The 56,229-nt window shown below is 63.8% G+C and carries 52 protein-coding genes (1 of these 52 cut by a window edge); 23 read left to right on the forward strand and 29 right to left on the reverse strand.

Annotated elements, in window-relative coordinates; translation table 11 throughout:
- A protein-coding gene (locus HWE01_RS15725; RefSeq protein ID WP_008330876.1) for an Mpo1-like protein crosses the window boundary here: on the forward strand, window positions 1-204 show its 3' portion. It extends 117 nt beyond the left edge of the window; 204 of the gene's 321 nt are visible here — the last part of the coding sequence; the start codon falls outside the window, past its left edge; it ends in the stop codon at window positions 202-204.
- Between the two features lie 57 nt (window positions 205-261).
- Here the strand turns inward: HWE01_RS15725 and HWE01_RS15730 are convergent, their stop codons facing one another.
- Window positions 262-1,614, reverse strand: a complete 1,353-nt coding sequence (locus tag HWE01_RS15730) for a YihY family inner membrane protein (RefSeq protein ID WP_241822337.1) — start codon at window positions 1,612-1,614, stop codon at window positions 262-264.
- 276 nt (window positions 1,615-1,890) lie between these two features.
- Between HWE01_RS15730 and wrbA the strand changes: the two genes are divergently transcribed.
- The 3 genes from wrbA to HWE01_RS15745 are packed head-to-tail and all read left to right on the forward strand — an operon-like array spanning window position 1,891 to window position 4,380.
- On the forward strand, window positions 1,891-2,532 hold the full coding sequence (wrbA, locus tag HWE01_RS15735) for an NAD(P)H:quinone oxidoreductase (protein ID WP_241822298.1): 642 nt from the start codon (window positions 1,891-1,893) through the stop codon (window positions 2,530-2,532).
- A complete protein-coding gene (locus HWE01_RS15740) occupies window positions 2,529-2,921 on the forward strand; it encodes a DUF2069 domain-containing protein (RefSeq protein WP_008330879.1) in 393 nt (130 codons plus the stop codon). The genes wrbA and HWE01_RS15740 overlap by 4 nt, the downstream gene beginning before the upstream one ends.
- Window positions 2,922-2,973: 52 nt before the next feature.
- Window positions 2,974-4,380, forward strand: a complete 1,407-nt coding sequence (locus tag HWE01_RS15745) for an FAD-binding oxidoreductase (protein ID WP_241822299.1) — start codon at window positions 2,974-2,976, stop codon at window positions 4,378-4,380.
- Between the two features lie 197 nt (window positions 4,381-4,577).
- Here HWE01_RS15745 and HWE01_RS15750 read toward each other — a convergent pair whose 3' ends face one another.
- Window positions 4,578-6,704: a putative bifunctional diguanylate cyclase/phosphodiesterase gene (locus HWE01_RS15750; protein ID WP_241822300.1), complete on the reverse strand. Its 2,127-nt coding sequence runs from the start codon at window positions 6,702-6,704 to the stop codon at window positions 4,578-4,580.
- A 506-nt stretch (window positions 6,705-7,210) separates the two neighbouring features.
- On the opposite strand from HWE01_RS15750, the gene HWE01_RS15755 reads away from it, so the two are divergent.
- Window positions 7,211-8,473 carry a phospholipase A gene (locus tag HWE01_RS15755; protein WP_034351147.1) on the forward strand — a complete coding sequence of 421 codons (1,263 nt, stop codon included), beginning with the start codon at window positions 7,211-7,213 and terminating at the stop codon, window positions 8,471-8,473.
- Window positions 8,474-8,548: 75 nt separating this feature from the next.
- Here HWE01_RS15755 and gorA read toward each other — a convergent pair whose 3' ends face one another.
- Together gorA and HWE01_RS15765 are read right to left on the reverse strand one after the other, a co-directional pair.
- On the reverse strand, window positions 8,549-9,916 hold the full coding sequence (gene gorA, locus HWE01_RS15760; protein ID WP_008330896.1) for a glutathione-disulfide reductase: 1,368 nt from the start codon (window positions 9,914-9,916) through the stop codon (window positions 8,549-8,551).
- Between the two features lie 64 nt (window positions 9,917-9,980).
- Window positions 9,981-11,636 (reverse strand): ABC transporter permease, encoded by a 1,656-nt coding sequence (locus tag HWE01_RS15765; protein ID WP_241822301.1) that lies wholly within the window; start codon window positions 11,634-11,636, stop codon window positions 9,981-9,983.
- A 109-nt stretch (window positions 11,637-11,745) separates the two neighbouring features.
- Here HWE01_RS15765 and HWE01_RS15770 point away from each other — a divergent pair, with 109 nt between their 5' ends.
- The gene (locus HWE01_RS15770; RefSeq protein ID WP_241822302.1) at window positions 11,746-12,891 is read left to right on the forward strand and encodes an ABC transporter ATP-binding protein; all 1,146 of its coding nucleotides are present in this window, start codon (window positions 11,746-11,748) and stop codon (window positions 12,889-12,891) included.
- Window positions 12,892-12,949: 58 nt separating this feature from the next.
- Here the strand turns inward: HWE01_RS15770 and HWE01_RS15775 are convergent, their stop codons facing one another.
- From HWE01_RS15775 to HWE01_RS15830, 12 genes are all read right to left on the reverse strand, one after another.
- Complete coding sequence (locus HWE01_RS15775) at window positions 12,950-13,180, reverse strand: hypothetical protein (RefSeq protein WP_008330905.1); 231 nt, start codon at window positions 13,178-13,180, stop codon at window positions 12,950-12,952.
- A 151-nt stretch (window positions 13,181-13,331) separates the two neighbouring features.
- On the reverse strand, window positions 13,332-14,723 hold the full coding sequence (locus HWE01_RS15780) for a TAXI family TRAP transporter solute-binding subunit (protein WP_175343382.1): 1,392 nt from the start codon (window positions 14,721-14,723) through the stop codon (window positions 13,332-13,334).
- Between the two features lie 60 nt (window positions 14,724-14,783).
- On the reverse strand, window positions 14,784-15,227 hold the full coding sequence (gene cynS, locus HWE01_RS15785) for a cyanase (protein ID WP_008330908.1): 444 nt from the start codon (window positions 15,225-15,227) through the stop codon (window positions 14,784-14,786).
- A 133-nt stretch (window positions 15,228-15,360) separates the two neighbouring features.
- On the reverse strand, window positions 15,361-16,215 hold the full coding sequence (locus tag HWE01_RS15790) for an ABC transporter ATP-binding protein (protein WP_241822303.1): 855 nt from the start codon (window positions 16,213-16,215) through the stop codon (window positions 15,361-15,363).
- A gap of 13 nt (window positions 16,216-16,228) precedes the next feature.
- Window positions 16,229-17,080: a nitrate ABC transporter permease gene (ntrB, locus tag HWE01_RS15795; protein WP_241822304.1), complete on the reverse strand. Its 852-nt coding sequence runs from the start codon at window positions 17,078-17,080 to the stop codon at window positions 16,229-16,231.
- Complete coding sequence (locus tag HWE01_RS15800) at window positions 17,077-18,480, reverse strand: CmpA/NrtA family ABC transporter substrate-binding protein (RefSeq protein ID WP_008330914.1); 1,404 nt, start codon at window positions 18,478-18,480, stop codon at window positions 17,077-17,079. Before HWE01_RS15800 ends, ntrB begins: the two co-directional genes overlap by 4 nt.
- Window positions 18,481-18,670: 190 nt before the next feature.
- Window positions 18,671-19,333, reverse strand: coding sequence for a response regulator (locus tag HWE01_RS15805; protein ID WP_008330916.1), 663 nt, complete (start codon window positions 19,331-19,333; stop codon window positions 18,671-18,673).
- A complete protein-coding gene (locus tag HWE01_RS15810) occupies window positions 19,330-20,532 on the reverse strand; it encodes a sensor histidine kinase (RefSeq protein WP_241822305.1) in 1,203 nt (400 codons plus the stop codon). Before HWE01_RS15810 ends, HWE01_RS15805 begins: the two co-directional genes overlap by 4 nt.
- A gap of 67 nt (window positions 20,533-20,599) precedes the next feature.
- A complete protein-coding gene (locus HWE01_RS15815; protein WP_008330919.1) occupies window positions 20,600-21,361 on the reverse strand; it encodes an SDR family NAD(P)-dependent oxidoreductase in 762 nt (253 codons plus the stop codon).
- Between the two features lie 222 nt (window positions 21,362-21,583).
- Window positions 21,584-22,303, reverse strand: coding sequence for a FadR/GntR family transcriptional regulator (locus HWE01_RS15820; RefSeq protein WP_008330920.1), 720 nt, complete (start codon window positions 22,301-22,303; stop codon window positions 21,584-21,586).
- A gap of 204 nt (window positions 22,304-22,507) precedes the next feature.
- A complete protein-coding gene (locus tag HWE01_RS15825; RefSeq protein WP_034350793.1) occupies window positions 22,508-22,828 on the reverse strand; it encodes a helix-turn-helix domain-containing protein in 321 nt (106 codons plus the stop codon).
- The gene (locus HWE01_RS15830) at window positions 22,825-23,142 is read right to left on the reverse strand and encodes a hypothetical protein (protein WP_008330925.1); all 318 of its coding nucleotides are present in this window, start codon (window positions 23,140-23,142) and stop codon (window positions 22,825-22,827) included. The genes HWE01_RS15825 and HWE01_RS15830 overlap by 4 nt, the downstream gene beginning before the upstream one ends.
- A gap of 243 nt (window positions 23,143-23,385) precedes the next feature.
- Between HWE01_RS15830 and HWE01_RS15835 the strand changes: the two genes are divergently transcribed.
- The 3 genes from HWE01_RS15835 (at window position 23,386) to HWE01_RS15845 (ending at window position 26,635) form a co-directional block, all read left to right on the forward strand.
- Window positions 23,386-24,291, forward strand: coding sequence for a LysR family transcriptional regulator (locus tag HWE01_RS15835; protein WP_241822306.1), 906 nt, complete (start codon window positions 23,386-23,388; stop codon window positions 24,289-24,291).
- Between the two features lie 137 nt (window positions 24,292-24,428).
- The gene (locus tag HWE01_RS15840; RefSeq protein ID WP_241822307.1) at window positions 24,429-25,283 is read left to right on the forward strand and encodes a putative hydro-lyase; all 855 of its coding nucleotides are present in this window, start codon (window positions 24,429-24,431) and stop codon (window positions 25,281-25,283) included.
- Between the two features lie 107 nt (window positions 25,284-25,390).
- On the forward strand, window positions 25,391-26,635 hold the full coding sequence (locus HWE01_RS15845) for an MFS transporter (RefSeq protein WP_008330930.1): 1,245 nt from the start codon (window positions 25,391-25,393) through the stop codon (window positions 26,633-26,635).
- A 116-nt stretch (window positions 26,636-26,751) separates the two neighbouring features.
- Here HWE01_RS15845 and HWE01_RS15850 read toward each other — a convergent pair whose 3' ends face one another.
- Entirely contained in the window at window positions 26,752-27,558 is an 807-nt protein-coding gene (locus HWE01_RS15850; protein ID WP_008330933.1) for a TrmB family transcriptional regulator, read from the reverse strand.
- A 118-nt stretch (window positions 27,559-27,676) separates the two neighbouring features.
- Here HWE01_RS15850 and HWE01_RS15855 point away from each other — a divergent pair, with 118 nt between their 5' ends.
- Together HWE01_RS15855 and HWE01_RS15860 are read left to right on the forward strand one after the other, a co-directional pair.
- A complete protein-coding gene (locus HWE01_RS15855) occupies window positions 27,677-28,042 on the forward strand; it encodes a RidA family protein (RefSeq protein WP_034351150.1) in 366 nt (121 codons plus the stop codon).
- A complete protein-coding gene (locus tag HWE01_RS15860) occupies window positions 28,039-29,220 on the forward strand; it encodes an MFS transporter (RefSeq protein WP_034350796.1) in 1,182 nt (393 codons plus the stop codon). Before HWE01_RS15855 ends, HWE01_RS15860 begins: the two co-directional genes overlap by 4 nt.
- A 63-nt stretch (window positions 29,221-29,283) precedes the next feature.
- Here the strand turns inward: HWE01_RS15860 and HWE01_RS15865 are convergent, their stop codons facing one another.
- Window positions 29,284-30,375, reverse strand: coding sequence for a tartrate dehydrogenase (locus tag HWE01_RS15865; RefSeq protein ID WP_241822308.1), 1,092 nt, complete (start codon window positions 30,373-30,375; stop codon window positions 29,284-29,286).
- A 188-nt stretch (window positions 30,376-30,563) separates the two neighbouring features.
- Here HWE01_RS15865 and HWE01_RS15870 point away from each other — a divergent pair, with 188 nt between their 5' ends.
- From HWE01_RS15870 to HWE01_RS15885, 4 genes are all read left to right on the forward strand, one after another.
- Window positions 30,564-31,511, forward strand: coding sequence for a LysR family transcriptional regulator (locus tag HWE01_RS15870; RefSeq protein WP_241822309.1), 948 nt, complete (start codon window positions 30,564-30,566; stop codon window positions 31,509-31,511).
- Window positions 31,512-31,585: 74 nt separating this feature from the next.
- On the forward strand, window positions 31,586-32,368 hold the full coding sequence (locus tag HWE01_RS15875; RefSeq protein WP_175343369.1) for a GntR family transcriptional regulator: 783 nt from the start codon (window positions 31,586-31,588) through the stop codon (window positions 32,366-32,368).
- A 224-nt stretch (window positions 32,369-32,592) separates the two neighbouring features.
- The gene (gene oxlT, locus HWE01_RS15880; protein WP_008330943.1) at window positions 32,593-33,867 is read left to right on the forward strand and encodes an oxalate/formate MFS antiporter; all 1,275 of its coding nucleotides are present in this window, start codon (window positions 32,593-32,595) and stop codon (window positions 33,865-33,867) included.
- Between the two features lie 245 nt (window positions 33,868-34,112).
- Window positions 34,113-35,795 (forward strand): Na+/H+ antiporter, encoded by a 1,683-nt coding sequence (locus HWE01_RS15885; protein WP_175343368.1) that lies wholly within the window; start codon window positions 34,113-34,115, stop codon window positions 35,793-35,795.
- 121 nt (window positions 35,796-35,916) lie between these two features.
- Here HWE01_RS15885 and HWE01_RS15890 read toward each other — a convergent pair whose 3' ends face one another.
- The 6 genes from HWE01_RS15890 to HWE01_RS15915 form a co-directional block, all read right to left on the reverse strand.
- On the reverse strand, window positions 35,917-36,186 hold the full coding sequence (locus tag HWE01_RS15890; protein ID WP_008330946.1) for a hypothetical protein: 270 nt from the start codon (window positions 36,184-36,186) through the stop codon (window positions 35,917-35,919).
- Window positions 36,187-36,420: 234 nt separating this feature from the next.
- Window positions 36,421-37,212 (reverse strand): type 2 periplasmic-binding domain-containing protein, encoded by a 792-nt coding sequence (locus HWE01_RS15895; RefSeq protein WP_241822310.1) that lies wholly within the window; start codon window positions 37,210-37,212, stop codon window positions 36,421-36,423.
- Window positions 37,213-37,225: 13 nt separating this feature from the next.
- Window positions 37,226-37,999, reverse strand: coding sequence for an ABC transporter permease (locus tag HWE01_RS15900; RefSeq protein ID WP_034350799.1), 774 nt, complete (start codon window positions 37,997-37,999; stop codon window positions 37,226-37,228).
- Window positions 38,000-38,129: 130 nt separating this feature from the next.
- Complete coding sequence (locus HWE01_RS15905; RefSeq protein ID WP_175343366.1) at window positions 38,130-39,131, reverse strand: ABC transporter substrate-binding protein; 1,002 nt, start codon at window positions 39,129-39,131, stop codon at window positions 38,130-38,132.
- A complete protein-coding gene (locus HWE01_RS15910; RefSeq protein WP_008330951.1) occupies window positions 39,128-39,901 on the reverse strand; it encodes an ABC transporter ATP-binding protein in 774 nt (257 codons plus the stop codon). Before HWE01_RS15910 ends, HWE01_RS15905 begins: the two co-directional genes overlap by 4 nt.
- A 215-nt stretch (window positions 39,902-40,116) precedes the next feature.
- On the reverse strand, window positions 40,117-41,007 hold the full coding sequence (locus HWE01_RS15915; RefSeq protein WP_241822338.1) for an NAD-dependent epimerase/dehydratase family protein: 891 nt from the start codon (window positions 41,005-41,007) through the stop codon (window positions 40,117-40,119).
- A gap of 36 nt (window positions 41,008-41,043) precedes the next feature.
- Here HWE01_RS15915 and HWE01_RS15920 point away from each other — a divergent pair, with 36 nt between their 5' ends.
- The 3 genes from HWE01_RS15920 to HWE01_RS15930 all read left to right on the forward strand — a co-directional run bounded on the left by HWE01_RS15920 (window position 41,044) and on the right by HWE01_RS15930 (window position 44,278).
- On the forward strand, window positions 41,044-42,093 hold the full coding sequence (locus tag HWE01_RS15920; RefSeq protein ID WP_241822311.1) for a CDP-6-deoxy-delta-3,4-glucoseen reductase: 1,050 nt from the start codon (window positions 41,044-41,046) through the stop codon (window positions 42,091-42,093).
- Between the two features lie 421 nt (window positions 42,094-42,514).
- A complete protein-coding gene (locus tag HWE01_RS15925) occupies window positions 42,515-43,717 on the forward strand; it encodes an acetylornithine transaminase (RefSeq protein WP_241822312.1) in 1,203 nt (400 codons plus the stop codon).
- A gap of 21 nt (window positions 43,718-43,738) precedes the next feature.
- Entirely contained in the window at window positions 43,739-44,278 is a 540-nt protein-coding gene (locus HWE01_RS15930) for a C40 family peptidase (protein ID WP_237713572.1), read from the forward strand.
- On the opposite strand, the gene HWE01_RS15935 is transcribed toward HWE01_RS15930, so the two are convergent.
- The 5 genes from HWE01_RS15935 to HWE01_RS15955 all read right to left on the reverse strand — a co-directional run bounded on the left by HWE01_RS15935 (window position 44,271) and on the right by HWE01_RS15955 (window position 49,275).
- Window positions 44,271-45,035, reverse strand: coding sequence for a FadR/GntR family transcriptional regulator (locus HWE01_RS15935; protein WP_008330957.1), 765 nt, complete (start codon window positions 45,033-45,035; stop codon window positions 44,271-44,273). The two genes, HWE01_RS15930 and HWE01_RS15935, sit on opposite strands and share 8 nt — an antisense overlap.
- 9 nt (window positions 45,036-45,044) lie before the next feature.
- Window positions 45,045-46,106 (reverse strand): Ldh family oxidoreductase, encoded by a 1,062-nt coding sequence (locus HWE01_RS15940; RefSeq protein WP_241822313.1) that lies wholly within the window; start codon window positions 46,104-46,106, stop codon window positions 45,045-45,047.
- 47 nt (window positions 46,107-46,153) lie between these two features.
- On the reverse strand, window positions 46,154-47,650 hold the full coding sequence (locus tag HWE01_RS15945) for a tripartite tricarboxylate transporter permease (RefSeq protein ID WP_008330964.1): 1,497 nt from the start codon (window positions 47,648-47,650) through the stop codon (window positions 46,154-46,156).
- A gap of 9 nt (window positions 47,651-47,659) precedes the next feature.
- Window positions 47,660-48,193 carry a tripartite tricarboxylate transporter TctB family protein gene (locus HWE01_RS15950; protein WP_008330966.1) on the reverse strand — a complete coding sequence of 178 codons (534 nt, stop codon included), beginning with the start codon at window positions 48,191-48,193 and terminating at the stop codon, window positions 47,660-47,662.
- Between the two features lie 98 nt (window positions 48,194-48,291).
- Window positions 48,292-49,275, reverse strand: a complete 984-nt coding sequence (locus HWE01_RS15955) for a Bug family tripartite tricarboxylate transporter substrate binding protein (protein WP_008330968.1) — start codon at window positions 49,273-49,275, stop codon at window positions 48,292-48,294.
- A 677-nt stretch (window positions 49,276-49,952) separates the two neighbouring features.
- On the opposite strand from HWE01_RS15955, the gene HWE01_RS15960 reads away from it, so the two are divergent.
- The 5 genes from HWE01_RS15960 (at window position 49,953) to HWE01_RS15980 (ending at window position 56,061) form a co-directional block, all read left to right on the forward strand.
- Complete coding sequence (locus HWE01_RS15960) at window positions 49,953-50,171, forward strand: hypothetical protein (protein WP_241822314.1); 219 nt, start codon at window positions 49,953-49,955, stop codon at window positions 50,169-50,171.
- Window positions 50,172-50,313: 142 nt separating this feature from the next.
- Window positions 50,314-52,053, forward strand: a complete 1,740-nt coding sequence (locus HWE01_RS15965; protein WP_241822315.1) for an IlvD/Edd family dehydratase — start codon at window positions 50,314-50,316, stop codon at window positions 52,051-52,053.
- Between the two features lie 289 nt (window positions 52,054-52,342).
- The gene (locus HWE01_RS15970) at window positions 52,343-53,302 is read left to right on the forward strand and encodes a C-terminal binding protein (RefSeq protein WP_241822316.1); all 960 of its coding nucleotides are present in this window, start codon (window positions 52,343-52,345) and stop codon (window positions 53,300-53,302) included.
- Window positions 53,303-53,515: 213 nt separating this feature from the next.
- Complete coding sequence (locus HWE01_RS15975; protein WP_008330975.1) at window positions 53,516-54,601, forward strand: ABC transporter ATP-binding protein; 1,086 nt, start codon at window positions 53,516-53,518, stop codon at window positions 54,599-54,601.
- Window positions 54,602-54,729: 128 nt separating this feature from the next.
- Window positions 54,730-56,061: an ABC transporter substrate-binding protein gene (locus HWE01_RS15980; protein ID WP_008330977.1), complete on the forward strand. Its 1,332-nt coding sequence runs from the start codon at window positions 54,730-54,732 to the stop codon at window positions 56,059-56,061.
- The last annotated feature ends 168 nt before the right edge of the window (window positions 56,062-56,229 follow it).

Consider the following 56,229-nt stretch of genomic DNA (forward strand, 5'->3'; position numbering starts at 1 on the left):
GCGCTGCTGAGCCTGTTGCTGCTGCTGATCACGCATCAGTGGTGGTGGCTGGCGGTGGCACTGTTCTGCGGCTACGGTTTTGCCTGGGTCGGGCATTTCATGGTGGAGAAGAACCAGCCGGCCACCTTCCGTCATCCGGTCTATTCCTTCATGGGGGATTGGGTGATGTACTGGCAAATGCTGACCGGACAAGTCTCGTTTTAGAAAACTTCATATCAGAGCCAACATCGGCCGATCCGGGGGGGCTGGTCTCGGGTCGCCTCATCTTTCCCACAGGCGCCGCCGCGCTTCCAGCGGTACGGCTGCGTGGGGCATGGCGGCCACGGTCGCCGCGACCTCCTGCTCGGCCTCCCGGCCAGCCTGGCAATACTGTTGCAGCGATTGCCCCAGCACGGTATTGATGGCTTCTTCCACCCGGCTCACCAGGGCTTCTTCCTCACCGGCCTGGGCCAGTACGGTCGGGTCGAACACGAACAGGCGATACACCCGCGCCAGCTGGATGGTGCCGGGATTGGCCACCAGCGTCCAGCGGTCCATATCATCGGTGATGCGGCGGTTCCAGCCGCGACGGTTGCGGCTGTCCGCATCGGGCTTGACCGAGGCCACCCAGCCCTCTTCGCTCATGCGCGAGAGCAGTTGCTGCAGTTCTCCCAGGCCCAGCCGGGTGGCGCGGCGCACCTCATCCATGCTGACCACGGCGGACTCCACGCCCACCCGCGCCGCATGCAGGAATTTCAGGACCTTGACCGCATCGATGAATTCCGCGCCCGGTGAGGGCACGTGCCACCAGCGCTCATAACGCACCACTGGCAATGCTGCCGTGAGCAGTGCACCGAAGAGAGTGATCATCCACATCATGTAGATCCACACCAGGAAGATCGGCAGCACCGCCACCGTGCCATAGACCATGGTATAGGTCGGGAACTGCAGGATGTAAGCGGCGAAGAGCCGCTTGGCGATTTCCAGGCCGATACCGGCCAACAGGCCGCCGGCGGCCGCATCGCGCCAGTCCACGGTCTGGTTGGGCACGGTGCTGTAGAGCAGCGTGTAGGCCAGCGTGGAGAACATCAGCGAGACCAGAGTATAGAAGCTCGCCCCCAGCCACGGCAGGCTTCTGACGGCGCCGCCGGTGGCGCTTGAAAGATACGAGGTCACGCTGATGGAAACCCCGATCAGCAACGGCCCCAGCGTGATGATGGCCCAGTACACCAGCACCCGCTGTACCAGCGGACGCGACTTCTTGACGCGCCAGATCTGGTTGAACACGCTCTCGATGGTGGACATGGTCAAGACCGACGTCAGGATCAGCAGCACCCCGCCCACGGCCGAGATGCGCGCCGACTTGGCGGCGAACTGGTTCAGGTAGCCGAGAATGGTGTTGGCTACGCCCTTGGGCATGAGATTGTCGACGAAATAGGCTTCCAGCGAGGCCCGGAAGGTCGAGAACAGCGGGAAGGCCGTAAACAGCGCCAGCGCGATGGTCAGCATCGGCACCAGCGAGAGGATGGTGGTAAAGGTCAGGCTGCCGGCCACTTGCGGCAGGCGATCCTCGCGCCATCGCCGGCCGGCGAAGCGCAACAGGTCGCTCAACTGCTCACGGGTCAGACCACGCATACGGGACAAGGAAAAACGCAAAGAAGACATCCGTTCGACTTCAGCGGGGAACGCCACATCAGCAGATGCGCCGCCCCATCGGGGTTGAATCACGCCGCATGACGGCAAGTTTGGCGATTATCGCCCAAGCGGGCGGCAAAATCCCGCAAAAACGCACAGGGGGAAGAAAGTTTCTGCTTCCCCTTGGTGTAGATGAAGTACAGATGAAGAAAAAGCTGATCTACACTGCCTTTTCCTGCTGTCTGGGTACAAAAGAACGGAAATATAATAAGTCACATGACCACCTCCCCGACTGCGATTGCCGTGAACGCTTCTTCCAACGCCACCATCCTGGTGCTCTACTATTCGCGCCATGGCGCCACCCGCAAGCTGGCCGAGCTGATCGCCCAGGGTGTGGAAAGCGTGCCCGGCTGCGACGCCCGCCTGCGCACCGTGCCGGCGGTCTCCACCGTCGCCGAGGCGGTGGAACCGGACGTCCCTGCATCCGGCGCGCCCTACGTGGAAGCCACCGACCTGGCCGAGTGCGACGGCCTGGCCCTGGGCTCGCCCACGCGCTTTGGCAACATGGCCTCCGCCATGAAGTATTTCTGGGACGGCACCTCGCCGCAATGGCTCTCCGGCACCCTGGCGGGCAAGCCGGCCTGCGTCTTCACTTCTACCGGCAGCCTGCATGGCGGCCAGGAATCGACGCTCTTGAGCATGATGCTGCCGCTGCTGCACCATGGCATGCTCATCGTGGGCCTGCCCTATTCGCATCCCGAACTGATGAACACTTCCAGCGGCGGCACGCCTTACGGCGCCAGCCACTGGGCGGGCGTCAACGGCAACCAGCCGCTGTCGGACGACTCGCGCTCTCTGGCCATCGCGCTGGGCAAACGGCTGGCAGAAAACGCCATCAAATTACGGAGACCATCATGAACAGCCATGCGCGCTACTTCCATCTCGGAGCCAGCTCCGGCCTGATCGCCCTGATCCTGCTCTGCCTGGCGTGGGAACTGGTGCTGGCGCCGCTGCGACCGGGCGGCTCATGGATGGTGTTGAAGGTATTGCCGCTGCTGCTGCCGCTGCGCGGGGTCTTGAAGCGCGATGTCTACACGCTGCAATGGTCCTCCATGCTGATCCTGGTCTACCTGGCCGAAGGCTTGGTACGCGCCACCAGCGACAGCGTGCACACCTCGGCCATGCTGGCCTGGGTGGAAGTGGCGCTGACGACGCTGTATTTCTTCTGCGCACTGGCCTATCTGCATCCGTTCAAGAAGGCCGCCAAGGAAATCGCCCGCCAGGCGATCCAGAAAGCCTCCCAGTAAGCTCCTCTGTCCCGACCAAGGCGCGCCACTCAAGGTGGCGCGCGCCGCTTTCATGACTGAATTCCTCGATGCCTGCCGGGCCGCCATCGGCGCCGCTCATGTCCTCACCGATGCTGCCGACACCGCCGGCTACCTGACCGATCAGCGCGGCCGCTACACCGGGCGCGCCCTGGCCGTGTTGCGTCCGGCCGATAGCGCCGAAGTGGCGGCGCTGGTGCAGCTGTGCGCCCGCCACGCCGTGCCGCTGGTGCCGCAAGGCGGCAATACCGGCCTGGTGCTGGGCAGCGTGCCCGACCAGCAGGGCAATGCCGTGGTGCTGTCGCTGCGCCGCCTGAACCGCATCCGCGCGGTCGACCCGGTCAACAATACTATGACGGTGGAAGCCGGTTGCGTGCTGCAACACCTGCAGGAGCAGGCGGCGGCGGTGCAGCGCCTGTTCCCGCTGTCGCTGGCGGCCGAAGGCAGTTGCACCATCGGCGGCAATCTCTCCACCAATGCCGGCGGCACCGGCGTGCTGCGCTATGGCAACACGCGCGAACTGTGCCTGGGGCTGGAAGTGGTCACGGCCGCGGGCGAAGTCATGAGCAGCCTCAAGGGCCTGCGCAAGGACAATACCGGCTACGACCTGCGCGACCTCTTCATCGGCGCCGAAGGTACGCTGGGCATCATCACCGCTGCCGTGCTCAAATTGTTCCCGCAACCGCGCGCGCAATTGACTGCCCTGGTGGCGCTGCAGACCCCGGCGCAGGCCTTGCAGCTGTTGCAGCGGGCGCAAGCGCGTTGCGGCTCGGCGCTCACCGGTTTCGAACTGATGTCGCACTTCTGCCTGCAGCTGGTCTGCAAGCATTTCCCCGAGCAGCGCCTGCCCTTTGCGCAGGCGCATCCGCAATACGTCCTGCTGGAACTGTCGGACAACGAATCCGAAGAACACGCTCGCACCCTCTTCGAAACCCTGACCGGCGAGGCCCTCGACGAGGGGCTGGTCGACGATGCCGTGATCGCCGCCTCGCTGGCGCAATCCCGGGCGCTGTGGCGACTGCGCGAAAGCATCTCGATGGCGCAGGCGCATGAAGGCAAGAACATCAAGCACGACATCTCGGTGCCGATCTCGCGCATCGCCGACTTCATGGAAGTAACCGACGCCCTGGTGCAGGAGACGGCGCCGGGTTGCCGCATGGTCAGTTTCGGCCACCTGGGCGATGGCAACCTGCACTACAACGTCTCGCCGCCGCTGGGCGTGGCCGATGCCGACTTTCTGGCGCGCCAGGGCGACATCAACCGCGTGGTGCATGACAGCGTGGACCGCTTCGGCGGCTCGATCTCGGCAGAGCACGGATTGGGAGCCTTGAAGCGCGAGGAAATCCTGCGCTACAAGTCGCCGGTGGAATTGCGCCTGATGCGCGCCATCAAGCAGGCGCTGGACCCGCAGCACCTGATGAATCCGGGCAAGGTGCTGTGAGGCCCGTTTGACGCACTCGTCAGGCACGCACAACAAAAAGGGACGGACGCCACTACGAGCCGTCCGCCCCAACCTCCCCCTCAGGAGCCTGCCTGAAACGCTGGCCTGCCTTGCGTTTCCCCATGTCGTGATCTTTGCATCAAGCTCGCTTTTCCAATCCGAGGAATAGCAGGCGATGCCACGGCCAATTTGTGAATTCAGGCCGCCGTCTTGTGCTGCGCGTGCTCCGTGGGCAGCCTCGGCTGGTCCTGGGTCTGCTCGCGCATGGTCTGCAAGAACAGGTCCGGCGCCATCGGTCGTCCCAGCAGATAGCCCTGCAGGGCGTCGCATCCGGCCTCATGCAGGAACTGCTGCTGGCGCTCGGTCTCCACGCCTTCGGCCACGATACGCAGGTTCAGTGTGCGGCCCAGGGCGACGATGGCCGAGACAATGGCGGCATCCTCGGTGCCTTCGCTGAGATCGCGCACGAAACCGCGATCGATCTTCAATTCATTGGCCGGCAGGCGCTTCAGGTACAGCAGGCTGGAATAGCCGGTACCGAAATCGTCGATGGAAATCTCCACGCCCAGGTCGGCGATCTTCTGCAGCGTCTGCAGGCTTTGCTCGGTATTGCTCATGGCCGTCGATTCGGTCACCTCCAGCGTCAGGCTCGAAGGCGGCAGCTGGTGTTTCTCCAGCGCAGCGCACACCACCTCCAGCAGATGCGGATCGGCAAACTGCACCGGCGACAGGTTGACCGCGATCTTCCAGTGCGTGTAACCCAGGGCCAGCCACTCGTGCATCTGGCGACAGGCTTCATCCAGCACCCAGGCGCCGATCGGGATGATGAGGCCGGAACGCTCGGCCAGGCCGATGAATTCATCCGGCCCCACCAGTCCGCGCTGCGGATGCTGCCAGCGCAACAGCGCCTCGGCGCCCAGCACCGGGCCGTCGGGCAGGCAGAACTTGGGCTGGTAGACCAGCCGGAACTGCTTGCGCTCGAGCGCCACCCGCAAATCCTGCAGCCATTGCAGCTGGTACTGCGCATTGGCATTCATCGAAGGTTCGAAGAAGTTGTAGCCGTTGCGACCGGCGCGCTTGGTGTGATACATCGCGGCATCGGCATTGATGACCAGGTCGTGGCGCGTGGCGCCATCTTCCGGATAGATGGCAATGCCCACGCTGGCCGAGACGCGCAAATCCTGCTCGGCCAGGCGGAACGGCAGGTTGATCACCTCCACCAGCTTCTCGGCCACCGGCATGGCGTCTTCCGGCTGGCCCAGTTCGACCAGGATGACGAATTCGTCTCCGCCCAGGCGCGCCACCGTATCATGCGCGCGCATGGCCCCGGTCAGACGCTGCGCCACCTCCACCAGCAGGCGGTCGCCCACATGATGGCCGAGCGAATCGTTGATGGCCTTGAAGCCATCCAGGTCCATGAACATCAGCGCGAAATGTCCCCGGCTGCGCGCGGCCTTGTTGATGGCCTGGGTCAGCCGGTCTTCCAGCAAGGTGCGGTTGGGCAGCCGGGTCAGTTGGTCGTGCAGCACCATCTGCGTCAGTTCTTCATTGGCTTCGGCCAGGGAACGCGCCAGCTTGGCGGTGCGCGACTCCAGCCGTGCATCCAGCACCGAGGTCAGCAAGGCGATGGTCAGCACCGCCAGCGTGACCACGATGATGAGGATCGCCAGCCAGCCCGTGCCCACGCCCTCGCGCGCGGACATGCACACTGAACCCATGGGGAAGGTGGCGGCCGCCATGCCGGTGTAGTGCATGCCGACGATGGCCACGCCCATCACCACCGAGGCACCGGCACGGGCCGCCCGCACGTGCGGCGTATTCCTGCGCAGGCTGAAAGCGATCCACAGCGCCGCCGCCGACGCCGCCACGGCGATCAGAATAGAGGCCGCGAACAGTCCCAGGTCGTAATCGATACCGGGCTGCATGCGCATGGCCGCCATGCCGGTGTAGTGCATGCCGGCAATGCCCATGCCCATGAGCAGCGCACTGCCCAGAAGCCGCCGCAGCGGCAGCTCGCTGCGGGTGACGATCCACAGCGCAAAGCCGGAGGTGGCCACGGCGATGAACAGCGAGAGCAGCGTGATCCAGGCGTCATAGCCCAGCGCAATGGGCAAGCGGAAGGCCAGCATGCCGATGAAGTGCATCGACCAGATGCCGACGCCCATGGCCACCGCCCCGCCGGCGAGCCAGAAGCGCGCCGCGCGCGAATGCTGATGGCTGGTGGTATTGATGCGCTCGGCCATATCCAGCGCCGTATAGGAGGCGAGGATGGCAACCAGCAGCGAGACGACAACCAGCAGCTTGTCGTAGGTAGCGATGAGCATGTCGATGGGTAGTGCGTATCAGGACATCAATTGAGCAAACGTCGCCAAAAGGAAAAAGGCAAAAAGGCAGACAGCTTGGCAACATGAACGACTTGCCATGAAGCTTAGAAGGCGCCGCATTGTCACACAATCAGGAAATACCCGTTGTCATGTTGCCATTTTCAGGTGAACAATCGTCTCCTGGACGAGGCAAACCGGCAACAGTCATCGACCGTGTGCAACCCGGAATGATCGTCCGTCCCTTATTGCGCGCATGCCGGGCATCCCATGCGCAGAAGATGACGATGAAATGGCAACTTTATGCAATGCCATCGATCTGTTCACACGGCAGTGCGCGCATTGCAGCCTGGCAGGCGCAGCACGCCACAGGACAATCTGCAACAAAACAAAAAGTCACCAAAACACAACAAACTGACAACAAGGACAATATGCTCAGCTTATCCCAATCTCGCCCGCGCCCGGAAAAAGAGTGTCTGCCAGTGCGCAATCGCCTGTCGCGCCGCGTGATGCTGGCCCTGTGCGGTCTGGCCGCGCCCTGGTGGCTGGCTGCGCCAGCGCAGGCCGGCATCTCGATGGTGCAGCCGCCCAAGCGTATCGACGCCAGCAAGCCGCTGGAACTGACCCTGCTGGTCGCCGAGGATGAGCAGGCCGAACGCACTTACCAGTTGCCCGCCACGCTGCTGGTGGCGGCCTCGGCCGACATGATCCCGCCGCAGCAGATCGCCCTGCGGCGCGTCGATGGCGAGGACAGCCTGACCCTCAAACAAGGGCAATTCCGCAAGGTACGGTATCGCGGCGAGCTGCCGCGCCGCCTGCGCGGCATGGTGCGCATCGAGCCCATCGGCATCGATGCCTCGCCGGTACTGGTGGCGGTGGTACGTCCGGATGCCTCGCTGGGGCCCCTGCCGGAATCGCCCGACCTGATCAACACGCCGCTGGCCGATTCGACCAGCAAGGTGGCACCGGTGGCGCCCTCGGCCACGGTACTCACACCCGGCGCCAATGCCTCGCCCACCGACAGCGCCCCGGCGGCCGAAGACATCCTCTCCAACAATCGTCGGCTGTCCTTCAATGAGCCGATGTATTTCACGGTGGGCCACAACAATGGCGACACCAATGCCCGCTTCCAGCTCAGTTTCAAGTTCCGCGTGTTCGTACCGGACGATCCGCGCTCGCGCAGCCTGCTCGACAATCTCTATCTGGGCTATACGCAATTCTCGCTATGGGACCTGTCGGCGCCCTCGGCGCCCTTCCGCGATACCAGCTATCGTCCGAGCCTGTATTACTACCTGCCCGACGTGGGCATCCAGAACGGCGTCTTCAGCCGTATCGGCATCGCCACCGGCCTGGAGCACGAATCCAATGGCCGCGACGGTACCGCCTCGCGCAGCATCAACACCTATTTCGTCGAGCCGACCTTCAACTTCGGCAATCTGAACGACTATCACTTCAAGGTCGCGCCCAAGGTCTATGCCTATCTCGGCCCCACCCGCGACAATCCCGACATCGCCGACTATCGCGGCCACCTGGACCTGAAACTGGCCTATGGCAAACCCGATGGAATGGAAGTGGCGACCACGCTGCGCAAGGGCAAGCTCGGTGGCAAGTACAGCGCCGAAACCCAGCTCACCTACCCGCTCTCGCGTCTGCTGCCGGGCACCGCCGGCTACCTCATGGCCAGCTACTTCTACGGCTATGGCGAGAGCCTGCTGACCTACAACCAGAAGGACCATCCGCAACTGCGCATCGGCTATGCGCTATGGCGATGAGCCCTGCATATCGGGCCTGATGCAAAAAGGGGATGCGGCTGCATCCCCTTTTTGCTCTGCGCGACGATGGCGGACTCAGGCCACGGGTGTGCGCATGGTCACGAACTCCTCGGCCGAGGTCGGATGGATGCCGATGGTGCTGTCGAACTGCGCCTTGGTAGCGCCGCATTGCAGGGCTACCGCAAAGCCCTGGATCACTTCGCCGGCATCGCTGCCGACCATGTGGACGCCGAGTACCCGGTCGGTCCTGGAATCGACCACAAGCTTCATGAAGGTGCGTTCGGTATTGCGCGAGAGGGTGTTCTTGAGCGGCTTGAAGTCCGTTCTGAAGATTTTTACTTCACCATGCTCGCGACGCGCCTGTTCTTCGGTCAGTCCCACGGTGCCCACATTGGGATGACTGAAGACTGCTGTCGGAATGTTGCGATAGGACATGACCCGTTCGCCCTTGCCGAACAGACGCGCCACCACCACCATCGCCTCGGCCAGGGCGACCGGCGTCAGGGCCACGCGATCGATCACGTCGCCCACGGCCAGGATCGAGGCGACGCTGCTCTCGAATTGCTCATTGACCACCACGGCGCCGTTGTCCTTGAGCGTGACACCGGCCTTCTCCAGCCCCAGCCCGCGCGTATTGGGCGTGCGTCCGGTGGCAAAGAGCACGCACTCGGCGGCCAGGGTCTCGCCGTTGGTCAGGCGCACCTGCTTGACGCTGTCCTCACCCGCATGGGGTGCTTCGATGGCGGCGATGCTGGCATCGAAGACCAGGCGGATACCCTTCTTGGCCATTTCATCGGCCAGGTGGATACCCAGGTCCGCATCCATGTTGCGCAGCAGGCGTTCGCGGCGATAGACCAGCGTGACCTCGGTGCCCAGACCATTCAGGATGGAAGCCAGTTCCACCGCGATGTAGCCGCCGCCGAGCACCACCGCGCGTTTCGGCAGGCCCTTGAGGTGGAAGAAATCATCTGAGGTGATGCCCAGCTCGCTGCCCGGAATCTGCGGCTTGTCGGGATGGCCGCCGGTGGCCACCAGGATGTGGCGGGCAGTGAAGCGCTTGCCCTCGACGCTGACGGTGTGCGCATCCTCCACCGTGGCAAAGCCGCGATGCAGGCTCACGTTGGCACCGTCGAGCAGGCGCTGGTAGATATCGTTGAGATGGGCGATCTCGCGGTCCTTGTTGGCGATCAGGGCCGACCAGTCGAAGGTGGGCTGGCCGTGCAAGGTCCAGCCGTAACCGGCGGCATCGGCGAAATCCTCGTGGAAATGGGCGCTGTAGGACATCAGCTTCTTGGGAATGCAGCCGACGTTGACACAGGTGCCGCCCAGATCGCCCTTCTCGGCCAGGCCCACGCGGGCCCCGGCCTGACCGGCGAAGCGTGCCGCGCGCACGCCGCCGGAACCGCCGCCGATGGTGAAGAGGTCGTAATCGTATTGGCTCATGGTTTCTCCAGAGAGTGGCCGCAGCCCCCTGGCTACGCCCTTTGTTGGTCTTCGCGTGCTTGCGTTATGAGGGCGCAACCGCGCTTTGCAAGTCCGCCCGGCGCTTGCCGTCCAGCGCCCGCATCACCAGCAGTACCGGCGCCAGTCCCACCAGCACGATGGACAAGGCGGGCAGCGCCGCCTCGCCCAGACGCTCGTCGCGCGCCAGGTTGTGCGCGATCACGGCCAGGGTATCGGTATCGAAGGGCCGCAACAGCAAGGTGGCCGGCAATTCCTTGACCACATCGACGAACACCATCAGCGCCGCCACCGCCAGCGAGCGCCACAACAACGGCATGTGCAGGCGCCAGGCAATCACCGCGCGCGAACTGCCGAGCGTGCGCGCCGCTTCATCGAGGCTGGCCGGAATGCGCGTGTAGCCGGACTCCACCGACTGCACCGCAACCGCCGTGAAGCGTACCAGATACGCGTAGATCACGCCCAGCGAGCTGGCCGTGAGCAGCACACCCAGGCCCGCCGTCGGCCACAGTGCCTGCAACCAGGCCACCGGCAGCAGGATGCCGACCGCGATGACCGAGCCGGGAATGGCATAGCCCATCCCCGCCAGCCGAGCGGTCAGCCGCAGCACGGCACCCTGCAAAGGCGGCAGGTGCGCGCGGCGCAGCGCGAAGCACAGGCCCAGCGCCAGCAGGATGGCCGCCGCTGCGGCCATGCCGCCGAAGCGGAAACTGTTCCAGACCCAGCCGGCATAGCGGGTCAGATCGAAGGCGGGCATGGCCGCATCAGGACGGCCCCACTGCCCGGCCCACAACTGCAACAGGATCGCCACCGGCAGCACGAAACCCAGCACCACCGGCAGGCCGCACACCACCCATGCGATCAACGTATGCGGGCGTGACAACTGCGGCAGCTGCGCCTCGGCACCCTCCGCGCCGCGCCCGCCACGTGTGGGCGCAAAGCGCATGCGCCCCTGCTCGCGCCGCTCCAGCCACAGCAGCACCGCCACGAAGAGCAGCAGCAGCGAGGCATACTGGGCAGCAGCGATGCGGTCATCCAGCACCACCCAGGCCTTGTAGATGCCGGTGGTGAAGGTGGTCAATCCGAAGTAGGCCGAGACACCGTAATCGGCCAGCGTCTCCATGAGCGCCAGCGCGGCGCCGGCCGCCAGTGCCGGACGCGCCAGGGGCAAGGCCACGCGGCCGATGCGTTCGGACAGGGGCGTACCCAGCATGCGCGCCGCTTCCATCAGCTGCATGCCGCGCTCGGACAGTGCATTGCGCGCCAGCAGGTAAGCGTAGGGATAGAGCGTGAAGACGAACATGCACACCGCCCCCGGCAAGCCACGCACGTCCATGCGCCAGCCCGGGAACCAGCCGCGCAGCGTGCTCTGCACCGCGCCCGCGTATTGCAGGAAATCGGTATAGGCGTAAGCCGACACGTAGGCCGGCATGGCCATCGGCAAGAGCAAGGCCCAGGACAGCGCCTGCCGTCCGCGAAACTCGAACAGACTCACCGTCACCGCAGCCGCCCCACCGACGATGACCACCCCCAGCGGCACCATCAGCGCCAGCCAGCCTGAGGTGGCCAGGTAGCCGGGCAGCACGGTCTGCATCTGCTGGCGCAGATTGTCGATGCCGGCCGCATCCAGACCGAACCAGGCAGCGAGGATGCCGAAGAGCGGCAAGGCGATCAGGACAGCGAGCAAACCGATGATGTGCATAGCGAAAAGCGGCCAGAAGAAAGAATTGCCAGGAGAAGTCTGCGGTCCATGCGCTACACTGCGCACTCCGAGACAAACGCGAATTGTAACCATTTCATCGAGCCTGCCCATGTTTCTGGAAGTCGAACACGTCAGCATCCGTTATCCCCGCACTGCCCACCCTGCCGTCGAGGCCGTCTCGCTGCGCCTGCAGCCGGGCGAGCTGGGCGCGCTGATTGGCCCCTCCGGCAGCGGCAAGACCAGCCTGTTGCGCGCCGTAGCCGGGCTGGAAGCGGCGCAGTCGGGCCGCATCCGGCTCGATGGGCAGTTGCTGGAAGGCGATGGCGTACGCGTGCCGGCCGAGGCGCGGCGCATCGGGATGGTGTTCCAGGATTTCGCGCTGTTCCCGCATCTGGACGTGGCGGCCAACATCGGCTTTGGTTTGCGCGGCATGGCGCGTGCGCAGCGTGACGAGATCGTGGCGCAGATGCTGGCCCTGGTGGGCCTGCCCGAGGCCGGCCGCAAGTTCCCGCACCAGCTCTCCGGTGGCCAGCAGCAACGCATCGCGCTGGCACGCGCACTGGCCCCGCAACCGCGCCTGCTGTTGCTGGACGAACCGTTTTCCAGCCTGGACGTGGAACTGCGCGAGCGCCTGGCCCATGACGTGCGCGACATCCTCAAGCGCACCGGCACCACGGCCTTGATGGTGACGCACGACCAGATGGAAGCCTTTGCGGTGGCCGATGTGGTGGGCGTGATGCGGCAGGGCCGGCTGGAGCAATGGGATACGCCGTACGCCCTGTATCACCGCCCGGCCACCCGCTTTGCGGCCGATTTCATCGGGCATGGGGTCTTGCTGCGGGGGGAAGTGCAGCCTGCGGCGGGCACCGGTCCCCAGACAGACATCGAGGTCCGCACGGCAGCGGGACTATTGCGCGGCCTGGTGCCGGAGGATGCCGTCAATGCAGAGGGAACGCAGGTCGATGTGCTGCTGCGCGCTGACGATGTGATGCACGACGACGCCTCGCCATTGCAGGCACGCGTAGTACGCAAGTCATTCCGGGGGGCGGAATTTCTCTACACCCTGGCACTGGAGAACGGCCAGCAACTGCTTTCACTGGTGCCCTCGCATCACGATCATGCGGTCGGCGAATGGATAGGGATCAGGCTGGAGGTGACGCATTTGGTGATGTTTCCCAGCATGGAATCGTCATTGGCGGCGGCACCCTCCGCAACAGCGGAGACCACCCCCGTAGCCGCAGACAGTACCGCCTGATCCACCCCGGCCGCCCTCCCCAGGGCATCCACCACCAGCCAGTCAAGCGCACGCCGCATCAGCCGCGCGCCTTCGACAGCACCACCAGCCAGCGGCGCAACAACAGGATTTCAACATGGCCAGGCTCGATGCCCGCGCTGCACTCGATCACCGGATTGACCCGGTAACGGCGCACGTATGTATCACGGCAGATGAAGATTTCGCGGCGACCCAGGCGGATGGCCAGCGAAGACGGGGTGGACGATGCAACAGCGAAGCGAGCGTCGGAAGCAAGATCAAAGTGGGTCATGGCAGCGATTCCTCTTCTTGTCGATAGGAGGCTTCACTTTAGCACAGTACTGTATGAATACACAGTATTTTTTATACAGTACTGGTCGCGCCATGGCGAGCATACAACAGCCCCGCTGCCCTGCCCCGTACAGCCTGCCGCAATGTGGCGCTCAGGCCACACCCGCTGCCAGCCGGGCACGGACGAAGCCGATGTGCTCACGCAACACGTAGAACTGGTCGGCAAAGGCCAGCGGCATCTTCATGCGATTGACCGCCGTCTCGATCTCGTCGAGCCGCCTGAGCATCTCCGCCTGTTCCTCGGGCGACTCCCGCGACACGCCGCGCTCCAGCGCAATGAGCTCGCCATACCAGCGATAGATGCGCGAGCGCACACGCCAGCCATACAGCATCGGCACCAGGCGCACTCCCGGAATCAACAGCAGGATCACCGGCAGCACGATCACCACCGCACGGTCCACCAGGCTGGCCAGCCAGAACGGCAAGGTGCGATAAAAGAAAGTCTTGCCGGACTTGTAGTAGCGCGCGGCATCATCGCTGATCGGATATTCATGCTCCAGCGGTGCCGGGAATTCCCCCGCCTTCTGCAGCACGTTGGCCTTGCCGTGAACCTCGCGCGCAGCCGCGATGAGCAGGTCCGAGAGCGCCGGATGCAGATCCTCCCGCGCCACCAGTTCGGCCGTGGGCGCAATGAGCTGCGTATCCCGCGCCGGCAGGTTGCGCGCCAGGTCGAACACGCCCATGGGTATCTTCAAAGTATTGAGATAACGGAAACGCCGCACATAGGCATCGGCCTGCGAGAAATCCAGCAGCCGGATACCCGGCGCACGCAAGAGCTTGCCCATGGTTGCCACCGACACCGAATCGCCCATCAGGAAAGCCGCATCGATCTTGCCGCTGGTCAGCGCCTGGGCCGCCTCATCGCCGCCAATGTTCAAGAGCTGCGTACCGCCGCCGGGCTCCACGCCATTGGCCTTGAGCAGCGTCGCCGCCAGCACGCTGGAACCACTGCCCTGTCCGCCAATGGCGATGCGCTTGCCGGCCAGCTCCGACAACTGGCGCAGCAGCGGCGCCGGACGACCATCCTCGCGCGGCGGCGGCGCGCGGTAATACACCGATACCGGCACATAGGAAATGCTGCCCAGCGATACCAGCGGCGCCAGCGATTCAGCGGGCACCGCGCCGGCCAGGCCACCCTGCACGAACCCCACATCGACATTCTGGTCCGGATCGGCCAGGCGCTTGAGGTTGTCCAGCGACCCGCCCGTCTCGATGATGTCCAGGCGGATGCCATCGCGCGCCAGCAAAGCCTTGTAGCGCTCGGCCACGCGCCAGAAATTGCTGTCCTTGGGACCGGCGGCAATGGTGATGGAAGACGGCGGCGCAGGCCGGATCAACCAGATCACCAGCCATGCGCCCACCAGGATCAGCAGGATGATGGGACCGAAGCTGACGGCCAGATCGCGCCAGGAGATGGCCACGAAACGCGCCCGGATCCGGGTCGCCGAGGGCGCATAGGCGGAGAGTTTCTTGTCTTTGAGCATGCGCGCTATTCTAGCCGCGCATTCCGCCTTTGCATCGCCGCGCTTGTAACCCGATGTGAATCAATAAGTCTTGTAGGGCAGGAACTTGCCCGACAGCATCACATTGACGCGATCGCCATTGGGATCGGCCTGGCGCTGGATATCCATCTTGAAATCGATGGCACTCATGATGCCGTCGCCAAACTCCTCGTGGATCAGCTCCTTGATGGTGCTGCCATAGACATTGACGATCTCGTACCAGCGATAGATCAGCGGATCGGTCGGCACCGAAGTCGGCAGCGAACCCTTGTAGGGCACGATCTGCAACCACAGGGTCTCTTCATCAGTGAGCTCGAACATCTCCTGCGCCACGGCCGCCTGCTTGGCCGTCAAGGTCATCTGGCCCAGCATGGCAGCGGTGGTCCACTCCTTGCTCTGGCCGATGCGCTCGGCGATCTGGGCCCAGGTCAACTTCTTGCTGACCTTGGCAGTGACGATCTTCTGGGTAACCTGGTTGCGGTCCATGCTCTCTCTCCTTGTGGTGGACGAAAAATGAAAGTCGACGACACGTTGTAGTCCGCGCCATCGATTCTGACGAAACGGTGCTGCACAATGACGATATAAACGGACGAAATGGCAGCTCTGCCTGCCCTCCCCTTCAGGCGGCCGCCTGCTCCAGTCCCGGCATCACGATGCGGGTCGGCAGGCGCGCTGCACCGCCCGCCTGCGCCGCCTGGATCTGGCGCGAGCGATGCACCAGGAAATCGACCAGGTGATTGCGGATGCGATAGAACTGCGGATCGTGGTGCATGCCTTCGCGCGTACGATTCTTGGGCAGCGTATTGACGACCACCTCGGCGATGCAGGCCTGCGGGCCGTTGGACATGAGGAAGATCTTGTCGGCCAGCAGGATGGCTTCATCCACGTCATGGGTAATCATGAACACGGTCTGGTGCGTGGCTGCGCAGATCTTGAGCAACTCGTCCTGCACCACGCCACGTGTCAAGGCATCGAGTGCGCCGAAGGGCTCATCCATCAGCAGCATCTTGGGCTCGATGGAAAAGGCACGCGCAATGCCCACGCGCTGCTTCATGCCGCCCGAGAGTTCGGAGGGCTTTTTATGTTCAGCGCCCTTCAAGCCGACCATCTCGATGAAGCGGCGCGCATGCTCCTCGGCCTGCTCGCGCGACCAGTCCGGCCAGCGCGAACGTACCGCGAACACCACGTTGCCCAGCACGCTGAACCAGGGCATGAGCGCGTGACTCTGGAACACTACACCCCGGTCCAGGCTCGGTCCCTTGACCTCGCGCCGGTCCATGATGACCACACCCTCGCTGGCCGCCTCCAGCCCGGCCAGCACATTGAGGATGGTGGTCTTGCCGCAACCCGAGTGCCCGATCACGCAGACGAACTCGCCACGGTCGATGCCGAAGGACACCTGCTCGAATACCGGCGGCGCACCTGCCACATAGCGCTTGGCCAGGCCCTGCACGCTCAGGAAATTGTGGTCCATGCTGCTGCTCCCTTCATTCGACATAGGTCACCCACTTCTGCAGCCGTGCGAAGATCAGGTCCAGCACCATGCCGGTCACGCCGATGACGAGGATGGCGAAGATCACGCTGGTCAGCGAGAGGTTGTTCCATTCGTTCCAGACGAAGTAGCCGATACCGGTACCGCCTACCAGCATCTCGGCCGCCACGATCACCAGCCAGGCGATGCCCATGGAGATGCGCATGCCGGTCAGGATGGTCGGTGCCGCCGCCGGCAGGATCACCAGGAAGGCACGCCGCAGCGGATTCACCTCCAGGGTCTTGGCCACGTTCAACCAGTCGCGCCGTACCGAGGCCACACCGAAGGCCGTGTTCATCAGCATCGGCCACACCGAGCAGATGAAGATCACGAACACCCCCGACACCGAGGAATCCTTGATGGTGTAGAGCGCCAGCGGCATCCAGGCCAGCGGCGAGATCGGTTTCAAGATCTGGATGAAGGGATCGAGTGCACGCCGCATCAGCGGCGACATCCCCAGCAGGAAGCCCAGCGGCACCGCCACCACCGCCGCAATGGCAAACCCCAGTGCGACCCGCCCCAGCGAATAGGCCAGCTGGATGCCAATGCCCTTGTCGTTGGGACCGTTGTCGTAGAAGGGATTGGCCAATTCCTTGCGCATCGTCTCGCCCATCTGCGCAAGTCCCGGGAAGCCGTCGCGCTTGGGGGCAGCGCTGCTCTTGCCCATCAGTTTGGCGTACTCATCCTGGGCGGCGCTGGCGGTACTTTCCCTGGGCAAGGTGGCCAGGTGCCACACCATCAGCAGCCCCGCCAGCAACAGCACGGAAATGAGCGCGGCACGCCAGCCGAGATGCTGCGTGGGCATCATGCGCTCCTCTTGATGGCGAAGCTGTTCACGTAGGCATCGGCCTTGCTGGCGTCGAACTCCTTGCCCATGATGGCGTATTTGCGATAAGCCCCTTCCGGTACGGGCTGACCCAGTTCCTTCATGTGCTTCTTGGCCTCGGTCAACAGCAGCACCTTCTCGGTAATGGCCTTGTAGTTGACGTCGCCCTTGATGTAGCCCCAGCGCTTCATCTGGGTCAGGATCCACACGCCCATCGAATCCCACGGTACCGGGTCGAAGTCAGCCCGGCCCGGCACGTTCCTGACATTGCCCAGCCCATCGGCGAAGCGACCGGTGAGCACCTGCTCCACGACCGTCTCCGGCTGGTTCAGGTAAGCCTGCGGCGAAATCACCTTGGCCACCAGCGAACGGTTGGAGGGATCGCGCGCCATCGCAGCCGCCGTCAGCACGGCGCGGAACAGCGCGGCAAAGGTATTGGGATTGTGCTGGATGAATTCCTCGGATGCCCCGAAGGCGCAGCAGGGGTGACCGTCCCAGATCTCATTGGAAAGGATGTGAATGAAACCGACCTCGTCATACACCGCACGCTGATTGAACGGGTCCGGACCAAGGAAGCCATCGATGTTGCCCGCCCGCAGATTGGCCACCATCTCCGGCGGCGGCGTGACGCGAATCTGCACGTCGCGATCCGGGTCCAGACCGTACTCGGCCAGGTAATAGCGCAAGAGGAAATTGTGCATCGAGTACTCGAAGGGCACGGCAAACTTGAACCCCTTCCATTGTTTGGGATCGCGCTTGTCCTTGTGCTTGGTATGCAGCGTGATGGCCTGGCCGTTGATGTTCTGGATGGTGGCCACGCGCATCTGCGTGGCATTGCTGCCCACGCCCATGGACATGGCCATCGGCATGGGCGAGAGGAAGTGCGAGGCGTCGTGTTCCTTGTTGATCATCTTGTCGCGGATCAGCGCCCAGCCGGCCGTCTTGTTCAAGGAGACGTTCAAGCCCTGTTTGCGGTAGAAGCCCAGCGGATCGGCCATGATGAGCGGCGCCGCACAGGTGATGGCGATGAAGCCGATCTTGAGGTCCTTCTTTTCCAGCGCGCCATTCTTTTCCTGCGCCATGGCCTGCAGCGAGCCCAGCGGCAAGACGCTGGCAATGGCGGCGCGCGCTGCATTCTTGCCGACGGCCCGCAGGAAGTCCCGCCGCTCGGCCACGCGCGGGAAGAGCGAACGCATCAGCGCTTCTTCCACCACGTCATTGGTCAGGGTTTCCACATCGCGGCCTCGCTGGAGGCGCTGCTGCTCGGCCAGCATATCGGCCTCGTGCTGCTGCTGGCTGGCGTGGCGGCCGCAGGAGCAGCCCTGCCCGGCGCGCTCGGCATCATAGGTGTGGAACAGATTGGTCTCTGGTGCGTCCGGCATGATTCCCCCGTTTGGTGAGTGTGAGGTGAGTTGCTGCTTTCACCTGCACTACCTGCAAAGGATTTGCCAGCCCGCTGCATTACGTCATGGACTCACGACATCTTGTAGTGCTGCCACTACAAGCAGCGTGGATCACATCGTCAGAATGACGAAAACGCGCTGCAAAATAACGACACCAGGAGAGAAATGCTCACACCGGCAGCAACTGGTGCCGCACCGCATACATGGCGATGCCCACATCATTGGAAGCGCCGGTCTTCTCCAGGATGCGGCTGCGATAGGTGCTCACCGTATTGGGGCTCAGCTCCAGCTGGTCGGCGATTTCCTTGACGCTGCGCCCGGCGGCGATCAGCTGGAAGACCTGGTATTCGCGGTGCGACAGGCTCTCGTGCGCGGCCCGCTGCGGGGCCGTGGCACGCTGGGCCAGGCCGGAGGCCAGAGTCTCGGCCATCTGCGCGCTCACGTAGAGGCCGCCCCCGGCGGCCTTGCGGATAGCCTCCACCAGTTGCCCGGGGTCGGTGCTTTTGTTGAGATAGCCTGCTGCGCCCAGCTTGTAGCAGCGGGCCGCGTATTGTTTCTCGGGATAGGTGGACAGCATCAGCACGGGCAGGCGCGGCATCTCCTGCTTGATCTGGCGCAGCACATCCAATCCGTCCTGCTGGGGGATGGCGATGTCCAGCAGCACCAGGTCGATCGCTTCGACCCGCGCACTGTGCAGCACCTCCGGTCCGCTGGCGCATTCGGCAGCGACCACGATATCGGGGGTATCCGCCAGGATCTGCTTCAAGCCCTCGCGCACGATGCGATGATCGTCGCACAGCAGGATGCGGATGTTGTCGCCGGGCTTGCTCATGGCACCTCCCGGCTGGCGTGATGAGGCAGACGCAGGCAGACCAGCGTCCCCGGCCTGCCGTGCTCTGGTGCAAAACGCGCACCAGCAATGCTCAGTGCGCCACCGAAGTGCAAGGCGCGCTCGCGCATGCCCATCACGCCATAGGAGGTGGCGGCTTCCTGGGCGGCGCGCGGGGTGCCGATGCCATCGTCTTCCACTTCCATGCGCAGTTCTGCTGCGCTCAGGTGGACCGCAATACGCACCTGCGTGGCCTGCGCGTGGCGCGCCACGTTGGAGAGCATTTCCTGGAAGATGCGAAATGCCGCCGTGGCCTTGGCGCCATCCGGCATGAAGGCTTCCGGCGCGATATCGAACTCGACCTCGCAGGGCAATTCGGTGGCTTCGGAGAATTCCTGCACCTGCCATTCCAGCGCGGCCATCAGGCCCTGGTGATCGAGGATACTGGGGCGCAGGTCGGTGATGATGCGTCCGACGTTGTCCACGGCAGTTTCGATCAGGCGGCTCATGGCCTCGCACTTGCGCGCTACCGGATCGAGATGGCTGACGCGCTTGGCCATCCAGTTCACGTCCAGTTTCAGGGCCACCAGAAGGCTGCCCAGTTCGTCGTGGATCTCGCGGGCAATCCGGGTGCGCTCGTCCTCGCGTACCGAGTGCGCATGCGCCGACAATTGCCGCACCTGACGCAGCGCCGCCGACAGCTCGCGGGTACGCTCGGCCACGCGCACCTCCAGTTCGGCCTTGGCGCGCTGCAACTGTTCCTCGGCCTGGCGTCGCTTGGAGATATCGCTGAAGGCGATCACGGCCCCGCGCACCTGGCCGGCATCGATGATCTGGTAGGAGGAATATTCGGTGGCAAAGCAGCTGCCATCGGCGCGCCAGAACACTTCCTGGTCGACGCGGCAGGACTGGCCCTTGCGGAAGGCCTTCAGGATCGGGCACTCGGCCTCAGGATAATGGCCACCGTGCTCATGGCTGTGATGCACCAGCTCGTGCATGTTGCGCCCCAGCACCTCGACCGGCGCATAGCCCAGCATGGCCGCACCGGCGCGGTTGATGAAGGTGCAGCGGCCTTCCAGATCGATACCGTAGATGCCCTCGCCGGTGGAGTCCAGCAGCAGGGCCAGCTTGTCACGCAACAGGCCGCCCGGCGGGGACAGGGCCGCCGAGGCGAGAACGGGCAGGAAGGAATCGGCTTGCATGATCCTTCCCGCCCGCAAGAGCCATGCCAGAAATTCCCTGGCGCGGGGCAGCGCAGGACGCTTGCGGCTAGGGCATGTACTGGCCGCCGTTGACGTCGATGATCTGCCCGGTGACATAGCCCGACATCTGGTCCGACGCCAGGTAGAGGAAGGCACCGCTGCATTCGTCGGGCTCGCCGATGCGGCCCATGGGGATGGTCTTGCGGAAGCCCTCCAGCTGTTCCGGCGTGGTGAAGCGTTCCTGGAACGGCGTCATGATCACGCCCGGCGCCACCGCATTGACGCGGATCTTGTCGGCCAGCAATTCCTTGGCCATGCCGCGCGTGATGGTGCTCACGAAGCCTTTGGAGGCCGCATAGATCAGGGCACCGGGGCCGCCGCCATGGCGTGCCGCCACCGAGGTCACGTTGATGATGTTGCCGCCGCCCTGAGCGCGCATGACGGGAATGACCGCCCGCGTGAAGGCCACCACCGAACGGGCGTTGATGTTGATGATCTCGTCGAAGAGTTCATCGGTGACCATCTCCAGCGGTGCGCGCTTGACCAGCGCACCGGCGTTGTTGATGAGCACGTCGATGCGGCCCATCTGCTCCACGGCCTTGGTGATGGCGGCGTTGATGGCCGCCGTATCGCGCACATCCGCGCCGATGGTGATGGCCTTGCTGCCGGCGGCGCGCACTTCTGCGGCCACGGCCTCTGCCTCTTCCTTCGAACTGTTGTAGTGGACCACCACGTGCGCGCCACGTGCCGCGAAGGCGCGCGCGGCGGCCGCGCCGATACCGGTGCTCGCACCGCTGATGAAGACGACTTTACCTGCCAGATCCAGCATGCTGTTCTCCTGCAATCGATTGATAAAGGAAAGATCCTGCCTGTCCGGCTTGTAGAACGGAGTTCATCAACAGGCGGCCCTGCGCGCCTTGCCGGTATCGCTTCTTGTGAGGGGCGCCGCAGGCGATGCTGCGGCTGTGCTGCCACGCCACCGTTGTGGAATGCTGCGGGACCAGCCCGGCAGCAACGGCGGCGCTTCCTGCGTTGGATCGTACGGATAGACTCAGTCGTGGACCGATTCGTTCTGGCTGCGTCCGGCGCTGCGATAGGCATCGCGCACACGCAGCAAATGGTTGCGCATGGCCTCGGAGGCCTTGTGCGGATTGCGTGCCTTCAGGGCGTCCAGGATGTCGCGATGGTCCTGCAGGCTGCGTTCCAGCGTGGAGGGGATGCGCGAGGTGATGGAGCGGCTCTTCTTGCCCAGCATGTAGAGACTGCCGGCGACGCTTTGCAGGAAGGGATTGTTGCAGGCCTCGATGATGGCCTCGTGGAATTCCACATCCGCTGCCGAGAAGGCGGCCGGGTCCGACAGCAGCCGTGCTTCATCCTCGACATTGCGCGCCAGGCGCGCCAGTTCGGCGTCATCGATGTGGGTGGCAGCCAGTGCGGCCACGCCGGTCTCGATGATGAGACGGGCGTCGAACAGGGCTTCCAGCGTACCGGGGTTGAGATCGATGATCATCTCCAGCGGCTCCAGCAGCTCGCGCGTTTCCAGCGAACTGACGAAGGTACCCTCGCCCTGGCGGATGCGCAGCAGGCCCAACAGCGCCAGCCCGCGAATGGCCTCGCGCACGGCGGGCCGGCCCACGCCCAGCATGGCCGCCAGCTCGCGCTCGGGCGGCAGTTGCTGGTCGGGCTTGAGCAGGCCGCTGCGGATCATGGTCAGCAGCCGCTGGGCTACCTGCTCGGAAATGGATTTCTGGACGATGGGGTCGAAGGACATGCTCTCTGGGGTCTCTGCCTGTTGGAATGTAGGGCTGCCGTCGCGGCATTGTCGGCCTGGCCCGCCGGCCCGGCGCGTGCGGGCGACAAAAGGTATGACCAATCGGGGGTGAGGATAGGTATGGGGGAGGATTGTGTCAAGCGGCGGGAAAATTGGTGCGGTGCGCAAGAAGTGAGGCGATATCGCACCGCCCATCAGGCGCCGTCACACCAATGCGCTGATCCGTGCGAAGAGCGTGGGGTCTTGATCCACCAACTTGAGCAACACGGCTGCCTGCGCGTTGGGCCGTGATACACCCTGCTCCCAGTTTTGATATGTCCGCTGATTGACGCGCAGGCTGCGAGCCATAATTGCCTGCGACACCCGAGCCTTGCCACGTACCCGCTGAATCTCCTCGGCCGTAATCGAGACCGGCTCCGGCGATAGCTTGACTTTGGTTGTGCGCAAAGTCACCTTGCCCTCTCGCTCATCGGCCATGTCTTGCACGCCCGCCATCAACTCTTCGAATAAATTTCTTTTTTTCATGATGTCTTCCTTGAGGACAATTCGTCTTCCAGCGCACGCCTGAGCAGTTTTCTCTGATGAACGGTGAGGTCGTTCATCTCATCTTTGTCGTAGATAGAGCAAAGCCAGAAGTGGCATTGTTTGTCCCAAAAATAGTAGATCACTCTCAGGCCACCACGTTTTCCCTTGCAACGACGTGCATCAGGAAAACGAATCTTTCGAAGTCCCCCTGCATCCTTGATGAGGCTTCCCGCATGAGGCTGTCGCATCAGCATCTGCTGAAGCGTTGCAAAGTCATCATCCGAGAGGTAGTTCTCCCGGACTGCTGCAAACATTCGCGTTTCTTTGAAGATCGCTTCCATCCGCGAACCATACGTGTTTCACGTATAGATCACCATCGTACCATAGGGCAGTTCCTTCGCCGCTATGCCAACTCAGCACACCGCGTGCCATGCCGCACATTGAGGGGCATGCTTCCTGAATTGCGTCTGCTATTGGGTAACAACAGCTAGTCGTAGCGCCACCGCATCTGCTAGCCTAGCGACGACTCACTGCCTCCACTTCACCGCCGAGCACTCATGAACCTGCGTTTCGTCGAGGCCTTCCACTGGGCCGCCTCGCTCAAGAGCATCACCCGCGCCGCTGAAAAGCTCCACATCACGCAATCGACCATGTCCAGCCGCATCGCCTCGCTGGAAGAAGAGCTGGGCGTGGTCCTGCTGGACCGCCGCGAGAAACAGTTCCGCCTCACCGTGGCCGGCCAGCGCTTCCAGCGGCTGGCCGTGAAACTGCTCGACATGCAGCGCCAGATCCGCCAGGAACTCGGCGGCAACAGCGCCGGTCCGTTGCTGCTACGCATCGGCAGCATCGAATCGGTGGTGCACAACTGGCTGCCCGCGTGGCTGCAGGAAATCCGCAACCGCTATCCCGATTTCGCGCTGGAACTTACCGTGGAAACCTCGCCGGTGCTGACTGAGCAAATCCGCCGTGGCGCCCAGGACCTGGTCTTCACCTCGATCGCGGGCAGCGATACCGCCGTGCGCTCGCGCCTGATGACGCCGATGGACATGGTCTTCGTCGGCCATCGCGAACGCTTCGGCACACGTTCTCACACGCTGGAAGAACTGGCTGCACACGACCTCATCACCTTCCAGCGCGGCTCGCAACCGCATCAGGGATTGCTGCAGCTGTGCCAGGAATGGGGCGTGATCGAACCGCGCGTGCATGCCATCTCTTCCATCTCCGCCATGGTGCAGCTGGTTGAAGGCGGCTTTGGTGTAGCCACCCTGCCGCGCGCCTCGGTGCGCGAACTGACGCGACGCTTGCCACTGCGCATCCTGCGTTGCCAAGCGCAACTACCCGCTCTGCAAATCCACGCAAGCTATCGCGAAGACCCCAGTTCCAGCCTGGCCGAACTGGTGCTCGATTCGGCATTGGAGCATGCACGCCGCACCCAAGGCAAAGGCCGCACCACAGAAAAATGAGCCACTGGCACGGAAATCGCTACAGTGAAATTTCCGTTGTCCTCATCGAAAAAATCGATAACAAAAGATATAAATTTTTTGTTGGACGCTGTCCCGGCAGGCTCCTAACATCGGTCCATTCCAAGAAGGAGACCGCCATGCCAGAGACTGCCACCGCCTCGCCCGCCCTACCGATTCGTCCCGCCGCAGCGTCTGCGCTGTCGGCTTCCTCCAGCGCGCTCGATGTGCGGCTGGCCGCCCGCAGCGGCGTATTCACCGGTCACACCAGCGGCGTGGCCAGTGCGCACGTGCAGGTCAACCTGGCGATCCTGCCGGCGGCGCTGGCCGATGATTTTCTCGCCTTCTGCGAACGCAATCCCATTCCCTGTCCCTTGCTGGCCGTATCCAAGCCGGGCTCGCCCGCCCTGCCCGCGCTGGGCCTGGACCTGGACGTACGCAGCGACGTGCCGCGCTATCACCTGTGGCGCTACGGTGAACGCGTGGCCGAGGTGAACGACCTACGCGCGGTGTGGCGCGACGACCTGGTGACTTTTGCGCTGGGCTGTTCCTTCTCCTTCGAGCATGCCCTGCTGGCCGTCGGCATCCCGCTGCGCCATGTGAGCGAGGGCCGCAACGTGGCCATGTACCGCACCAATATTCCCACGCAGCCGGTGGGCGTGTTCCAGGGACCGACGGTGGTCTCGATGCGACCGCTCAAGGCCGCCGATGCCATCCGCGCCATCCAGATCACCGCACGCACGCCGCAAGTGCATGGCGCACCGATCCACATCGGCGACCCGGCCCTGATCGGCATTGCCGATATCGGCCAACCCGACTATGGCGAAGCGGTGGACATCCACGCCGATGAGCTGCCGGTGTTCTGGGCCTGCGGCGTCACGCCGCAAGCCGCCATCGTCGCGGCCCGGCCCGAATTCTGCATCACCCATGCGCCCGGCTACATGCTGGTGACCGACAAGCTCAACAGCGAACTGCTGCTCGGAGCACAAGCTTAGCGTCTGCAAGCGCCCTACCGTTTTTTCATCGACGGCCGCATGCTTGCTGTATGCGACCGGCGATGCCGCACGTCAGTGATTTACATACTTTGATTACGGGGATCATCATGTGGCTGCAAGAAACAACGACATCCGAGCGTCGCACGCTCACGGCGACCTTCACCGGTTATGCGGTGGATGGTTTTGATTACATGATCTACACCTTCCTCATCCCCACGCTGCTGGCAGCGTGGGGCATGAGCAAAGCCGAAGCGGGCTACATCGCCACCGGTGCCCTGCTGACCTCGGCCATCGGCGGCTGGGCGGCCGGGGTGCTGGCCGACCGCTATGGCCGGGTGCGTGTGCTGCAATGGACGGTGCTGTGGTTTGCGCTGTTCACCTTCCTCTCGGGCTTTACCACTTCCTTCGGCGAACTGTTCTTTACCCGTGCGATGCAAGGCTTCGGCATGGGCGGCGAATGGGCCGTGGGCTCGGTGCTGATTGCCGAGACCATCTCGGCGCGCCATCGCGGCAAGGCTTCTGGCCTGGTGCAGAGCAGCTGGGCGGTGGGCTGGGCGGCTTCGGCGCTGGCGTTCTGGGGCGTCTATGCGGTGCTGCCGCCGGAGACGGCGTGGAAGGTGCTGTTCTGGATCGGCGTGCTGCCGGCCCTGCTGACGCTCTACATCCGCCGCACCATCAGCGAACCCGCCGTGTTTCTGGCTACCCAGGCGCGACTGCGCGAGAGCGGCCAGCGTGGCAACTTCCTGCGCATCTTCCATCCTGACCTGCTGCGCACGACACTGCTGGCGAGCCTGCTGGCCACCGGCATGCAGGGGGCGTATTACTCGGTGACCACCTGGCTGCCGACCTTCCTGAAGACCGAGCGCCATCTCTCGGTGCTGGGCACCAGTACCTACCTGCTGGTGCTGATCGGTGGGTCCTTCTGCGGCTACCTCACCTCGGCGTGGCTGTCCGACACCATCGGTCGCCGCCGCTGCTTCATGCTGTTTGCGACCATGGGGATCGTGCTGGTACTGAGCTATACGCAACTGGTGATCACGGATGCGTGGATGCTGGCGCTGGGTTTCGTGCTGGGATTTTTCCTGTCGGGGATTTTCTCGGGGATGGGTGCTTATCTCTCGGAGCTGTTCCCTGGCGATGTGCGCGGATCAGGTCAGGGCTTCTGCTACAACTTCGGCCGTGCCGTCGGGGCGATCTGCCCGGCGCTGGTGGGTTATCTCAGCAACAGCCTGCCGCTCGGGCAGACCATCGGGTGGATCGCGGCGGGGTGTTATGGGCTGGTGATCGTGGCTTGCCTGATCTTGCCGGAGACCCGGGGCAAGGAGCTGGAGGCGGTGGTGGCGGCTTCGTGAAGGAAGGCCGGGCAGCCCGCTTCGTGCGGGCTTTTTTGCGTTGGTACGACCGGCTTCGACTCGCCCTGACCATACAGCCTCTCTGAATCCGGCTGCAAATGCTCAACGGGATGCCATCAAACCGGTGCAAGCATGGCCTGCATCGCCGGCGTGGCCAGCAGCTTCCTGTAGGTGGCCGCAGACATCGCATTGATCATCAGACGCCCGCTGACATCGGCCTTGATGTACTCCACGGCAAGCAGCGCGATGACCGTGTTGGTGGTCAATGTCGCCTGATCGGCAGTCGTGTCGCCAAACTCCGCCACCACCGCTGCGGTGTCATCTGCAACCGCTACCGCCAGACGACGACCGGAAAGTCGCAACCTTGCGCTGGCCCCGCATTCGGCCAGGTCGTAGGTATGAGGACCTTGCAAAGTCCCCTTTCCATAAATGGCGACATGGGTATCCACTCCGCGCGCGCTGGCCGCCTCCAGCAGCGGCCCGAGCTCGTCAAGCTCCTCGTCCCAGATCCCCGCAAACACACTGCGTTGCGCGCTTGCAATTGAGCGCGCAAAAGCCTGCACGATCTTTTTCCTGCCACTGAGCGACCAGACCAGTCCGGCCTCTTCTTCCACAGGGAGCCGATCCAGTGCCGAGGCCGCCGCTTCGAGGTCAGCATCGAAACGAGAGCGCAATTCCGCCAACAGCGCAGTGTGCGGCACGGCGCTGTAACGCACGGGCTCGGATCGATTCACCAGTACCGCACCGCGCATTTCCAGTCGGGCCAGCGTTTCGTACACCTTGGAAGGGGGCATCGATGCTCTGCGACTCACCTCGGCCCCGGTCAATGCAGCCTGACCGACCAGGGCGGTATAGGCCTGCGCTTCATACTGGGTAAAACCCAGTCGCGTCATGGACGCGATCAGTTCGTTTTCTGCGGTCATGCCGGACTCATTTTTCCATACGAAGGGATTGACTAACTACCTGAGTAGTATACCATTCCAATAACTACTACCATAGTAGTTATAAATATGATTAACCATGAAGGAAAGGATGAACCACATGCGTCAACTTGTCAGCACGGGCTCGCCCTGGGAGTCCAAGGTCGGCTACTCGCGAGCGGTGATCGTGAACGATACGATCTTCATTTCAGGCACGGCCGGACAGGGCCCGGATGTGTACACGCAGACCAAGGATGCACTGGCCACGCTGGCCAGGGTGCTCACCGACAACGGCTTTCAGTTGTCGGATGTGGCGCAGAGCCGGCTGGTGGTCGCCGACTTTGCCCACTGGCAGGATGCCGCTCGCGCGCATGGCGAGGTCTATGGTGATATCCGGCCCGCGTTTTCACTGGTGCATGCACTACCGTTCGTCGATGAGGCGATTCTGGTGGAGGTCGAGGCCATTGCCGTCAGAGTCGGGCGGTGAAGACAACAGACGCCCAGCACGGTCGGCTCACGGGACGTGCGCTCACTGTGCTCTCGGTGGCAGCGGGAAGCGCCATCGCGAACAACTACGCGATGCAGCCTGCGCTTTCGGTGATTGCCGCTGATTTTGGCGCCGGGATGGCGCTCATGACGGCGGTGATATCCGGCGCCATCCTTGGATATCTGATCGGCCTGGTGCTGCTGGTTCCGTTGGTGGACAGGCTCAGTGCGCGCGCCTTGATCCCGGGACAGATCTTCGTGCTTGCCTGCGCGCTGGTGCTGGCTGCGTGCGCACCGAGCCCGCGCGCCCTCATCGGATGCTTCGTTCTGATCGGTGCAGCCAGCACGGTTGCGGCACAAAGCAGTGCCATTGTCGGCAAATTTGCCGATGCGCGGTGCCGTGCCCTGAACATGGCGACGATCTCCGCCGGCATCTCCGCAGGGATACTGCTGAGCCGCTTCGTGGGGGGCCTGCTGGTGCAATGGTGTGGATGGCGGGGAGCGCTGTTGGTATTGGCTACCCTCACTGCCGTCTGCGGACTCTGCGTTTTCCCCCTGCTGCCGCGACAACGTCCACCAGGACAGACCGGATACTTTTCGACCTTGTGCGCTCTGCCCGCCCTGGTAGGGCAATCGAAGCAGTTGCGTCTGCGCATCTGCGCAGGAATGCTGTGGTTCTTTGCCTTCAACCTGATCTGGGTCGGGCTTGCCGTACGTCTGGCCGCGCCGCCCTACAACCTGGACGCCGCGCGCATCGGACTCTACAGTCTGGCCGGACTGATGGGCCTTGCCATGACGCGTATCGCTGGAGCACTGGCAGACCGCTTCGGGAACCGGCGCGTGATTGTCTGCGGTCTGGCTTGCGCCGCTCTGGCTGCGGCTTGCCTGTCTGTCGTCCTCGATCATGCACCCGCCACCCTGGTTGCGCTGGCGCTGTTCGATGCAGGCTGTTTCACTGCGCAAGTGGCCAATCAGGCGGGTGTCGTCGCGATCGATCCATCACGGGCCGGCGCGCTCAACTCCGCCTACCTGTTCTTCTATTACGGCGCGGGCGCCGTGGGTACGGCCGTGGCAGGATCGATTGCCATGCACGGAGGCTGGAGCGCGACAGCCTCGTTGGCCGCCTTCGCGGCCACCGCGGCAGCGATGGTCAGTGCTGGTCTGCGGGCGTCGTCCTGACAAAGAGAGATCTCGCGCCGAAAAAGACAACGCCGCAAATCGTTTATATCAGCGCTGAAACGATCACGCCGCCTGCCGCCCCCGCGCCGCTTTGGCAACGAAACCGCACACCGCCTCGGTCACCTGCACCGTAGTCGCCTTGCCGCCCAGGTCGCCAGTATGCAGCGCCGGATCGGCCGTGACCGCTTCAATGGCCTGCATCACCTGCGCCGCCGCGTCGTGCTCGCCCAGATGTTCCAGCAGCATCACCACCGACCAGAAGGTGCCGACCGGATTGGCCAGGCCCTTGCCCATGATGTCGAAGGCAGACCCGTGGATGGGTTCGAACATGGACGGATAGCGGCGCTCCGGATCAATGTTGCCGGTGGGCGCAATGCCCAGGCTGCCCGCCAGCGCAGCGGCCAGGTCGGAAAGAATGTCGGCATGCAGGTTGGTGGCCACGATGGTGTCCAGTGTGGCCGGTCGGTTGACCATGCGCGCGGTGGCGGCGTCGACCAGTTCCTTGTCCCACTTCACGTCAGGGAATTCCTTGGCAATCTGCACCGCGATCTCGTCCCACATCACCATCGCATGGCGCTGGGCATTGCTCTTGGTGACCACTGTCAACAACTTGCGCGGACGCGACTGCGCCAGCCTGAAGGCAAAGCGCATGATGCGCTCGACCCCGGCGCGGGTCATCATCGAGACATCGGTAGCCGCTTCGATGGGATGCCCCTGGTGCACGCGGCCACCGACACCGGCGTATTCCCCTTCGGAGTTCTCGCGCACGATGACCCAGTTCAGGTCTTCGGCGCGACAGCGCTTGAGCGGCGCGTCGATGCCCGGCAGGATGCGCGTGGGTCGCACGTTGGCGTACTGGTCGAAACCCTGGCAGATTTTCAGGCGCAGGCCCCACAGCGTGACGTGGTCGGGAATGTGCGGGTCACCGGCCGAACCGAACAGGATGGCGTCCTTGTCGCGCAAGGCATCGAGGCCATCGGCGGGCATCATCACGCCGTGCTGGCGGTAGTAGTCGCCACCCCAGCCGAAGTCCTCGAAGTCGAAGGCCAGGTCGGCACGGGCGGCGGCCAGGGCTTGCAGCAACTGGCGGCCGGCAGGAATGACTTCCTTGCCGATGCCGTCGCCGGGAATGGTGGCGATGCGATAGGTCTTCATGTCTCCAGCCTTTCTTGATGAGATGCGGTGTGGGGTCTCGCAAAACGACGGCATGTGCCGCGTCTTTGCATGCGGGCTACTTTACCCATACTGAAAGGACAGGAACCGGTGCTAGACTTAAAGCATTCTTAACCTGGATTCAACAATCCATTTCTTGTTTCCATTTCTTGTTTCCCTTGCGAGGTTTCATGCAGGACACCGTCCTTCCCGCCGACCTGCGTTTCTTTTCCGTGCTGGCCATGGCGGGCAGCCTCTCGGCGGCCGGGCGCGAGCTGGGGCTGACCACGGCGGCGGTCAGCAAGCACCTCACGCAGATGGAAGCGCGTGCGGGCGTGCCGCTGGTGAACCGCACCACGCGCCGCATGATGTTGACGCCCGAGGGCGAGCTCTATCTGGAACACGCGCGGCGCATCCTCGACCAGATCGATGAATTGTCCGAACTGCTGGGCAGCTCCAGGCGCCGCCCGGAAGGTCTGCTGCGGGTCAATGCCACGCTGGGGTTCGGGCGCAGCCATGTGGCGCCGGTGATTTCCAGATTCGTCACGCGGTATCCGCAGGTGTCGGTGCAATTGCAGTTGTCGGTGATGCCGCCACCGCTGACGGAGGACAGCTTCGACGTCTGCATCCGCTTCGGCGAGCCGCCCGATACCAGGGTGGTAGCGCGGCGACTGGCGTCCAATGCGCGCCTGCTGTGTGCCGCGCCGGACTATCTCAAGCGCAGGGGCGTGCCGCAGACGCCGCATGACCTGTCCAAACACAATTGCGTGGGCATCCGCCAGGGCGATGAGGCGTATGGGGTGTGGAAGCTGTCCTCGGGCAGCGGTGTTTCGCGCAAGACCGAGACTGTCAAGATCCGCGGCAACCTCACCACCAATGATGGCGAGATCGCAGTGAAGTGGGCGCTGGATGGGCACGGCATCCTCATGCGCGCCGAGTGGGATATCCGCAGCTATCTGGAACAGGGCCGGCTGGTGCAGGTGCTGCCGGGCTGGCAGACGCCCAATGCGGATATCTTTGCGGTGTATTCGCAGCGCCAGCAGCTGTCGACGCGGGTGCGCAGCTTTGTGGATTTCATTGCGCGTGAGCTGGCCGATACTTCGCCCAAGCCGCGTATTACCGTGCTGGGCAAGCGCTAGGGTAGCTTCCATCCGCCCCCATGCCCGCGTTAAGATAGCCGCCAACCCCGTCCACCCGCCCAGCCACATCCTTCATGACGTCCAGCCAAGCGCCCGCCGATCTCGCCAGCCGCCGTACCGGCAAGCTGACCGATACCGTCTACGCCAGCCTGCGCGAAGATATCTACGCCTTCCGCCTGCTGCCCGGCGATCGCTTTGCCGAGAACGACGTGGCCGAGCGTCTCCAAGTATCGCGCACCCCCGTGCGCGAAGCGCTCATGCGCCTGCAAAGCGAAGGCCTGGTACGCGGCCACTTCCGCAATGGCTGGGAAGTGGTACCGATCGACCTGGCGCGCTTTGCCTCCCTCTATGAGCTGCGCGAGATGCTGGAACTGCACGCCGTGCGCAAGCTCTGTTCGCCGCGTATGGCCGCCTCGGTGCGCCAGCAACTGGTGGCCGAACAGGGCGCGATCTGGCAATGCGCCCCCAGCGACCGCCTGGCCGACGGTCTGGCCGTGGCGGCCCTGGACGAAGCCTTCCATTGCGCGCTGGTGCAGGCGGCCGGCAATCCCGAGGCCGATACCGTCTACCGCCAGCTGGCCAACCAGCTGCGCATCATGCGACGCCTGGACTTTGCCTACGGCGACTGCATCGCCGATACCTACGCCGAGCATCGCGCCATCCTCGAGGCCATCGCCCGCGGCGACGGCGACGATGCCAGCAGGCTGGTCGCCCGTCATATCGAAGACAGCCATACCGTGGTCGAACGCATCACCATCACCCGCCTGGAACAGGTGCGCGCCGCATCGGTGCAGGCTGCACCGGCACGTGGCACGCTGGCGGCACCAGCACCCACCCGGCGCAAGCGCTTTGGCTGAAAAAGTGAAGGTTTGTGCGTCATCTGCGGGTCGCAGGCCGATTTTTCTCCCCTTGAAGAAGATTTGAACCGTTTTTCCCGGTGCCGGATTTGCCCTCAGGCAAATGGCACGAAAGCTGCTTTTGTGAATACGGAATTTATGAATACATAAATTCGGCGAGCGCTACCCTGCCGGATCCGGCAAGGCTGGCCATCTCACTCTGGCTTTCTGTACAGGAGAAACGCATGACCACCCTCACCCAAACCGCCCCCGCGAGCACGCAGGGCTTGCTGCGCAACCGCTGGTTCCAGTTGTTGATCGGCCTGATCTGCATGATGGCCATCTCCAGTCCGCAATACGTGTGGACCTTGTTCACCAAGCCGCTCACGGCCAAGCTGGGCGTGCCGCTGTCGGAACTGCAGATCACCTTCTCCATGCTGATCGTGCTGCAAACCTTCTTCTCGCCCTTCCAGGGCAAGCTCATTGATCGCTTCGGCGCGCGTCGCCTGATCGCCATCGGCACCTTCATGTCGGGCCTGTCCTGGGTCCTGGCGGCGCAGGTCTCGAGCATCGGCATGTTCTATCTGGCCTATGGTCTGGTCGGCGGACTGGGCACGGGCATCGTCTATGTCGGCGTCGTCGGGCAGATGGTGCGCTGGTTCCCGGACCGCCGCGGCTTTGCCGTGGGCATGGTGGCGGCCGGCTACGGCATGGGCGCCATCCTGACCACCTTCCCGATTGCCGCCTCGCTGGCCAGCGCCGGTCTGGAAACCACGCTCTGGCAGTTCGGCCTGGTGTTTGCCGTCATTGGCGTGCTGGCGTCGCAGGCCCTGCGCTCGCCCGATGCCAGCCATGCCGCTGCCATGCCGGCCCCGGCGATTGCCGCCAGCAAGCTCGACCTGGCGCCGCGCCAGATGCTGCGTACGCCCCTGTTCTGGCTGATGTTCGTGATGATGACCATGATGTCGACCTCGGGACTGATGGTGACCTCGCAGATGGCCACCTTCGCACGTGACTTCGGCGTGGCCAACGTGATGGTGTTCGGGCTGGCCGCGCTGCCGCTGGCGCTGACCATCGACCGCCTCACCAATGGACTCACGCGGCCCTTCTTCGGCTGGATCTCGGACCGCTATGGCCGCGAGAACACGATGTTCTTCGCCTTCGCACTGGAAGGCGTGGCCATGGCGCTGTGGCTGGCCACGCGCGACAATGCGGTGCTGTTCGTGCTGCTGTCGGGCATCGTCTTCTTCGGCTGGGGCGAGATCTTTTCCCTGTTCCCCTCGACCCTGACCGACACCTTCGGCACCCGCCACGCCACCGCCAACTATGGCTGGCTCTACATCTCGCAGGGTATCGGCTCGATCTTCGGCGGTCCGCTGGCCGCCATGATGCACGAGAAAACCGGCAGCTGGCATCCGGTCTTCGGCACCGCCATCACGCTCGACATCCTGACCGCCTGCCTGGCGCTGCTGGTGCTCAAACCCTGGCGTGCACGCTACCTGGCCAAGGCGGCTCAGTAAACCTCGGCTCCCGCACCACGTTCTCTTTTCTCCTTTCCCCGATGCCGGCCTTGCGCCGGCATCGTCGTTTTTGCAGCGCCCTGACCACCATGCAGCATGCCCCCGGGCTGATGGCGTGCTTGTGCCGTATACTTGCAAACGTGTTGCAAAGCTGTTGCAAGCCTTTGCAAGCCTCCTGCAACTCCCCGCAGTTCAGCGGGTCTGACCCACCCGCGCCTCATCACAAGAACATCACCCGCTGCCTCATGGAAATCGTCTTCACCGTCTTGATCCTGCTGCTCGCCGTCGCCGTCTCGGGCGTAGTGGCACGCCTGGCGCCCTTCAAGCTGCCGCTGCCGCTGTTCCAGATTGCCCTGGGCGCGGTGCTGGCCATGCCCATGTTCGGCCTGCGCATCAGTTTCGATCCGGAACTGTTCCTGCTGCTGTTCATCCCTCCGCTGCTCTTTACCGATGGCTGGCGCATGCCCAAGCGCGAGTTCTTCCGCCTGGCCCGCCCGATTCTGGCGCTGGCGCTGGGTCTGGTGATGTTTACGGTGGTCGGGGTCGGTTATTTCATCCACTGGATGATCCCGGTCATCTCGCTGCCCTCGGCCTTTGCACTGGCTGCCGTGCTCTCGCCGACCGACGCGGTGGCGGTCTCCTCCATCGTCGGCAAGGGCCGTCTGCCGGCCTCGATGCAGCATGTGCTGGAGGGCGAGGCACTGATGAACGATGCGTCCGGTCTGGTGGCCTTCAAGTTTGCGATTGCCGCCGTCATCACCGGGACCTTCTCCCTGCTCGATGCCAGCATCTCCTTTGTCCTGATCGCCGCCGGCGGCATTGCGGTCGGGCTCATCGTGGCCTGGGGTTTCGGGCTGATCCGCCGCAAGATCATCGAATGGGCCGGTGACGAGCCGGGCATCCAGGTGGTGCTGCTGTTGCTCATTCCCTTCACGGCCTACATCTTTGCCGAACACTTCGGGCTGTCGGGCATTCTGGCTGCGGTGGCTGCGGGCATGCTCATGCCCTATCTGGAAACGGCCGGTGGCGAATCGGCGGCGACCCGGCTGCAGGGACGCAGCATCATGACCATGCTGGAATTCGTCTTCAACGGCATGTCCTTCCTGCTGCTGGGCCTGCAACTGCCGGGCATCGTCGGCCTGGCCCACGTGGATGCGCAGATGGCGGGCAATGTGCCGGTGTGGCACCTGTTCCTCTACATCCTGGCCATCACGGTGGCGCTCATCGTGCTGCGCTTCGTCTGGGTCTGGATCAACCTGCGCATGCGCCGTTTCGCCTCGGCCCTGCGCGGCCAGAGCGGGCGAAATCGCAAGTTCGACCTGCGACTCATCAGCATCACGGCGCTCTCCGGGGTGCGCGGGGCGATCACGCTGGCCGGTGTGATGTCGATTCCGCTGCTGCTGAAGGAACATACACCCTTCCCGGCGCGCGACCTGCTGATCTTCCTGGCCACCGGCGTGATCCTGTGCTCGCTGCTGTTCGGCAGCTTCCTGCTGCCCTGGATGTTGAAGGACCTGCAGCTCGACGCCGAGGTCAAGCGCCGTCGCGCCGAAGAAATGATGGCGCGCCTGCGCCTGTCGGAGGCGGCCGTGCGCACTATCGAGGAGGCGCAGGAACGCATCGGCGTCAATCTCGATGAATCGGACCTGGCCCTGTTGATGGAAGTCAGCGGCAGCCTGCTGGCGACCTATCGCATGCGCATGAATGCGGAGAGCGATTCCGAAGAAACCCAGCGCGCCGCCAACCGCTTCAAGCAGTTCGAGCGTGAACTGCGACTGGAGGCGATCCGCGCCGAGCGGCTGGAAGTGCACTACCTGCGCGCTGAACAGCGCATCAATGACGAGACCTTCCTGATGCTGATCAACCAGATCGACATGGCCGAGACCTGGCTGCTGGGCTCGTTGAACGGACCGGGGCAGCAGCACTGACTTGTCGCGCGCAGTACCAACGACAAAGCCCGCAACACCCTGTCATCGGGCGTTGCGGGCTTTGTTGAATCCAGGTTAAGAATCCGGAATCAGCCAGTTCAGCTGGCCGACAAGGCAGAAATCAGGCCACCGAATTGACGGTCGTGCCGATGATCTCGCCGGTCGCATTGCGCGAAGCCTGCTCGCGGCGGTCGCGTTCCTGGCGGGCGCTTTCGGCCCGGGTTTCGTCGGCCTGGATTTCTTCCAGGCGGCGCTGTTCCGCCTTCAGGGCCGCCGCCGCTTCTTCGGCACGACGCACGGCCACCGGATCGTTGGCCTTGCCAGTGGTCGGGGCATTGCCATTGGGGTCGGAAACGACGCCGTTGACGGCAGAGGAAATATCCATGGCCATGATGGGCTCCCTTTGAAACGAAGGCTAAGAAATGAACACTGTTGGCGACAGGATGTGCCATACAGTGACGTGAATGTCGACTATGTTACGCCCATTGACGCGCTCTGCCACGGGGAAAATCCTGAAATGGCAGGATTTTTATGCGGCCCGCACAACCGTGATTGCCTGCCTGGCAAGAAAATCCGCCGCGCCGATATCGCCGTGGCAACTTCCTTGTCTCAGGGGCAAGGTGCTTCAGTGGCAATCCGGCACGTTCTGGTCGAGATAGACCTCGAAGGCCACATTGTTGACCCACTTCTTGATGGCATTGGCCCAGAACGCATCGTTCCATTTCGCCGCTGCGTGGCGCGCGACAGCCAGGTCGGCGGGATCGTTGCCGCGCACCTGCAGCACCAGCGCGCGGCGACTGACCGGGGCCAGCTGGGCGGAGAATTTCTTCCATTCGGGCAGCTTCAGCATGGCCTTCATGAGCGTATCGTCATGCACGGCGGCATCGCACTGCCCGGTGCGCAGGGCCAGCAGTGCATCGGCCGGGGCCGGCATCACTTTCTCGATGGCGGCATAGCGCGCGCTGAGGGTGCCGACGTAGGGCGATCCGGCGGAGACGCAGACGGTGCGGCCCTGGAGGTCTTCCCATTTGCGGATGGTGGTGTCGGTGCGCATGATGGCCATGGCGCCGGCGCTGTAGCCGGTCGACACCGTGATGAGGTCCGCCGCGCCGGTCTGTGCCGGGTCCACGCGGGTGAGCATCACGTCGGGACGCACGCCCTTCAATGCAGCGCGGTCTTGCGTATTGGGCTGAAGATCGGCCTTGCCTTTCCATTGCGTGGCGAGATCCTCGGCCAGCACGGTGGCAATGTTTTCCGGTGTACGGAATTTCATGCCGGCCTTGTAGAGCGGCGGCACGTGGTCCAGTCCGATACGCACGGTCTCGCTGCGGCGGGCGTCATCGAGCACGCCAGCCTGGGCGGCACCGATGAGCAGGCCGGTCGAGGCGAGCAGCATGAAGCGGTCAAGGGCGCGCATGGTCGGTCCCGGCTCAGACGTACTGGTATTTCAGCAGGCGATGCTTGAGGTTTTCCAGGATGAGCTGGTCGATGAGCGCAGCGAAAATGGCAATGGTGAGGATGTTGGCCATCACGCCGATCATGTCCGCCGTCTCGCCCGAGTAGGCCAGCGTGCGGCCCAGGCCCTTGCCGAAGCCCACCAGCATCTCGGCCGAGATCAGCGCGCGCCAGGCATTGCCGAAGGCCAGCTGGGCACCGGTGATGAGTTCGGGCATCACCGCCGGCAGGTACACCCGGCGCAACATGGACAAGCGCGAGGCGCCCATCACGCGGGCCGCCGAGACATGCACCTGCTGCACGCTCTCGGTGGCATTCATCACCGACAGCGCCGCCGGGAAGAAAGCGGCAATGGCCACCACCACCACGATGGGCAGGTTGCCGAAGCCCATCAGGATCAGCAGCAGCGGCACCCAGGCGATCGAGGGGATCGATTGCAGGATCACGATGGCCGACTTCAGGACTTCACGGAAGAAGAACAGCACCGCACCGACCAGACCGAAACCGATGCCCAGCACCAGGGCCGAGCCATAGCCCATGCCCAGGCGATAGAGACTGCCGAACAGGGCCAGGCGGAAATTGTTTGACTGCACCTCTTCCCACAGCCGCGCGAGCACTGAAGGCACGCCCGGCATCAGGAAGGACGGCAGCGACCAGGCCGCGATCTGCCACATCAAGAGGATGAAGACAATGGCCAGCACCATGGCCAGTTTCTTGCGGAGTCCGGTAACGCGACGCTGTGAGCTCATAAGGACAGGAAAGACAATGGCCGGACGGGTCCGGCCAGATTAAAAAAACATCAGGACTACTTTGGCATGACATCCCGAACCGTTCGGGCTCAGCAGACCCAAGAGGGCCGTATCGAAGACGCTGCAGCAGTTACAGCTTGCGCGCGTTCTGCCACGACAGGTCGGTGATGGAGTTGACGTCAAAGGGCTTGCCATCACGCGTCTTGAGCGATCCTTGCGATTGCAGGATGTTGGCGATCTCCTGCATGCGGTCCTGGTCCTTCTTGCTGATCTTGGGGGTGAAGGTCTGGCTCTTGATGGCATCGCGGATCACGTCTTCGCGCAGCATCTCGCCGTGCTTCAGCGTCTTGATGGTCGGCTCGGCGATGAAATAGCCGGCAATCAGTCTGGAGGCATCGGCAGGCTTCTTCTGCAGCAGAGTGATGGCGTCACGTTGCGCGTCCAGCGACTTCCAGACGGCATCGCGCTTCTTCTTCAGAGTCTCGCCGGAGGTGATGACGACCATGCAGGGGAAGGGCCAGACTTCACCGATCTCATAGATCTGCTTGACCGGCGCAATCAGTTGCGCGATGCGCGCCTGCGGCTCGAACAGGAAGGCCGCATCGACCCGCTTGCCCACCAGCGACTGCACCGCCACCTGGGGCGAGACGCCCATGACGTTGACGTCATCGGGCTTCACGCCCGCATCACGCAACACCACGCCCTTGAGCACGGTGTCGGCGGTACTGCCCTCGGCCTGCGAGGCCAGGGTCTTGCCCTTGAGGTCGGCCACCTTGTTGATGCCCGAATCCTCGCGCGCCACCAGAGCGTGATAGCCCAGTTGCGCACCACCGACCACCTTCAGGTCCGCGCCCTTGGAAGCCCAGGCCACGGCATTGGAAAAACCGAACACGCCGCTGTCGAGCTGGCCGCCGACAATGGCCTTGACCAGGTCGGTGCCGGACTTGAATTCGATCAGTTCCACATCCAGACCGTACTTCTTGTAGAGGCCGGCTTCATAGGCGGCCATGGCTTGCGCATCGTCCATCACGCGCAGGTAGCCGATCTTGAATTTCTCCAGGGCAAGGGCGTTGCCGGAAAAAGCCAGGGCAGCGGCGGCGATGGCCGGTGCCAGGATGCGTGCGAGTTTCATACTCCAACCCCTTCAATGTTTTTGGCAAATTCGTCCTGCTCGGCATGGATGCCCAGCAGGCAAAGGATTTCGCGGCGGGTCGCCGCGAATTCGGACAGGTCGTGCGTCTTTTCGTGATGCACGAGATTGAATTCCTTCAAGACCTTGGCCGGGCGCGGGCTGAACACGAAGATACGGTCGGCCAGGAACAGTGCCTCATCCACATCGTGCGTCACCAGCACCACGGTCGGGCCTTGCTGGCGGATCAGGTCGCGCAGGGCATCCTGCAGGGTCATGCGGGTGAGCGCATCGAGAGCGCCAAAGGGTTCATCGAGCAACAGCGCCTTGGGCTGAGAGATGAAGGCGCGGGCCAGGGCCGCGCGCTGGCGCATGCCGCCCGAGACCTGATGCGGATAATAATTTTCGAAACCCTTGAGCTTGACGTTCTCCAGCCAGAGGCGGGCCTGGTCGGCGGCTTTCTTCTTGTCGACATTCTGGAATTCCAGTGCCAGCGCCACGTTCTGCAGCAGGGTCAGCCAGGGATAGAGGGCGTTTTCCTGGAACATCAGGGTGCGCTCGGGATGCGGTCCGCGGATGGCCTGAGCGTCGGCGGACACGGTGCCGCTGCTGGGCTTTTCCAGGCCGGCGGCCATGTGCAGCAGCGTGGACTTGCCGCAGCCGGACGGGCCGACCAGCGCGACCAGCTCACCGGAGGCGATCTCGCGGGTAAATTCCTCGATCACGTGCAGGTCGCCGAAACGCTTGGCGACGTTGTTGAAAGATAGCTTCATGTGGTCCGCGGACGGGCCGCGCGCAAGGGGTAGTGGAAGGGGGCCCGATGCAGATCGGTTCATTCGTGCGTCCATCCGCCCGGAACCGGCCGTGCAGCCTCCCCCTTTTAGTCAGGCATGCACTGTACTGAGGCCGGCTATGCAAAACAACTACTTAAAAATCGTATGCTTATTCGTATTTCGAATAAGAAAGGTGGGCAAAACGCATAAAGGCGTCAGCCCTTCGTCAGCCTTTGCTCCCGCCACTGGGCCAACAGGCTCTGCACCTCGGGATAACGCAGCCGCACGCCCAGCTCCTCCTTGATGCGGACATTGTGGAGGCGGCGCGATTCCGACATGAAGGACAGCATCATCGGCGAGACGCTGCGTTCCAGCTCGCTGCGCGGCAGGCGCGGCGGACGCGGCAGGCCGGCGGCATCGGCCACGGCGTCGAAATAGTCGCCCATCTTGAGGTCGGTATCGTCCACCGCGTGATAGACGCGATTGGGCGCGCCTGCGCGCATCGCGGCCAGGCAGATGCGGGCCAGGTCGTCGGCGTGGATGTGGTTGGTATGCACGTCCTCCTGCGCCGCCAGGGCCGGCAGGCCCTTGTGCAGGCGCTCCAGCGGCAGGCGGTCGGCGGCGTAGATGCCCGGCACGCGCAGGATGGAGAGCTTGCCGTGACGGCGCCGGGCCCAGGCGCGCAGGACCGTTTCAGCGTCCACCCGGCGCACGGCGCGGGCGTTCTGCGGACGAACGCGCCGGGTCTCGTCGAAACTTGCGCCAGCGCAATCTCCGTAGACACCGGTGGTGCTGACATAAACCAGGCGCGCGCCCTCGGGTAAAATGGCGGCCAAATTGCGAGTGCGGCGGTCGATGCGGCCCTCGGACTGCGGCGGCGCCAGATGCACGATGGTCGGTGCCAGGCGCGCCAAACGGCCCAGGGTCAAGGGCGCGTCCAGGTCGGCCACGATGGGAATGGCCCCGGCGGCGCGCAGTTCGGCACGGCGCTCGGGGTTGCTGGTCACGGCCAGTACGCGGTAGCGCGGCAGCAGCAGCGGCACCAGCCGCAGGCCGACATCGCCGCAGCCCAGGATCAGTACGCGGGGCAGGCCCAGTTTTTTCACGGTGTTCAATCCAAATTTATCCAGAAGCAGAATTGTATGAGTTTCCAAGTCACAGTCCAGCCCAGCGGTCGCCAATTCTCCTGCGACGCCAGCGAATCCATCCTCACCGCCGCCATCCGCGCCGGTGTCGGCCTGCCCTACGGTTGCAAGAACGGCGCCTGCGGCTCCTGCAAGGGCAAGCTGGTGTCGGGTCAGGTCGAGCACGGCCCGCACCAGGTGCGCGCCCTCTCGGAGCACGAACAGCAGCTGGGCCATGCCCTCTTCTGCGTGGCCAAGCCGCACAGCGACGTCACCATCGAGGCGCGCGAAGTGGCCGGCGTGGGCGAGATCCCGGTACGCAAGCTGCCAGTACGCGTGGCCAAGCTGGAGAAGGTGGCCGATGACGTCATCATCCTCTCGCTGCAACTGCCGGCCAATGACCGCCTGCAGTACAAGGCCGGCCAGTACGTGGAATTCCTGCTGCGCGACGGCAAGCGCCGCAGCTACAGCATGGCCAACGCCCCGCACAAGGATGAACACATGAGCCTGCACATCCGCCATCTGCCGGGCGGGCTGTTCACCGACCAGGTGTTCACCACGCTCAAGGAACGCGACATCCTGCGCATCGAAGGCCCGCTGGGGACCTTCTTCCTGCGCGAGGATTCCGACAAGCCCATCATCCTCCTGGCCTCCGGCACCGGCTTTGCGCCCATCAAGGCCATCGTCGAGCAGCTCGAACATGCCGGCTCCAAGCGTCCGGTCACCCTGTACTGGGGCGGCCGCCGCCCGCAGGACCTGTACATGAACGCCCTGTGCCAGCAGTGGGAACAGGAGCTGCCCAACTTCAAGTACGTGCCGGTGGTCTCCAACGCCCAGGCCGAGGACAACTGGAGCGGCCGCACCGGCTTCGTCCACCGCGCCGTGATGGAAGATTTCCCCGACCTGTCGGGCCACCAGGTCTATGCCTGTGGCGCGCCGGTCGTGGTGGAATCGGCACAGCGCGATTTCAGCGCCCAGTGCGGCCTGCCGGAAGACGAGTTCTATGCCGATTCCTTCACTTCCGAAGCCGACCTGGCCAAGGCCGTGTCGGACAACCCGGCCGCCTGACGGAGCCACTGCGGGGGCCGGTGCTGTCATGCCGGCGTCACGCGCATTTGCGAAGATGCCGCGCAAGCCTGATGCCGCACGGCCCGGCGAGATGCGATGAAATTGCAACGGTAGCCCGCCGCAAGCAGCCGCGGGCGAGTCCGGCGGGAAATTTCTTTTTGACGCTCTGCGCAAAAGGTCATAAACTGCACCGCATGATCGCCAACGCCACATTTTTACGACGCCGCAGCCAACCTGAGAAAGGTTTGCTGCTGCTGCGCGCGTGAAGTGAAACGAATCGCGAAGCCACAGGCAAACCCTGTGGCTTTTTTTTATTCGCCATTTGGGGTCTGTCGTGTGCCTGCTGCCCAGCGCCTAGTCATCGTGGGGGCAACGGTCTGCACCCCCCTCCCAACCACCCTATTCTTGCAGGAGCCTATCGATGCAATACAGCCAGTCCGACGCCAACAAGCTGATGTACGTCACCAACCGCCCCGAGCTGGTCTTCACCGAAGGCCATGGCATGTGGCTGACCGATCACAATGGCAAGCGCTATCTCGACTACCTGCAAGGCTGGGCAGTCAACACCCTGGGCCACGCGCCGCAATGTATCGCCGATGCCCTGGCCGCCCAGAGCAAGAAGCTGATCAACCCCTCGCCAGCCTTCTACAACGCACCCTCCATCGAACTGGCCGACCTGCTGACGGCCAACTCGGTGTTCGACCGCGTGTTCTTCGCCAACAGCGGTGCCGAAGCCAACGAAGGCGCCATCAAGCTGGCTCGCAAGTGGGGCAAGAAGAACCCGGCTGCCGATGGCTCCTCGCGCTTCGAGATCATCACCTTCAAGCACAGCTTCCACGGCCGTACCCTGGCCACCATGTCGGCCAGCGGCAAGGACGGCTGGGACACCATGTTCGCACCCCAGGTGCCGGGCTTCCCCAAGGCCATCCTGAACGACCTGGCCAGCGTCGAAGCGTTGATCGGCAGCCACACCGTGGCCGTGATGCTGGAGCCGGTGCAGGGCGAAGGTGGCGTCATCCCGGCGACCAAGGAATTCATGCAGGGTCTGCGCCGCCTGACCAAAGAAAAGAACCTGCTGCTCATCGTCGATGAAGTGCAAAGCGGCATGGGCCGTACCGGCCAGCTGTTCGCCTACCAGCACTCCGGCATCGAGCCGGACATCATGACCCTGGCCAAGGGCATCGGTGGCGGTGTGCCGCTGGCGGCCCTGCTGGCGCGCGAAGAAATCGCCTGCTTTGAAGCCGGCGAACAAGGCGGCACCTACAACGGCAACCCGCTCATGACTGCCGTGGGCGTGGCCGTGATCAAGGAATTGCTCAAGCCCGGCTTCATGGAATCGGTGCGCGAGCGCGGTCAGTACCTGCGCCAGCGTTCGCTGGAAATCTCCGAGAAGTATGGCTTCGAAGGCGAGCGTGGCGAAGGCCTGCTGCGCGCCCTGCAACTGGGTCGCGACATCGGCCCGCAGATCGTCGAAGCCGCGCGCAACCTGGAACCGGTGGGCCTGCTGCTGAACTCGCCGCGTCCCAACCTGCTGCGCTTCATGCCGGCCCTGAACGTGACCAGGGAAGAGATCGACCAGATGTTCTCCATGCTGGAAGACGTCCTGGCCAAGATCGGGAAGTAAGCGATGACGGGGCGCGCAAGGATGGCATTGACGCACAGGGCCGCTGTGCCCTCTTCCCGGTCGGCGCTGGCCGCAGTGTGTGCGGCACTGGTGCTGGCCGCCTGCGGCACGACGCCGACCGCGCCCCCCATCGCCCGGCTGCCCGGTGCCCCGCAATCGCAGGCACCGGCGCTGCCGGCCACCGACAATGGCAATGAGGTGGCCATCTATGCACTCTCGCTGATCGATACCGGCTACCGCTTCGGCGGCAAGAATCCCTCGGCCGGACTCGATTGCAGCGGCATGGTCAGCTACATCTTCGGCCAGGCCGCCAATTACCGCATCAGCGGCAGCGCCGCCGACATCGCCCGCCAGGGCCGCCAGATCGATCCCTCGCAACTGCGCGCGGGTGACCTGGTGTTCTTCAATACGCAGAACCGTCCCTTCTCGCACGTGGGCATCTACCTGGGCGATGGCCGCTTCGTACATGCGCCATCGACCAATGGCAAAGTGCACATCTCGCGCCTGGACAACCCGTATTTCTCGCGTCGCTTCGAAATGGCGCGCACCTACTTCAACTGAGCGTCTTGCGGGCGGACCGCTTGCGCGGCCCGTTCTCCTGCTGCTGGCGGTTGCCGTACTCGCGGATCAGATTGGCGCTGTAGCGCGTGAAGGCGATATCCATGTGCCGCCGCATGGCAGCACGCGCCTGCTCGGCATTGCGCTCGCGCAGGGCCTGCATGATCAGACCGTGTTCCTCGATGGCTTCCTGCCACACGCGGGTGCCGTCGAAGTGGCTGTGCAGGCGCTCGAACAGCGGCCCCAGGCGCGCATCGAAGAGCTGCGTCACCAGGCCGACCAGGACGCTGTTGCCGGTGGCCTCGGCCAGGCGGATATGGAACAGGCGGTCCGCCTCCAGCGGATCGATGCCGGCCTGGGCGTGGGAGATCATCAGGGCGTAGGCTTCCTCCACCGCCGCAATCTGCTGCTTGCTGCCATGCAGGACGGCGGCATAGGCCACTTCCCCTTCGATCATCTCACGCGCGCGGATCAGTTCCAGCGGCCCTTCCTCGCCGGACAGGTCGTGTCGCAGCTCGCGCTGTACCGGTGGCGCACAGACGTAGATGCCCGAGCCCATGCGCACTTCGATGTAACCTTCCACCTCCAGCGCGATGAGCGCCTCGCGCAGCGAAGGCCGGCTCACGCCCAGCTGCAGCGCCAGGTCGCGCTCGGACGGCAGGCGCGAACCCACGGCGAATTCGCCCTCCACGATCAGCTTGCGCAACTGGTCGCTGATCTGCCGGTACAGCCGCTGCGGTTCGATCGCTTCGATGGGCATGATGACCCTTCAGTCCAAGGTGGCGGGAAACTCCAGGTCGTAGGCGGCACCCGCTTCGCGCAGCATCGGCGCAATGGTCGGATGCAGGGTCAGCCCCTGCGCCAGTTGCTCGGCGCGGCGCTGCATGCCGCGGTCACCAGGCATGCGTACCTGGCCCACGCCGGGACGTGGCGGATTGCTGCGGCAGGCCTGGGCGATATGGTCCATCTGACGCTTGAAGTCCTGCTCGCCACCGAAGGCCGAGGGATCATAGAGCGACATGAACACCGTCGCCCCCCAGCCCGCTGCCGGATCGGCCCGGCCAAAGCCGGACAGGCCACCGGTGAGCGCCTCGATCAGCACCGCCAGGCCGTAGCCCTTGTGACCCGCCGACAGGCCGCCCAGCGGCAGGATGGTACCGGGCGGCGTGGCCGAAAGCACGGCCGGATCGCGGCTGGGATGGCCGGCGCCATCGATGAGCCATTCTTCCTCGAACTGCTTGCCGGCCTTGTGCAGGCGGTTGCTCATGCCATTGGTGGTAATGGAGGCCGAGATATCGACCAGGAAGGGCGTGCCGGAGGTGGGGATGCCCGCTGCAATCGGATTGGGCGTAAACACCGCCTGGGTGCCGCCGAACGGGGCCACGCTCCGCACTGCCGGATCGGAACTGGCCAGAATCATCATGAAGCCCTCCTGCGTGGCCCGCAACAGGTAGGCCGCCAGGCAGGCGATGTGATGGCTGTGGTGGATGGTCAACGAAGCGGTGCCATAGTCGCGCGCCTTGGGCATGAGCGCATCGATGCCCTGATGCACCAGCCAGGGACCGGGCAGGCGGCGGCCATCCCAGGCCAGTGCGGCGGCGCGTTCGGAGAGCACCTCGGGTCGGCCACTCTTGGCCATGCTGCCTTTTTCCAGTTCCTTGACGTAGGGGGCCAGCAGCGCCAGTCCGTGCGTGTCATGGCCCAGCAGGTCGCCGTCGACCAGGGTGGCGGCGACGCTGTCGGCCTTGTCGGCGTCCAGTCCGGCGCGCTGCAACAGCGTGGTGGCGAACTGACGCAGAGCGTCAGCGGAGAAACGTTCGGGGACTGCCATGGAAACCACCTTTCCTTGCTTGAATCGTCGATTGAAATCTTTTCACCTCAGGCCGCAGCCAGCGGTTTCTTGCGCAGGAGCTTGAGCAGCAGCGGCAACAACCACAGCAGCAGCGTGATCACGCCCAGCGTGCCGGCGATGGGCCGCTCGAAGAAGGCCAGGAACTGGCCGTCGGCCTTGATCATCGAGGTCACGAAATGTTCTTCCAGCATGCCGCCCAGCACCACGCCCAGTACCGTGGGTGCCACCGGGAAACCGTTCTCTTCCATCACATAGGCCAGCAGGCCGAACACCAGCATGATGCCCACGTCGGTGACACTGTTGTTGGTGGCGTAGGAGCCGACGATGCAGAACAGCAGGATCAGCGGCATGAGGATGCCACGCGGGATGGACAGGATGCGCTTGGCCATCTTGATGCACCAGAAACCCAGCGGCAGCATCAGCAGGTTGGCCAGGATGAAGACCAGGAAGATGGCATACATGGAGACCGGATTGTCGACGAAGATCATCGGTCCCGGATTGAGGTTCTTCATGTAGAGCACACCGATGACGATGGCGGTGATGGAATCCCCCGGAATGCCGAACACCAGCGCCGGTATCCACGCCCCGGCCAGCGCCGAATTGTTGGCCGCACCCGATTCGACGATGCCTTCCGGATGGCCGGTGCCGAATTTCTCCGGCTCCCTGGACAGCTTCTTGCTCATCGCATACGACATCCAGGCCGCGATATCGGCCCCGGCGCCGGGCAGCGCGCCCACCAGCGTGCCCAGGACGCTGCCGCGCAGCACCGATTTCGGATACTTCAACAGCAGGCCCCACATGCCCTTGAAGACGTTGCCCACACGACTCTCTGGCAGTTTCATGCCGAAGTCGCGCGAGACCGCAAAGCGCAGCACTTCGGACATGGCGAACATGCCCACCATGAGCGGCACCAGCGAGACCCCGCCCAGCAGGTCGGGCTGATCGAAGGTAAAGCGGGGCGCACCGGCCGGATTGCCCATGCCGATGGAGGCGATGAACATGCCGAGGAAGAGCGACACGAAACCCTTGAGCGGATTGTCGGAGGCGATGAAGATGGCGCAGGTCAGGCCCAGCAGTACCAGCCAGAAATATTCGAAGGAAGAAAATTTCAGGGCCAGCTCCGCCAGTGCGGGCGCCGAGAAGATCAGTACGAAGGTGCCAAACAGTCCGCCGATGACCGAGAACACCAGGCTGGCGCCCAGCGCAATCTCGCCCTGCCCTTTCAAGGTCATGGCATAGGCTTCATCGGTGTAGGCGGCCGACGAGGGCGTACCGGGAATGCGCAGCAGACAACCCGGAATGTCGCCCGAGAAGATCGCCATGGCAGTGGCCGAAACCATGGCGGCGATGGCCGGGACCGGCGGCATGAAGAAGGTCACCGGCACCAGCAGCGCGACGGCCATGGTCGCAGACAGACCCGGCACGGCGCCCATGAACAGTCCGAAGACGGACGCGCCCAGGATCACCGCCAGCACATAGGGATCGAACACCATCGCCAGCGCGGCATAGAGGTTGGCAAGCATGTCGTCTCCTTACCAGGCCAGGGGCGAGAGAATGCCCCAGGGCAGCGGCACCTTGAGCAGTTTGTAGAAGATGGTGTGGATCAGCAGCGCGCTGACCAGGGCCACCGGCAAGGCCACCATCAGGCGGGTGCGGAAGGTCAGGAACAGCACCAGCAACAGCACGAAGGCGGTGGGCAAAAAGCCCAGCGGTTCCGAGACCCCGATGTAGAACAGCAGCGAGGCGGGGACCAGCAGGAAGGCCAGCACCGCACGGCCACGGTGGATCCACTCGGGTGGCGTGAACCAGCGTGCATCCTGCGCATCGCCACCGGTGGTGGCGATGCGCGAGGTGTGTGCGCTGTGCACGGCGCGCGCCTGCCGCAGTCCGCGCAGTCCACGCAGCACCAGCAACACGGCGCAGATCATCAGGCCACCGGCCAGCGCCTGCGGAAAGACATTGGGCCCGATGTCCTGACCCATGGCGGGCAGGCGGGCAGAAGCGATCCAGAGCACGACCGCAAAGAAGGCGATCAGCAGCCCGGACAAGGCATCATTGATTTTCATGGAACGATCCCGAAGCGGAGAGCAGAGAGCAAAGAGCACGATGGGGCAACGCCAGACGGGCACCCCGGCCGCCAGGCCGCGGACCCGCCCCTGGCCGCTTACCTGGCCATGCCCAGGGTCTTGAGGATGGCGCCCATGTCCTCGTCGCTCTTGTCCATGAACTTGCCGAACTCGGCCGAATCGGCATACTGCGTTCCGAAACCGCGACCGCTCATGAAGTCCTTGTACTCCTTGCTGTCGTAGATCTTCTTGAGGCTGGCCGAGAGCCGGCTCTGGACATCGGCGGGCAGACCCTTGGGCCCGACGATGCCGCGCCAGGCGCCATTGGTCCAGGTGCTGCCCGTGAGGCTCTTCAAGGTCGGCACCTTGGGATAGAGCGCCGCCGGTTCATTGGACATGATCACCAGTGGTGTGGCCTTGCCGGCATCGATGAGCGAACGCGCCTCCGGCAGCGAGGCCGCGACGATATCCACACCACCGGCCGCCAGATCCACCATGGCCGGGGCAGCCCCGTTGGAGGGCACGAAGCGCACGGCATTGGGTGCCACCTTGAGGTCATTCAACATGCCCGCCAGCCCCAGATGCCAGATGCCGCCCTGGCCGGTGCCGGAGGCCTTGAGCTTGCCGGGATTGGCTTTGATGGCCTTGAACAGTTCGTCAAAGGTCTTGTAGGGCGAATCATGGCTCACGGTCAGCGCGGCCGGGTCGAAGTTCATCAGCGCCAGCGGCGTGAAGTCGCGCGGCGTCAGCTTGGTCAGGCCCTGATGGTGCATCATCGAGATTTCCACCGTGGCGATACCGATGGTGTAGCCATCCGGCGTGGCACTGGCGATGGCCTGGTGACCCACTGCACCGTTACCGCCGGTGCGGTTGACCACATTGACCGGCTGGCCGAGATCTTTTTCGAGCAGCGCGCCGATGATGCGCGCCGTGGCGTCGGTGCCGCCGCCCGCGCCCCAGGGCACGATCAGCGTGACCGGACGTTCCGGCCAGGCGGCAAAGGCGGCCGGGGCGGCCAGCATGGTGCAGGCCGCACTGGCGGCCAGGATGGTCTTGAACAGGGTTCTGCGGGTCAACTGCATGGTCTCCTCCGTTGTCGTGTGCGGCTCATCGCGCGCAATTGGGGTGCGGCCATCGCTTTGGCAAAGGACTTGCGTGACCGCCTCGTTGACCTGCGGGAGCGCCGGAGTGATCGGCCATGAGAAAAGAAATTTCCCCGATGGTCTCCTGTGTTGTCTCTGTAGCGCAGGTCTCGTGCCGTGCTGCTTTTTCTTGTAATCCGGACCAGGCCGGTTGATCTGCATGGTATTGCTGCTGGCCACGACCGCTGCAGGGGATGAGTCGCGCAGAGGTCATGTGGTCTGACCAGCGGAGGCTAGAATTTCACATCACTCCGGCAGTGTCAAGGATGAATCGAATGGATCAAAAAAATTCATCCTTGGTGCCATGCAACATTAATAGCCCGTCGCAAACCCTTGCCAGCTCTGGCTTTCAGGCTGGCAGTGTGTTTTACTGCATGTTGCAGCGGCGACGCAAAAAGCCAGCCGCACAATGCTGACAAAAAGCTTTCTCGCGATCTGGTATTACCACTTGACCAAACAAATCCGGCTGCAATAGACTCGCAGCCAATTACACAAGTCACGTCGCATCAGCGTGCCATGCCACCGTCGGGGACGGGGCAGGCCGCAGGGCAGAACGGACGGCACAGACCCAGCCGCCATGGCACCTGCCGGCGGCTCCAGGCAACGGAGACATCCCATTGGCACATCCAGGCACAGCATCGCATGTGAACCGCAGGACGCCGGCCGGCTGGGCGCAGGCGCGCTGCGCCGCCACCGCCTCCGGCGTGCGTGCGCGCCGTGCCTTGCATCGCTGCTCTGCGTTCGGGTCCCTGCTGGCCTTCCTGCTGATTGATTTTTCCCGCTATTTCTTTGACCAGGGCGACAGTCATCCCGTCGCCGCGCGCGCTCTCGCCTGAGTTTGACAAAGACCAGGTTCGCGCAGGCAGCAAGCATTGAACGGCACTGCTGGCCACATCCGGCCGGCAGCCCATGGATCGCATGAAGCAGGGCAAGGAACGCAGTGCGCGCTTGCGCACGCACCTTGCCAGGGAAACGACAATGACTGACGACACCAAGAAAAAATCCACCCGCCGCAGCCAGGCCTGGTTTGGCCGCCAGGACCGCGATGGGTTCATCTACCGCTCCTGGGTGAAGAACCGCGGCATCCCGCACGACCAGTTCGATGGTCGTCCGGTGATCGGCATCTGCAATACCTATTCCGAACTGACGCCCTGCAATTCGCACTTCCGCGCCCTGGCCGAACAGGTCAAGATCGGCATCTGGGAAGCCGGTGGCTTCCCGCTGGAATTCCCCGTGATGTCGCTGGGCGAGACCCTGCTGCGGCCCACCGCCATGCTCTATCGCAACCTGGCCAGCATGGATGTGGAAGAGTCAATCCGCGCCAATCCACTCGATGGCGTGGTGCTGTTGATGGGCTGCGACAAGACCACGCCGGCCCTGCTGATGGGCGCGGCTTCGGTGGATGTGCCGACCATCGGCGTATCGGGCGGCCCCATGCTCTCGGGCAAATACCGTGGCCGTGAACTGGGTTCCGGCACGGGCGTGTGGCAGATGTCGGAAGACGTGCGCGCCGGCAAGATGACGCAGGAAGAATTCTTTGAAGCCGAAAGCTGCATGCACCGCTCGCACGGTCACTGCATGACCATGGGCACGGCCTCCACCATGGCCAGCATGGTCGAGGCACTGGGCGTGGGCCTGCCGCACAATGCTGCCATTCCCGCCGTGGATGCGCGCCGCAACGTGCTGGCCCGCAACGCCGGTCGCCGCATCGTGCAGATGGTGGAAGAAGACCTGGTGCTCTCCAAGATCCTCACCCGCCAGGCGTTCGAGAACGCCATTCGCGTCAACGCCGCCATCGGTGGTTCCACCAATGCAGTGATCCACCTGCTGGCCATTGCCGGTCGCATCGGCATCCAGCTCGATCTGAAGGATTGGGACGACATCGGCCAGCAACTGCCCTGCCTGCTGGACCTGCAGCCCTCGGGCAAATTCCTGATGGAAGATTTCTACTATGCGGGCGGCCTGCCAGCGGTGATCCGCCAGCTGGAAAGCGTGATCGACAAGACCGCCCTGACCGCCAACGGCAAGACCCTGTGGGAGAACTGCCAGGATGCACCGAACTGGAATCCGGAAGTCATCCGCAGCTTCGACCAGCCCTTCAAGGAAGCGGCCGGCATCGCCATCCTCAAGGGCAACCTGGCCCCGGACGGTGCCGTCATCAAGCCATCGGCCGCCACCCCTGCCCTGCTCAAGCATCGCGGCCGTGCCGTGGTGTTCGAGAACAGCGACGACCTGCACAAGCGCATCGATGACGAGAACCTGGACGTCGATGAAACCTGCGTGCTGGTGCTCAAGAATTGCGGTCCCAAGGGTTACCCCGGCATGGCCGAAGCAGGCAACATGCCGCTGCCGCCCAAGATTCTGCGCAAGGGCATCACGGACATGGTGCGCGTCTCGGATGCCCGCATGAGCGGTACCGCCTATGGCACCGTGGTGCTGCACGTCTCGCCGGAGGCGGCCGCCGGCGGTCCGCTGGCGCTGGTGCAGAACGGCGACTTCATCGAACTCGATGTGGAGGCGCGCAAGCTGCACCTGGATGTGTCGGACGAAGAACTGGCGCGCCGCCGTGCGCAGTGGAGCAAGCCCGAGCTGCCGCCGCAGATGCAGCGCGGCTGGGTCAAGCTCTACGTGGATCACGTGCAGCAGGCCAACCAGGGCGCGGACCTTGATTTCCTGGTCGGCAAGAGCGGACCTTACGTGCCCAAGGACAATCACTGAACGGATCTGCCCTCGCCGCTGTGAACGGCGGCAGGGGCAGTCAGATTTTGCAAACAAACCGGTTGCACCGAATTCCACCTGCAGCAACAAGCATCAAAGCAGCAAAGCAGCAAAGCAGCAAAGCAGCAGCATTAAGCAAAAGTTAAGGGTCATTCAAACAGCATTAAAGTCATCTTAATACCAGCATCCGTCGTACCCCGGGATCACGGTACAGCCACAACAAGCGGCGGCCGTGTTCCAGGAAGTAGTTGCATCAGGTGGACCAAGACAACCATCACGGAGACGAGCAATGAAAGTACTGATTACGGACTACGATTTTCCCGACGTCGACCTGGAGCTTGCGCTCTACAAGGAAGCCGGAGTGGAAGTCGTAACCGCGCAATGCCGCACCGAAGAGGAGGTGATCGCCGCCTCCTCAGGATGCCAGGGCCTGCTGGTGCAATACGCACCGGTGAACGCCAAGGTCTTTGCAGCCCGGCCTGAAATCCGCATCGCCAGCCGCTATGGCGCCGGCTTCGACACCATCAACACGGCCGACGCCGCCGCGCACGGCGTGTGGGTCGCCAACTCGCCCGATTATGGCGTGGGCGAAGTGGCCACCCATGCGCTGGCCATGGCCCTGGACCTGATCCGCAACATTACCCTCTACGACCGAGCCGTGAAGGCCGGTGAATGGCACTACACCACGGCCGGCATCATCCCGCGCGCCTCCGACCTGACCATCGGCATCATCGGCCTGGGCCGCATCGGCAAGCGCATGGCGCACATCTCGCGCAATCTGTTCAAGCGCGTCATTGCCTGCGATCCCTACATCATCGATGGCGATTTCCCCGCCTACGTGGAGCGCGTGAGCCGCGAGGAGCTGTTCCGTCAAGCACATGTGGTGTCGCTGCATACGCCCTTGAACGACGAGACGCGCAACATGATCGATGCCTCGCTGCTGGGCCTGCTGCAACCGCAGAGCTATCTGGTCAACTCCGCCCGCGGCGGCCTGGTCAAGATCGACGACCTGCTGGCGGCGCTGGAGAATGGCAAGCTCAAGGGTGCGGCGCTGGATGTGTTGCCGGTCGAGCCGCCCGAGACGGCTTCGGCTATCGTCCAGCATCCACGTGTGCTATTGTCGCCGCACGCGGCCTTCTTCTCGGATGTCGCAGCGCGCGAACTGCGGCGCAAGGCGGCCCAGAACCTGATCGACTGGGACCGCAACGGACGGCCCTCCTACGTGGTCGTCCAGGGCAAGAACCAATAAGACCAAACAATGACCCCGGCAACGGGGCGCCAACGCAGCACCGCGCCGGCCGCCAGCCGGCGCTGCATCACCGTAGATGACAGAAGAAGGAAGACCACCAGGATCTTCCGTACGTCCCTCCACAGGACGTGCCTGAACAAAGTGCGCTGTGAACGGCTCCGCCTGGAACCGGTTCCGCAGCGTCGATACGAGGATAGACACGAGGAGCATTTGATGGCATCAGTACAGATCCGCGCAGTCAAGAAGCAGTTCGGCAGCACCCAGATCATCCGGGGCGTCGACATCGATATCGCCGATGGCGAATTCACCGTCCTGGTCGGTCCTTCCGGCTGCGGCAAGTCCACGCTGCTGCGCATGCTGGCGGGGCTGGAAGAAATCACCGGCGGCGAGATCCTCATCGGCGGCACCGTGGTCAACAACGTCCAGCCCAAGGACCGTGACATCGCCATGGTGTTCCAGAACTATGCGCTCTACCCGCACATGACGGTGCGCGACAACATGGCCTTCTCGCTCACGCTGGCCAAGAAGGACAAGTCCTTCGTGGAAGAACGCGTCAAGAAGGCCGCCGACATCCTCGGTCTGAACCAGCTACTGGATCGCTACCCGCGCCAGCTCTCGGGCGGCCAGCGCCAGCGCGTGGCGATGGGACGCGCCATCGTGCGTGATCCGCAGGTGTTCCTCTTCGACGAACCGCTCTCCAACCTCGATGCCAAGCTGCGCGTACAGATGCGCACCGAGATCAAGGAACTGCACCAGCGCTTGAAGACCACCTCCATCTACGTCACCCACGACCAGATCGAAGCCATGACCATGGCCGATCAGATCGTGGTCATGCGCGATGGCCTGGTGGAACAGCGCGGCCGTCCGCTGGATCTGTACGATCATCCGGCCAACCTGTTCGTGGCCGGCTTCATCGGCTCGCCGGCGATGAACTTCATTCCCGCCACCCTGCGCCGCAACGGCGCGGCTGCCGAAGTCGAATTCGCCGACGGCACCCGCCTGCCGGCACCCTATGGCAGCGCCTTGCAGGGCAATGACGGCCAGAAGGTCACCTACGGCGTGCGTCCCGAGCACCTCTCCATCGGTCCTGCCGGAGCAGGTATCGCCACCAAGGTCATCGTGGTGGAGCCGACCGGTGCCGATACCGAAGTGTTCTCGCGCTTCGGCGAGAGCAGCCTCACGTCGATCTTCCGCGAGCGCCATGATTTCGGCGCCGGCGATGTGGTTCACCTGGTCCCCGACCACAGCCGTACGCACCTGTTCGATACCGAATCGGGCAAGTCGCTGGCGGCGCGCTGATCGGGCGCACCGTCATTGCAGTAACCCAGGCAACACCAGTAGCGCAGCATCACAAGAAAAAGAGTCCATCCGCAAGAACGTTGTTCGAGAGCGGTCCAATTCGACTTTCAACCGAAGGAGTAGGAGACATGAGCAAGCTGACACGACGCGAATTCCTGGTCACCAGTGCTGCCGCCGCAGCCGCATCCGGCATGGGCGCCAATGCCTTTGCCGCAGGCGCCGGTGCGGCCGGTGCCGACAGCATCAAGTACCCCATCGAACAGGGCGCAACCCTGCGCATCCTGCGCTGGAAACGTTTCGTCCAGGGCGATGAAGACCTGTGGAACGCCAACGTCAAGAAATTTACCGAGCTGACCGGCATCCCGGTACGCACCGACAGCGAAGGCTGGGAAGACGTGCGTCCGAAAGCGGCCGTGGCGGCCAACGTGGGCAGCGGTCCGGACATCGTGCTGGGCTGGTTCGACGATCCGCAACAATATCCGACCAAGCTCATCGACATGACCGATCTGGCTGATTCGCTGGGCAAGCGTTATGGCGGCTGGTACGACGTCTGCCGCAAGTACGGCACCAAGGATGGCAAGTGGATCGCCCTGCCGCTGGGCGTGATCGGCAATGCCCTGGTCTACCGCGAAAGCCAGATCAAGGCCGCCGGCTTCGACACCATGCCCAAGGACACGGCCGGCTTCCTCAAGCTGTGCCAGGCCTTGAAGGCCAAGGACACGCCGGTCGGCTTCGCCCTGGGCAAGGCCGTCGGTGACGCCAACAACTGGGCGCACTGGCTGCTGTGGTCGCACGGCGGAAAGCTGGTCGACAAGAGCGGCAAGGTCGCCATCAATTCGCCGGAGACCCGCGCCGCGCTGGAATACGCCAAGCAGCTGTATGCCACCTTCGTACCCGGCACCCTGTCGTGGCAGGACCCCTCCAACAACAAGGCTTACCTGGATGGCCAGATCAGCATGACCGCCAACGGCATCTCGGTGTACTACGCCGCCAAGAACTCGGCCGAGCCCAAGATGCAGGAGATCGCCAAGGATACCCAGCATGCGCACTTCCCCATCGGCCCGGCAGGCAAGCCCACCGAGCTGATGCAGATCACGCAGATGATGGTATTCAAGCACACCAAGTATCCCAATGCGGCCAAGGCCTTCGTGCAGTTCATGTTCGAGCCGGACCAGTACAACCCGTGGATGAAGGCTTCCATCGGCTACGTGAGCCAGTCGCTGAAGGCCTACGAGAAGAACCCGGTCTGGACCGACGACCCCAAGGCCACGGTCTACCGCGACTCTGCCTCGCTGATGCTGGACCATGGTCACGAAGGCCCGCTGGGCCAGGCCTCGGCGGCCTGCATGGCGGACTACGTGGTGGTGGACATGGTGGCCGAGGCGGCCTCGGGCGCCAAGACCGTGCAGCAAGCCATCGACCGCGCGGCCGAACGCGCCAAGCGCTACTACAAGGCTTGATGCCATCGGCCTGAAGGGCAGCGACGCAGCCGCACCGGGTTCCCTCGGGACAGCGGGCAAAGGGGCAGGTTGTCAGGGCCTGCCGGCCCGATGCGGCATCGCTGGCGCATCGCCAGGCGTGGCTGCGCATCACTACAGTACTGGCCGCAGACTCGTTCTGCGGCCCTT

The sequence above is a fragment of the Herbaspirillum sp. C7C8 genome, from assembly GCF_022627875.1.
Classification (GTDB): domain Bacteria; phylum Pseudomonadota; class Gammaproteobacteria; order Burkholderiales; family Burkholderiaceae_D; genus Herbaspirillum.

What these genes read in the sequence shown, in the direction of transcription:
- HWE01_RS15750 (WP_241822300.1), bottom strand. Translation starts at nt 6,704, where the DNA reads ATGCTCATCGCTACCTACGACAAGCTGCTGGTTGTCGTCTCGCTGCTG.
- HWE01_RS15885 (WP_175343368.1), top strand. Translation starts at nt 34,113, where the DNA reads ATGGAAATCGTCTTCACCGTCTTGATCCTGCTGCTCGCCGTCGCCGTC.
- HWE01_RS15800 (WP_008330914.1), bottom strand. Translation starts at nt 18,480, where the DNA reads ATGCCGGACGCACCAGAGACCAATCTGTTCCACACCTATGATGCCGAG.
- HWE01_RS15740 (WP_008330879.1), top strand. Translation starts at nt 2,529, where the DNA reads ATGAACAGCCATGCGCGCTACTTCCATCTCGGAGCCAGCTCCGGCCTG.
- HWE01_RS15805 (WP_008330916.1), bottom strand. Translation starts at nt 19,333, where the DNA reads ATGAGCAAGCCCGGCGACAACATCCGCATCCTGCTGTGCGACGATCAT.
- HWE01_RS15770 (WP_241822302.1), top strand. Translation starts at nt 11,746, where the DNA reads ATGTTTCTGGAAGTCGAACACGTCAGCATCCGTTATCCCCGCACTGCC.
- HWE01_RS15730 (WP_241822337.1), bottom strand. Translation starts at nt 1,614, where the DNA reads ATGCGTGGTCTGACCCGTGAGCAGTTGAGCGACCTGTTGCGCTTCGCC.
- HWE01_RS15965 (WP_241822315.1), top strand. Translation starts at nt 50,314, where the DNA reads ATGACTGACGACACCAAGAAAAAATCCACCCGCCGCAGCCAGGCCTGG.
- HWE01_RS15855 (WP_034351150.1), top strand. Translation starts at nt 27,677, where the DNA reads ATGCGTCAACTTGTCAGCACGGGCTCGCCCTGGGAGTCCAAGGTCGGC.
- HWE01_RS15810 (WP_241822305.1), bottom strand. Translation starts at nt 20,532, where the DNA reads ATGCAAGCCGATTCCTTCCTGCCCGTTCTCGCCTCGGCGGCCCTGTCC.
- HWE01_RS15845 (WP_008330930.1), top strand. Translation starts at nt 25,391, where the DNA reads ATGTGGCTGCAAGAAACAACGACATCCGAGCGTCGCACGCTCACGGCG.
- HWE01_RS15920 (WP_241822311.1), top strand. Translation starts at nt 41,044, where the DNA reads ATGAGTTTCCAAGTCACAGTCCAGCCCAGCGGTCGCCAATTCTCCTGC.
- HWE01_RS15895 (WP_241822310.1), bottom strand. Translation starts at nt 37,212, where the DNA reads ATGCGCGCCCTTGACCGCTTCATGCTGCTCGCCTCGACCGGCCTGCTC.
- HWE01_RS15970 (WP_241822316.1), top strand. Translation starts at nt 52,343, where the DNA reads ATGAAAGTACTGATTACGGACTACGATTTTCCCGACGTCGACCTGGAG.
- HWE01_RS15780 (WP_175343382.1), bottom strand. Translation starts at nt 14,723, where the DNA reads ATGCTCAAAGACAAGAAACTCTCCGCCTATGCGCCCTCGGCGACCCGG.
- HWE01_RS15850 (WP_008330933.1), bottom strand. Translation starts at nt 27,558, where the DNA reads ATGACCGCAGAAAACGAACTGATCGCGTCCATGACGCGACTGGGTTTT.
- HWE01_RS15775 (WP_008330905.1), bottom strand. Translation starts at nt 13,180, where the DNA reads ATGACCCACTTTGATCTTGCTTCCGACGCTCGCTTCGCTGTTGCATCG.
- HWE01_RS15840 (WP_241822307.1), top strand. Translation starts at nt 24,429, where the DNA reads ATGCCAGAGACTGCCACCGCCTCGCCCGCCCTACCGATTCGTCCCGCC.
- HWE01_RS15825 (WP_034350793.1), bottom strand. Translation starts at nt 22,828, where the DNA reads ATGAAAAAAAGAAATTTATTCGAAGAGTTGATGGCGGGCGTGCAAGAC.
- HWE01_RS15925 (WP_241822312.1), top strand. Translation starts at nt 42,515, where the DNA reads ATGCAATACAGCCAGTCCGACGCCAACAAGCTGATGTACGTCACCAAC.
- HWE01_RS15900 (WP_034350799.1), bottom strand. Translation starts at nt 37,999, where the DNA reads ATGAGCTCACAGCGTCGCGTTACCGGACTCCGCAAGAAACTGGCCATG.
- cynS (WP_008330908.1), bottom strand. Translation starts at nt 15,227, where the DNA reads ATGGACCGCAACCAGGTTACCCAGAAGATCGTCACTGCCAAGGTCAGC.
- HWE01_RS15980 (WP_008330977.1), top strand. Translation starts at nt 54,730, where the DNA reads ATGAGCAAGCTGACACGACGCGAATTCCTGGTCACCAGTGCTGCCGCC.
- HWE01_RS15755 (WP_034351147.1), top strand. Translation starts at nt 7,211, where the DNA reads ATGCTGGCCCTGTGCGGTCTGGCCGCGCCCTGGTGGCTGGCTGCGCCA.
- HWE01_RS15830 (WP_008330925.1), bottom strand. Translation starts at nt 23,142, where the DNA reads ATGTTTGCAGCAGTCCGGGAGAACTACCTCTCGGATGATGACTTTGCA.
- ntrB (WP_241822304.1), bottom strand. Translation starts at nt 17,080, where the DNA reads ATGATGCCCACGCAGCATCTCGGCTGGCGTGCCGCGCTCATTTCCGTG.
- gorA (WP_008330896.1), bottom strand. Translation starts at nt 9,916, where the DNA reads ATGAGCCAATACGATTACGACCTCTTCACCATCGGCGGCGGTTCCGGC.
- HWE01_RS15935 (WP_008330957.1), bottom strand. Translation starts at nt 45,035, where the DNA reads ATGCCCATCGAAGCGATCGAACCGCAGCGGCTGTACCGGCAGATCAGC.
- HWE01_RS15905 (WP_175343366.1), bottom strand. Translation starts at nt 39,131, where the DNA reads ATGAAACTCGCACGCATCCTGGCACCGGCCATCGCCGCCGCTGCCCTG.
- HWE01_RS15815 (WP_008330919.1), bottom strand. Translation starts at nt 21,361, where the DNA reads ATGCTGGATCTGGCAGGTAAAGTCGTCTTCATCAGCGGTGCGAGCACC.
- HWE01_RS15975 (WP_008330975.1), top strand. Translation starts at nt 53,516, where the DNA reads ATGGCATCAGTACAGATCCGCGCAGTCAAGAAGCAGTTCGGCAGCACC.
- wrbA (WP_241822298.1), top strand. Translation starts at nt 1,891, where the DNA reads ATGACCACCTCCCCGACTGCGATTGCCGTGAACGCTTCTTCCAACGCC.
- oxlT (WP_008330943.1), top strand. Translation starts at nt 32,593, where the DNA reads ATGACCACCCTCACCCAAACCGCCCCCGCGAGCACGCAGGGCTTGCTG.
- HWE01_RS15765 (WP_241822301.1), bottom strand. Translation starts at nt 11,636, where the DNA reads ATGCACATCATCGGTTTGCTCGCTGTCCTGATCGCCTTGCCGCTCTTC.
- HWE01_RS15820 (WP_008330920.1), bottom strand. Translation starts at nt 22,303, where the DNA reads ATGTCCTTCGACCCCATCGTCCAGAAATCCATTTCCGAGCAGGTAGCC.
- HWE01_RS15950 (WP_008330966.1), bottom strand. Translation starts at nt 48,193, where the DNA reads ATGAAAATCAATGATGCCTTGTCCGGGCTGCTGATCGCCTTCTTTGCG.
- HWE01_RS15955 (WP_008330968.1), bottom strand. Translation starts at nt 49,275, where the DNA reads ATGCAGTTGACCCGCAGAACCCTGTTCAAGACCATCCTGGCCGCCAGT.
- HWE01_RS15910 (WP_008330951.1), bottom strand. Translation starts at nt 39,901, where the DNA reads ATGAAGCTATCTTTCAACAACGTCGCCAAGCGTTTCGGCGACCTGCAC.
- HWE01_RS15940 (WP_241822313.1), bottom strand. Translation starts at nt 46,106, where the DNA reads ATGGCAGTCCCCGAACGTTTCTCCGCTGACGCTCTGCGTCAGTTCGCC.
- HWE01_RS15930 (WP_237713572.1), top strand. Translation starts at nt 43,739, where the DNA reads ATGGCATTGACGCACAGGGCCGCTGTGCCCTCTTCCCGGTCGGCGCTG.
- HWE01_RS15875 (WP_175343369.1), top strand. Translation starts at nt 31,586, where the DNA reads ATGACGTCCAGCCAAGCGCCCGCCGATCTCGCCAGCCGCCGTACCGGC.
- HWE01_RS15745 (WP_241822299.1), top strand. Translation starts at nt 2,974, where the DNA reads ATGACTGAATTCCTCGATGCCTGCCGGGCCGCCATCGGCGCCGCTCAT.
- HWE01_RS15865 (WP_241822308.1), bottom strand. Translation starts at nt 30,375, where the DNA reads ATGAAGACCTATCGCATCGCCACCATTCCCGGCGACGGCATCGGCAAG.
- HWE01_RS15835 (WP_241822306.1), top strand. Translation starts at nt 23,386, where the DNA reads ATGAACCTGCGTTTCGTCGAGGCCTTCCACTGGGCCGCCTCGCTCAAG.
- HWE01_RS15945 (WP_008330964.1), bottom strand. Translation starts at nt 47,650, where the DNA reads ATGCTTGCCAACCTCTATGCCGCGCTGGCGATGGTGTTCGATCCCTAT.
- HWE01_RS15870 (WP_241822309.1), top strand. Translation starts at nt 30,564, where the DNA reads ATGCAGGACACCGTCCTTCCCGCCGACCTGCGTTTCTTTTCCGTGCTG.
- HWE01_RS15890 (WP_008330946.1), bottom strand. Translation starts at nt 36,186, where the DNA reads ATGGCCATGGATATTTCCTCTGCCGTCAACGGCGTCGTTTCCGACCCC.
- HWE01_RS15790 (WP_241822303.1), bottom strand. Translation starts at nt 16,215, where the DNA reads ATGGACCACAATTTCCTGAGCGTGCAGGGCCTGGCCAAGCGCTATGTG.